General features: G+C 64.7%; 53 protein-coding genes, 1 tRNA gene and 2 riboswitches. Of the genes, 30 read left to right on the plus strand and 24 right to left on the minus strand.

Translation table 11 applies throughout. From position 1 onward, the window contains the following. Positions 1-54 precede the first annotated feature (54 nt). Positions 55-810 carry a monofunctional biosynthetic peptidoglycan transglycosylase gene (mtgA, locus tag J2Y63_RS25050; RefSeq protein ID WP_435268307.1) on the minus strand — a complete coding sequence of 252 codons (756 nt, stop codon included), beginning with the start codon at positions 808-810 and terminating at the stop codon, positions 55-57. A gap of 135 nt (positions 811-945) precedes the next feature. Between mtgA and J2Y63_RS25055 the strand changes: the two genes are divergently transcribed. The 3 genes from J2Y63_RS25055 (at position 946) to J2Y63_RS25065 (ending at position 3,681) form a co-directional block, all read left to right on the plus strand. Next, on the plus strand, positions 946-1,863 hold the full coding sequence (locus J2Y63_RS25055) for a polyprenyl synthetase family protein (RefSeq protein WP_435268308.1): 918 nt from the start codon (positions 946-948) through the stop codon (positions 1,861-1,863). Positions 1,864-1,867: 4 nt separating this feature from the next. Continuing rightward, positions 1,868-2,923: a histidinol-phosphate transaminase gene (gene hisC / locus J2Y63_RS25060; RefSeq protein WP_435268309.1), complete on the plus strand. Its 1,056-nt coding sequence runs from the start codon at positions 1,868-1,870 to the stop codon at positions 2,921-2,923. A gap of 113 nt (positions 2,924-3,036) precedes the next feature. Next, positions 3,037-3,681, plus strand: a complete 645-nt coding sequence (locus J2Y63_RS25065; protein WP_435268310.1) for a LysE family translocator — start codon at positions 3,037-3,039, stop codon at positions 3,679-3,681. Here J2Y63_RS25065 and ispG read toward each other — a convergent pair whose 3' ends face one another. The 6 genes from ispG to J2Y63_RS25095 all read right to left on the minus strand — a co-directional run bounded on the left by ispG (position 3,682) and on the right by J2Y63_RS25095 (position 11,426). Continuing rightward, positions 3,682-4,935 (minus strand): flavodoxin-dependent (E)-4-hydroxy-3-methylbut-2-enyl-diphosphate synthase, encoded by a 1,254-nt coding sequence (ispG, locus tag J2Y63_RS25070; RefSeq protein WP_319324070.1) that lies wholly within the window; start codon positions 4,933-4,935, stop codon positions 3,682-3,684. Positions 4,936-5,076: 141 nt separating this feature from the next. After that, positions 5,077-6,270, minus strand: a complete 1,194-nt coding sequence (locus tag J2Y63_RS25075; protein WP_435268311.1) for an MFS transporter — start codon at positions 6,268-6,270, stop codon at positions 5,077-5,079. 36 nt (positions 6,271-6,306) lie between these two features. Further along, positions 6,307-7,077, minus strand: coding sequence for a DeoR/GlpR family DNA-binding transcription regulator (locus J2Y63_RS25080; RefSeq protein WP_435268312.1), 771 nt, complete (start codon positions 7,075-7,077; stop codon positions 6,307-6,309). 147 nt (positions 7,078-7,224) lie between these two features. Further along, complete coding sequence (locus tag J2Y63_RS25085; protein WP_256119487.1) at positions 7,225-7,968, minus strand: Bax inhibitor-1/YccA family protein; 744 nt, start codon at positions 7,966-7,968, stop codon at positions 7,225-7,227. 192 nt (positions 7,969-8,160) lie between these two features. After that, positions 8,161-10,713 carry an ABC transporter permease gene (locus tag J2Y63_RS25090; protein WP_435268313.1) on the minus strand — a complete coding sequence of 851 codons (2,553 nt, stop codon included), beginning with the start codon at positions 10,711-10,713 and terminating at the stop codon, positions 8,161-8,163. Next, a complete protein-coding gene (locus J2Y63_RS25095) occupies positions 10,710-11,426 on the minus strand; it encodes an ABC transporter ATP-binding protein (protein ID WP_256119489.1) in 717 nt (238 codons plus the stop codon). The genes J2Y63_RS25090 and J2Y63_RS25095 overlap by 4 nt, the downstream gene beginning before the upstream one ends. Positions 11,427-11,486: 60 nt before the next feature. On the opposite strand from J2Y63_RS25095, the gene J2Y63_RS25100 reads away from it, so the two are divergent. Both J2Y63_RS25100 and thpR read left to right on the plus strand, forming a co-directional pair. Then, positions 11,487-12,131, plus strand: coding sequence for an arylesterase (locus J2Y63_RS25100; protein ID WP_435268314.1), 645 nt, complete (start codon positions 11,487-11,489; stop codon positions 12,129-12,131). A gap of 81 nt (positions 12,132-12,212) precedes the next feature. Beyond that, positions 12,213-12,794, plus strand: coding sequence for an RNA 2',3'-cyclic phosphodiesterase (gene thpR, locus J2Y63_RS25105; protein WP_435268315.1), 582 nt, complete (start codon positions 12,213-12,215; stop codon positions 12,792-12,794). Between the two features lie 9 nt (positions 12,795-12,803). Here the strand turns inward: thpR and J2Y63_RS25110 are convergent, their stop codons facing one another. Beyond that, entirely contained in the window at positions 12,804-13,634 is an 831-nt protein-coding gene (locus J2Y63_RS25110) for an arginase family protein (RefSeq protein WP_435268316.1), read from the minus strand. A 350-nt stretch (positions 13,635-13,984) separates the two neighbouring features. Here J2Y63_RS25110 and J2Y63_RS25115 point away from each other — a divergent pair, with 350 nt between their 5' ends. From J2Y63_RS25115 to J2Y63_RS25135, 5 genes are all read left to right on the plus strand, one after another. Then, complete coding sequence (locus J2Y63_RS25115; RefSeq protein ID WP_435268385.1) at positions 13,985-17,068, plus strand: helicase-related protein; 3,084 nt, start codon at positions 13,985-13,987, stop codon at positions 17,066-17,068. Positions 17,069-17,072: 4 nt separating this feature from the next. Next, a complete protein-coding gene (locus J2Y63_RS25120) occupies positions 17,073-17,492 on the plus strand; it encodes an RNA-binding S4 domain-containing protein (RefSeq protein ID WP_435268317.1) in 420 nt (139 codons plus the stop codon). 191 nt (positions 17,493-17,683) lie between these two features. Further along, positions 17,684-18,022, plus strand: coding sequence for a ferredoxin FdxA (gene fdxA / locus J2Y63_RS25125; RefSeq protein ID WP_256119494.1), 339 nt, complete (start codon positions 17,684-17,686; stop codon positions 18,020-18,022). 369 nt (positions 18,023-18,391) lie between these two features. Beyond that, positions 18,392-18,961 (plus strand): CarD family transcriptional regulator, encoded by a 570-nt coding sequence (locus J2Y63_RS25130; RefSeq protein ID WP_256119495.1) that lies wholly within the window; start codon positions 18,392-18,394, stop codon positions 18,959-18,961. A 257-nt stretch (positions 18,962-19,218) separates the two neighbouring features. After that, positions 19,219-20,079, plus strand: coding sequence for an RNA polymerase factor sigma-32 (locus tag J2Y63_RS25135; RefSeq protein WP_435268318.1), 861 nt, complete (start codon positions 19,219-19,221; stop codon positions 20,077-20,079). A gap of 52 nt (positions 20,080-20,131) precedes the next feature. On the opposite strand, the gene J2Y63_RS25140 is transcribed toward J2Y63_RS25135, so the two are convergent. From J2Y63_RS25140 to thiB, 4 genes are all read right to left on the minus strand, one after another. Next, positions 20,132-21,610, minus strand: coding sequence for a M48 family metalloprotease (locus J2Y63_RS25140; RefSeq protein ID WP_256119497.1), 1,479 nt, complete (start codon positions 21,608-21,610; stop codon positions 20,132-20,134). Positions 21,611-21,850: 240 nt separating this feature from the next. Then, positions 21,851-22,570 (minus strand): thiamine ABC transporter ATP-binding protein, encoded by a 720-nt coding sequence (thiQ, locus tag J2Y63_RS25145; protein ID WP_435268319.1) that lies wholly within the window; start codon positions 22,568-22,570, stop codon positions 21,851-21,853. After that, complete coding sequence (gene thiP / locus J2Y63_RS25150; RefSeq protein ID WP_435268320.1) at positions 22,563-24,188, minus strand: thiamine/thiamine pyrophosphate ABC transporter permease; 1,626 nt, start codon at positions 24,186-24,188, stop codon at positions 22,563-22,565. Before thiP ends, thiQ begins: the two co-directional genes overlap by 8 nt. A gap of 4 nt (positions 24,189-24,192) precedes the next feature. Further along, positions 24,193-25,200, minus strand: a complete 1,008-nt coding sequence (gene thiB, locus J2Y63_RS25155; RefSeq protein ID WP_435268321.1) for a thiamine ABC transporter substrate binding subunit — start codon at positions 25,198-25,200, stop codon at positions 24,193-24,195. 41 nt (positions 25,201-25,241) lie between these two features. Continuing rightward, positions 25,242-25,356: riboswitch (TPP riboswitch) on the minus strand. 140 nt (positions 25,357-25,496) lie between these two features. Here thiB and J2Y63_RS25160 point away from each other — a divergent pair. From J2Y63_RS25160 to J2Y63_RS25190, 7 genes are all read left to right on the plus strand, one after another. After that, positions 25,497-25,673, plus strand: coding sequence for a hypothetical protein (locus J2Y63_RS25160; protein ID WP_256119501.1), 177 nt, complete (start codon positions 25,497-25,499; stop codon positions 25,671-25,673). Positions 25,674-25,811: 138 nt separating this feature from the next. After that, a complete protein-coding gene (locus J2Y63_RS25165) occupies positions 25,812-26,471 on the plus strand; it encodes a thiamine diphosphokinase (RefSeq protein WP_435268386.1) in 660 nt (219 codons plus the stop codon). A gap of 3 nt (positions 26,472-26,474) precedes the next feature. After that, positions 26,475-28,295, plus strand: a complete 1,821-nt coding sequence (locus tag J2Y63_RS25170; protein WP_435268322.1) for an ABC-F family ATP-binding cassette domain-containing protein — start codon at positions 26,475-26,477, stop codon at positions 28,293-28,295. 109 nt (positions 28,296-28,404) lie between these two features. Beyond that, entirely contained in the window at positions 28,405-28,653 is a 249-nt protein-coding gene (locus J2Y63_RS25175; RefSeq protein ID WP_435268323.1) for a hypothetical protein, read from the plus strand. Between the two features lie 99 nt (positions 28,654-28,752). Then, positions 28,753-28,830, plus strand: a riboswitch (SAM riboswitch). 59 nt (positions 28,831-28,889) lie between these two features. Continuing rightward, positions 28,890-29,819 (plus strand): homoserine O-acetyltransferase MetA, encoded by a 930-nt coding sequence (gene metA / locus J2Y63_RS25180; RefSeq protein WP_435268324.1) that lies wholly within the window; start codon positions 28,890-28,892, stop codon positions 29,817-29,819. Next, positions 29,816-30,268 (plus strand): GNAT family N-acetyltransferase, encoded by a 453-nt coding sequence (locus J2Y63_RS25185; RefSeq protein WP_435268325.1) that lies wholly within the window; start codon positions 29,816-29,818, stop codon positions 30,266-30,268. The genes metA and J2Y63_RS25185 overlap by 4 nt, the downstream gene beginning before the upstream one ends. Before the next feature lie 94 nt (positions 30,269-30,362). Then, entirely contained in the window at positions 30,363-31,379 is a 1,017-nt protein-coding gene (locus J2Y63_RS25190; protein ID WP_435268326.1) for an aldose epimerase family protein, read from the plus strand. A gap of 40 nt (positions 31,380-31,419) precedes the next feature. Here J2Y63_RS25190 and J2Y63_RS25195 read toward each other — a convergent pair whose 3' ends face one another. The 4 genes from J2Y63_RS25195 to J2Y63_RS25210 all read right to left on the minus strand — a co-directional run bounded on the left by J2Y63_RS25195 (position 31,420) and on the right by J2Y63_RS25210 (position 34,328). Next, positions 31,420-32,736, minus strand: a complete 1,317-nt coding sequence (locus tag J2Y63_RS25195) for an MFS transporter (protein WP_435268327.1) — start codon at positions 32,734-32,736, stop codon at positions 31,420-31,422. 45 nt (positions 32,737-32,781) lie between these two features. Next, the gene (locus J2Y63_RS25200; protein ID WP_435268328.1) at positions 32,782-33,147 is read right to left on the minus strand and encodes a MarR family winged helix-turn-helix transcriptional regulator; all 366 of its coding nucleotides are present in this window, start codon (positions 33,145-33,147) and stop codon (positions 32,782-32,784) included. Between the two features lie 222 nt (positions 33,148-33,369). Then, positions 33,370-34,113, minus strand: coding sequence for an endonuclease/exonuclease/phosphatase family protein (locus J2Y63_RS25205; protein ID WP_435268329.1), 744 nt, complete (start codon positions 34,111-34,113; stop codon positions 33,370-33,372). A 140-nt stretch (positions 34,114-34,253) separates the two neighbouring features. Next, positions 34,254-34,328: transfer RNA gene (locus J2Y63_RS25210), tRNA-Gly, on the minus strand. A gap of 217 nt (positions 34,329-34,545) precedes the next feature. Here J2Y63_RS25210 and J2Y63_RS25215 point away from each other — a divergent pair. The 4 genes from J2Y63_RS25215 to J2Y63_RS25230 all read left to right on the plus strand — a co-directional run bounded on the left by J2Y63_RS25215 (position 34,546) and on the right by J2Y63_RS25230 (position 37,119). Continuing rightward, positions 34,546-35,055: a prolyl-tRNA synthetase associated domain-containing protein gene (locus tag J2Y63_RS25215; protein ID WP_435268330.1), complete on the plus strand. Its 510-nt coding sequence runs from the start codon at positions 34,546-34,548 to the stop codon at positions 35,053-35,055. A 78-nt stretch (positions 35,056-35,133) separates the two neighbouring features. Next, a complete protein-coding gene (gene trxA, locus J2Y63_RS25220; protein ID WP_435268331.1) occupies positions 35,134-36,102 on the plus strand; it encodes a thioredoxin in 969 nt (322 codons plus the stop codon). 137 nt (positions 36,103-36,239) lie between these two features. After that, the gene (locus tag J2Y63_RS25225) at positions 36,240-36,920 is read left to right on the plus strand and encodes an LON peptidase substrate-binding domain-containing protein (protein ID WP_435268387.1); all 681 of its coding nucleotides are present in this window, start codon (positions 36,240-36,242) and stop codon (positions 36,918-36,920) included. A 10-nt stretch (positions 36,921-36,930) separates the two neighbouring features. Further along, on the plus strand, positions 36,931-37,119 hold the full coding sequence (locus J2Y63_RS25230; protein ID WP_256119510.1) for a Trm112 family protein: 189 nt from the start codon (positions 36,931-36,933) through the stop codon (positions 37,117-37,119). Between the two features lie 100 nt (positions 37,120-37,219). On the opposite strand, the gene J2Y63_RS25235 is transcribed toward J2Y63_RS25230, so the two are convergent. Next, on the minus strand, positions 37,220-38,440 hold the full coding sequence (locus J2Y63_RS25235; protein ID WP_435268388.1) for a ubiquinone biosynthesis hydroxylase: 1,221 nt from the start codon (positions 38,438-38,440) through the stop codon (positions 37,220-37,222). A 100-nt stretch (positions 38,441-38,540) separates the two neighbouring features. Here J2Y63_RS25235 and tesB point away from each other — a divergent pair, with 100 nt between their 5' ends. From tesB to J2Y63_RS25265, 6 genes are all read left to right on the plus strand, one after another. Then, complete coding sequence (gene tesB / locus J2Y63_RS25240; RefSeq protein ID WP_435268332.1) at positions 38,541-39,428, plus strand: acyl-CoA thioesterase II; 888 nt, start codon at positions 38,541-38,543, stop codon at positions 39,426-39,428. A gap of 218 nt (positions 39,429-39,646) precedes the next feature. After that, positions 39,647-39,997 carry a P-II family nitrogen regulator gene (locus J2Y63_RS25245; protein ID WP_305112267.1) on the plus strand — a complete coding sequence of 117 codons (351 nt, stop codon included), beginning with the start codon at positions 39,647-39,649 and terminating at the stop codon, positions 39,995-39,997. A 31-nt stretch (positions 39,998-40,028) separates the two neighbouring features. Beyond that, on the plus strand, positions 40,029-41,390 hold the full coding sequence (locus tag J2Y63_RS25250; RefSeq protein WP_256119513.1) for an ammonium transporter: 1,362 nt from the start codon (positions 40,029-40,031) through the stop codon (positions 41,388-41,390). Positions 41,391-41,634: 244 nt separating this feature from the next. Continuing rightward, on the plus strand, positions 41,635-44,298 hold the full coding sequence (locus tag J2Y63_RS25255) for a DNA translocase FtsK (protein ID WP_435268333.1): 2,664 nt from the start codon (positions 41,635-41,637) through the stop codon (positions 44,296-44,298). A 111-nt stretch (positions 44,299-44,409) separates the two neighbouring features. Beyond that, positions 44,410-45,084, plus strand: coding sequence for an outer membrane lipoprotein carrier protein LolA (locus tag J2Y63_RS25260; protein WP_256119515.1), 675 nt, complete (start codon positions 44,410-44,412; stop codon positions 45,082-45,084). A 64-nt stretch (positions 45,085-45,148) separates the two neighbouring features. Next, positions 45,149-45,955, plus strand: a complete 807-nt coding sequence (locus tag J2Y63_RS25265) for an exodeoxyribonuclease III (protein ID WP_435268334.1) — start codon at positions 45,149-45,151, stop codon at positions 45,953-45,955. Here the strand turns inward: J2Y63_RS25265 and J2Y63_RS25270 are convergent. Both J2Y63_RS25270 and J2Y63_RS25275 read right to left on the minus strand, forming a co-directional pair. Beyond that, the gene (locus J2Y63_RS25270; protein ID WP_319324056.1) at positions 45,952-46,407 is read right to left on the minus strand and encodes a cyclic nucleotide-binding domain-containing protein; all 456 of its coding nucleotides are present in this window, start codon (positions 46,405-46,407) and stop codon (positions 45,952-45,954) included. The genes J2Y63_RS25265 and J2Y63_RS25270 overlap by 4 nt on opposite strands. Positions 46,408-46,449: 42 nt before the next feature. Next, entirely contained in the window at positions 46,450-47,133 is a 684-nt protein-coding gene (locus J2Y63_RS25275) for a response regulator transcription factor (protein ID WP_256119518.1), read from the minus strand. 109 nt (positions 47,134-47,242) lie between these two features. On the opposite strand from J2Y63_RS25275, the gene J2Y63_RS25280 reads away from it, so the two are divergent. Both J2Y63_RS25280 and J2Y63_RS25285 read left to right on the plus strand, forming a co-directional pair. After that, entirely contained in the window at positions 47,243-47,788 is a 546-nt protein-coding gene (locus J2Y63_RS25280; RefSeq protein WP_435268335.1) for a L,D-transpeptidase family protein, read from the plus strand. A 135-nt stretch (positions 47,789-47,923) separates the two neighbouring features. Then, positions 47,924-48,754 carry an aldo/keto reductase gene (locus J2Y63_RS25285; RefSeq protein WP_435268336.1) on the plus strand — a complete coding sequence of 277 codons (831 nt, stop codon included), beginning with the start codon at positions 47,924-47,926 and terminating at the stop codon, positions 48,752-48,754. Between the two features lie 165 nt (positions 48,755-48,919). On the opposite strand, the gene J2Y63_RS25290 is transcribed toward J2Y63_RS25285, so the two are convergent. Further along, a complete protein-coding gene (locus J2Y63_RS25290; RefSeq protein ID WP_435268337.1) occupies positions 48,920-49,432 on the minus strand; it encodes a SixA phosphatase family protein in 513 nt (170 codons plus the stop codon). Positions 49,433-49,520: 88 nt separating this feature from the next. Beyond that, on the minus strand, positions 49,521-50,930 hold the full coding sequence (gene leuC, locus J2Y63_RS25295) for a 3-isopropylmalate dehydratase large subunit (RefSeq protein ID WP_435268338.1): 1,410 nt from the start codon (positions 50,928-50,930) through the stop codon (positions 49,521-49,523). A 349-nt stretch (positions 50,931-51,279) separates the two neighbouring features. On the opposite strand from leuC, the gene J2Y63_RS25300 reads away from it, so the two are divergent. Beyond that, positions 51,280-53,178, plus strand: coding sequence for a CASTOR/POLLUX-related putative ion channel (locus tag J2Y63_RS25300; protein WP_435268339.1), 1,899 nt, complete (start codon positions 51,280-51,282; stop codon positions 53,176-53,178). A 5-nt stretch (positions 53,179-53,183) separates the two neighbouring features. On the opposite strand, the gene J2Y63_RS25305 is transcribed toward J2Y63_RS25300, so the two are convergent. The 3 genes from J2Y63_RS25305 to rplS all read right to left on the minus strand — a co-directional run bounded on the left by J2Y63_RS25305 (position 53,184) and on the right by rplS (position 55,491). Then, positions 53,184-53,990: an amino acid ABC transporter permease gene (locus tag J2Y63_RS25305; protein WP_256119524.1), complete on the minus strand. Its 807-nt coding sequence runs from the start codon at positions 53,988-53,990 to the stop codon at positions 53,184-53,186. A 7-nt stretch (positions 53,991-53,997) separates the two neighbouring features. Further along, on the minus strand, positions 53,998-54,795 hold the full coding sequence (locus J2Y63_RS25310; RefSeq protein WP_435268340.1) for a transporter substrate-binding domain-containing protein: 798 nt from the start codon (positions 54,793-54,795) through the stop codon (positions 53,998-54,000). Between the two features lie 150 nt (positions 54,796-54,945). Then, positions 54,946-55,491 (minus strand): 50S ribosomal protein L19, encoded by a 546-nt coding sequence (rplS, locus tag J2Y63_RS25315; protein ID WP_319324045.1) that lies wholly within the window; start codon positions 55,489-55,491, stop codon positions 54,946-54,948. Between the last annotated feature and the right edge of the window lie 196 nt (positions 55,492-55,687).

The raw sequence follows: 55,687 nt of genomic DNA on the forward strand, positions 1-55,687 counted from the left end.
GTGCGGCGGACCGTAAGCATTCAGGCAGACAAGCGCCAATGAAAAGGCCTGAAGTCACTCATAAAGGCACTTGATATATTCGCCGGAGCGGGTGGCGCGCCGCTCGATCAAACGCGCAAGCCGTTGCAGGCCGCGCCCCGGTTTACCGGCATTGCGCTCGTAAGGGTTGGGCAACGAAACCGCCAGCAGCGCCGCCTGCCGGCGCGACAGTTTTGCGGCGGACACGTTGAAATGATGCTGCGCCGCCGCCTCGATGCCGTAGATGCCCGGCCCCCATTCGGCGATGTTGAGATAGATCTCCATCAGCCGCCGCTTGCTCCAGATGAAATCCGCGGCGACCGCCAGCGGCAGTTCCATCGCCTTGCGCAGGAAGGAGCGGCCGTTCCAGAGGAACAGGTTCTTTGCCGTCTGCATGGGGATGGTGCTGGCGCCCCGCGTCTGTTCGCCGGCCAGCGCCTCGTTGACGACCGCGCGCATCTCGCCCCAGTCTACACCGCCATGGCGGCAGAACTGCCCGTCTTCTGACATCATGACCGCCTGCACCAGATTGGGCGAGATCGCGTCGAACTCCACCCATTGCCGGTCATAGCCGCGCAGGAGCGCCAGATCGCGCAGCATCAAAGTCGAGACCGGGCGGACGAATTCGATCGTGTAAAGCAGGATCAGCACATAGGGCAGCGCGATGAAGGCCAGCACGGCAAGGACGATACGTCGCCAGTTCCGGCGCAGCCGGCTCATCCAACCGTCCCTCTCACCGGCTTCCGCCTCCGTATTGACCGTATCTGCGCGTGTTTCCGGTACGATGTCCAAGAGCCGGCGTCCGTCCTTCCGTCGTTGCGCCTTCATACCGTCCCGGCTCGCCAAAAACCAGTGCGCGCCGCGATTCTTTGAAGCACCCCGGGCATTGCCGTTGCGTCGACCGGGAGCCCATGCCAAAGAGCGGCGATGAGCGAACGTTACCAGGAATTCCAGTCGCACCTCAGGACCAATGCCGAAGCGGTGGAGGCGCTGCTGGCGGCGCTGCTCTCCGGCGCCGCGCAGACGGACGAGATCGCGCGGCCGGAACGCCTGCTCGCCGCCATGCGCCACGCCGTGCTCAACGGCGGCAAGCGCCTGCGCCCATTCCTGGTCATCGAGACCGCCGCCCTCTTTGCAAATGTCGAACGCGAGACGGCGCTGCGCATCGGCGCGGCGCTCGAATGCATCCACTGTTATTCGCTCGTGCATGACGACCTGCCCGCCATGGACGACGACGACCTGCGCCGCGGCCAGCCGACCGTGCACGTCGCCTTCGACGAGGCCGCCGCCATCCTTGCCGGCGACAGCCTGCTGACGCTCGCCTTCGATATCGTCGCGGCCCCCGAAACGCGCCTGCCCGATGCCACCAAGACGGCGCTGGTGCTGGCGCTGGCGCGCGCCGCCGGCATCGGCGGCATGGCCGGCGGCCAGGCGCTCGACCTTGCGGCGGAGACGGTGGCGCCGGACGAGGACGGCATCGTCACGCTCCAGGCGATGAAGACCGGCGCGCTGCTGCGCTTTGCCTGCGAGGCCGGCGCGATCATCGCGGGCGCCCCGGACGGCGAGCGGCTGGCGCTGCGCCGCTATGGCGAGACGGTCGGCCTCGCCTTCCAGATCGCCGACGATCTTCTCGACCTCACCGCGGATGCGCAGACCATGGGCAAGGCGACCGGCAAGGATGCCGAACGCGGCAAAGCGACGCTCGTGTCGCGCCGCGGCCAGGCCTGGGCGGAAAACCGTCTTCGAGACCTTGTAACGGAGGCCGAGGCGCTGCTTGCGCCGTTCAGCCATCGGGCCGATATCCTGATCGAAACCGCCCATTTCATCGCAAATCGCAGGAATTGACCTCATGAGCAAATTCTGGTCGCCGATCGTCGCCACGCTCAAGCCCTATGTCGCAGGCGAGCAGCCGCGCATTCAAAACCTCACCAAGCTCAACACTAACGAAAACCCCTACGGTCCCTCGCCCAAGGCGATCGCCGCCATGCAGGCCGCCGTCGCCGACAGCCTGAAGCTCTATCCGGACCCGTCCGCCCTGACGTTGCGCCAGTCGATCGCCCGCTTCTACGAAGTCGACGCGGACCAGGTCTTCGTCGGCAACGGCTCGGACGAGGTGCTGGCACACGCTTTCGTGGCGTTGCTCAAGCACGAGAAGCCGCTGCTCTATCCGGATATCACCTACAGCTTCTATCCGACCTATTGCCGCCTGTTCGGCATCGAGGCCGTGGAAATCCCGCTGAAGGATGATTTCACCATCGAGCTTGCGGACTACGACCGCCCTTGCGGCGCCATCGTCCTGCCGAACCCGAACGCCCCCACCGGCATCGGCCTGCCGCTCGCCGCCATCGAGAAGCTGGTGGCCGAACACCCCGACCAGCCCGTGGTGGTCGACGAGGCCTATATCGACTTCGGCGGCGAAAGCGTGATCCCGCTGACGAGAAAATACGACAACCTGCTCGTCGTGCACACGCTGTCGAAATCGCGCTCGCTCGCGGGCCTGCGCGTCGGCTACGCCATCGGCCAGCGCCCGCTGATCGACGCGCTGGAACGGGTCAAGGACAGCTTCAACTCTTACCCGCTCGACCGCATCGCCCAGGCCGGCGCCGCTGCCGCCATCGACGATCGCGCATGGTTCGACGAGACCCGGGGCAAGGTCATCGAAACGCGCGAACGCGTCAGCGGCGCGTTGCGCCAGCGCGGCTTCGAGGTGCTGCCGTCGCAGGCAAACTTCGTCTTCGCCCGCCACCCGGCCCACAGCGGCGAAGCGCTGGCCAAGGGCCTGCGCGAGCGCGCGGTGCTGGTGCGCCATTTCGCCAAGCCCCGCATCTCGGATTTCCTGCGCATCACCATCGGCACGCCGGAGGAATGCGACCGCCTGATCGCCGCGGTCGAGGAAATCGTCTGAGGCCGCGAAAAGCCCCCTCTTCCCTACTGGACGAGGGGGTCATGTGGTGCAATTCCTCGGCTTGGAGAGCAAAAGACGATCGGCTATCGTCCATCGAAATCCACCGGTGAACCATGACCGATCTCACGCCCTACCTTCCCCAGCTCGCCGTCGCATGGCTCGCCTATTTCATCGCCACGGCCTCGCCGGGGCCGGCGATCATCGCCATCATCGCGACCTCGATCAGCCAGGGCCGGCGGGCGGGGCTGGCGCTCGCCTCGGGCGTGTTGACGGGCTCCTATGTCTGGGCGATCCTGACCGTCTCCGGCCTCTCCGCGCTGATCCGCACCTATGGGCAGGCGCTCATCGTGCTGAAGGTCGTCGGCGGCTGCTACCTGCTTTGGCTCGCCTGGAACGCGTTTCGCGCCGCGCGCAGGAGCGAGGAAGTCTATCGCGCGCAGATGGCGGCTCTTCCGGCACTCTCGCCGCGCCGGCAGTACCTCAAGGGCCTCGGCATCCACATCACCAATCCGAAGGCGATCTTCAACTGGATCATGCTGACATCGCTCGGCATGCCGCCGGGCGCGCCGGGCGGCGTTCTGGCGAGCTTCATTGCCGGCTGTATGGTGATCGGGATCGCCGTCTTCCTCGGCTTCGCGCTGGTCTTCTCGCTCGGCCCCGTGCACCGGGCCTACCTCAAGTCGCGCCGCGCCATCGAAGGCGTCATGGCCGCCTTCTTCGCCTTTGCCGGCTTCAAGCTTTTGACCACCCGGCTCTAACTACTCAGCCGCGGCCTGCCCCTGCCCGTAGCGCTTCTCGATGTAATCGCCGACGAGCGTCTCGAAGTCGCCGGCGATGTTGGTGCCGCGCAGCGTCATCGCCTTCTTGCCGTCGACATAGACGGGCGCGATCGGCAGTTCGCCGGTGCCGGGCAGCGAGATGCCGATATCGGCATGTTTGCTCTCGCCCGGCCCGTTGACGATGCAGCCCATCACCGCGACCTTGAGGCCCTCGACGCCCGGATATTTTTCCCGCCAGACCGGCATGTTCTTGCGAATGTCGTCCTGGATCTTCTGGGCGAGTTCCTGGAAGACCGTTGAAGTGGTGCGCCCGCAACCCGGACAGGCGGCGACGACCGGCAGGAACTGGCGGAAGCCCATGACCTGCAACAATTCCTGCGCCACTTGCACTTCACGCGTGCGATCACCGCCGGGCTCCGGCGTCAACGAGATGCGGATCGTATCGCCTATGCCTTGCTGCATGAGGATGGCGAGCGAGGCGGACGAGGCGACCACGCCCTTGGTGCCCATGCCGGCTTCGGTAAGGCCCAGATGCAGCGCATGGTCGGAGCGCGAAGAGAGCATCGCATAGACGGCGATGAGGTCCTGCACGTTGGAAACCTTGGCCGACAGGATGATGTGGTCCCGCGCCAGCCCGATCTCCTCGGCAAGTTCCGCCGAAAGCAGCGCCGACTGGCAGATCGCCTCGCGCATGACCTGCTGGGCGGTCAGCGGAAAGCCCTTTTCCTGGTTGTCGTCCATCAGCCGGGTCAGCAGCTCCTGGTCGAGCGAGCCCCAGTTGACGCCGATGCGCACCGGCTTGTCATAGCGGATCGCCGTCTCGACGATCGCGCCGAACTGCCGGTCCTTCTTGTCCTTGAAGCCGACATTGCCGGGATTGATGCGGTACTTTGCCAGCGCTTCCGCGCAGGCCGGATGGTCCGCCAGCAGCTTGTGGCCGATATAATGAAAATCACCGACGAGCGGCACGTCGAGGCCGAGGCGCAGCAGGCGCTCCCGGATCTTCGGCACCGCCGCCGCACTCTCGTCGCGGTCGACGGTGATGCGCACGATTTCCGAACCGGCGCGATGCAGCGCTGCCACCTGGGCCACCGTGCCGTCGATATCCGCCGTGTCGGTGTTGGTCATCGACTGCACGACGACCGGCGCGCCGCCGCCGACGAGCACGCCGCCGACATCGACGCCGACGGACTGGCGCCGCGGCTTCGGTTCAAAATCGAAGGAAAAGGACATGGGAGAGCCTCTTGCTCGAAACGCGGCCGCGATCGGCTTGTGAACGCGCGGCCTTTGCCCTCAGGTGGATCAGGAAGAGGGCCTTGTCAACCGTCAGGGCCGGGACGCGCGACGATTTGATCGCCCCGCGCCCTCCCGATCTCAGCGATGATCGCGCACATCCGCATGCACCGCCTGGTGCGCAAGCAGCAGCACGACGATGAACAGCACAGGCATCATGGCGAAGATGATCGCAAAACCCGTATGCTCGGCGATGAAGCCGATGACGGAGGGCGCGAAAAGCGAGCCGGAATAGCCCATCACCGTCGCAACGGAGAGCGCCACGCCCTGCGCGAAGCCCGGCAGGTTGCCGGCGGCGGAAAAGGCGATCGGCACCATGTTGGAAATGCCGACGCCGCAGATGGCAAAGCCCGCCATCGCCACATAGGCATTCGGCGCCGTGCCGGCGACGACCATGCCGATCATCGCCATGATCGTGCAGAAGCGCAGGGTCTTCACCGCGCCAAAACGGTCGCGCACATGGTCGCCGGCAAAGCGCATGACGGCCATGGTCAGCGAGAAGGCACCGAAGGCGAAGCCGGAGAGCGTCAGCGTCGCGCCGAGCTCGTCGCGCATGTAGAGCGCGCCCCAATCGAGAATCGCGCCTTCCGGCACCATGGAAAACAGCGCCATCAGGCCGATCAGCCAGGGCAGCAGCGTCGTCGGCAAGCGTACCTTCTGGCGCTCGTCGCTCGGATGCGGCGCGTCGTGCAGCACGAAGGGCCAGATGACGAGAAGGGCCACGGCGCCGATCACGGTGAGCAGGCCCGCATGCCCCATGACGCCGAGCGCCTCGATGAGGAAGCCGCCGGTCGCCGCGCCGATGAAGGCGCCGAGGCTCCAGAAGGCATGGCAGGACGACATGATGGCGCGCCGCATCGACTTCTCCACCTCGACGGCATTGCCGTTCATCGCCACGTCCATCGCCCCCATCAGCCCGCCGAAGAAGAAGATGGCAACGGCGCCGACGGGGATGTTCGGGGCAATCGAGAGCAGCAGCATGGTCGACAGAAACAGGATCGTCGCCCCCTTCACGGTGCGCGTCGTGCCGAAATGGGCGATCAGAAAGCCGGCGATCGGCATCAGGACGAGCGAGCCGATGCCGAAGAACATGATCATCAGGCCGAGCCCGGATTCGGAAAGCCCGAGGCGGGTGGCGAATTCCGGGATCTTCGTCGCCCAGGCGCCGGCAAAGGTGCCGTTCAGAAGGAAGAGGCCGGAAACGGCGAGCCGCGCGGGCGGAAAATAGGTCTTGGCGAAGGATTTGCCTTCGAGGGCACTTTCAGGCGTCGTCATGGGAATTCCATTTCAGGGAAGCTGGGTGGGCAGCGCTCAGCCGGCCCGTATGATATCGATGCCGGCCGCGGCAAAGGCTGCGGCCTCCGTCTCGTCCGCATCCGCCTCGATCACGGCGCGCGCCACCCGCGACAGCGGCACGACCGAATAGGGGGCTGCGGTGGAAAGCTTGTCGTTCGTGACGGAGATCATCACCGTCCTGCTGCGCGAGGTGAGGAAGCGCTTGAATTCGGCATCCTCGAACGAATAGCAGGTCACACCCGCTTCCCGCTCGATGCCGCAGACGCCGAGCACGAGAATGTCCGGCCGGAGCGCCTCGGCATCGCGCATCGCCTTGGCGCCGACGACCCCGCCGACGCGCGGATCGACCAGGCCGCCGAGCTGGATGGTGGGGATGTCGCGTTCGAGAAGCGCGGCGGCAATGGCCGGCGCATTGGTGGCGACCGTCAGGGCGGCGCCGGTGGGCAGCGCGCGGGCGAGGGCAAGATTGGTACTGCCGGCATCGAGGAAGACGTTCGATCCCGCGGGAAGGAGCCCGGCGGCCGTGCGCGCCAGCGCGGCCTTGCTGTCCCCCGCAATCCCGATGCGCTCGCTCATCGAGGTCAGCGACTGGGAAATGCGCAGCGCCCCGCCATAGACCCGGCGGCAGAGGCCGGAGGCGGCCATCTCGCGCAGGTCCCGCCGGATCGTGTCTTCCGACACGCCAAGCTCCAGCGCCAGCTCCGCCGCGATCACCCGCCCCGAAAGGTCGAGCCGCGTGCGGATGAGGTCCTGCCGTTCCCCGAGAAGTAGTTCCTGTCCTGACATCATCCGTCCAAATCATGCATGATTGCGTGACAATGCGCACAACTCGGCAAAACATTCAAGGAAGCGGCGTTCACGTTTGATGACCGGCACAAACAAAAACCCCGCCGTTTCCGGCGGGGTTTCGTCGATCAGCTTGTCCAGCCTGCTTTATTCGCGGTTGCCCAGGAAGCGCAGCAGGAACAGGAAGAGGTTGATGAAGTCGAGGTAGAGCGTCAGCGCGCCCATGATGGCCTTGCGGCCGGCCACGACGTCGTCGTCAGCGTCAAAGTACATTTCCTTGATCTTCTGGGTATCCCAGGCCGTGAGGCCGGCGAAGACCAGCACGCCGATCGCGGAGATCGCGAAGTCGAGCGCGGACGACTGCAGGAACAGGTTGACGAGCGAGGCGATGATCAGGCCGAACAGGCCCATGATCAGGAACGAGCCCATCGCGGAGAGATCGCGCTTCGTCGTGTAGCCGAACAGCGACAGCGCGCCGAAGGCAGCGGCGGAGACGAAGAAGGTCTGCGCGATGCTGGCGCCGGTGTAGATCAGGAAGATCGACGACAGCGACAGGCCCATCAGGCCGGCATAGATCCAGAAGGTCGTCTGCGCGGCGCTAACGCTCATCGTGTGGATGCGGAAGCTCAGGAAGAACACCAGCGCGAGCGGCGCCAGCATCACGACCCACTTCAGCGGGCTTACATAGATCGCCTGGCCGAAGGCGGTCAGCTGGCCATCGGCGAAGGCTGCCTGCGAGGCGCCGAACGCCACGAGGCCGGTGATCGCGAGACCCAGCGCCATCAGGTTGTAGACCCGGAGCATATAGGTGCGCAGGCCCTGGTCGATGACGGCGCCGGCCTGGGCACCGGCATTCGCCGTTCGGGTCTGGTAGTTGCGGAGATCAGCCATGTTGTCCTCTTGGTTCAAGCCCCATGTCCTATACGGTGTCGGTCTCCCGGTTATTCGCTCCGATCGTTCGGGGCGCGCTTGCGGGGTCCAGGCAACCGCTGCGGGGCTCCAGCTTGCCTGTGGTAAATATGAGCATGAATTGTGTCTCGCACAAGACCCGCGACCCCAACGGGAGCGCGGGTCCTGCCAGCGTCAAAGTTCGCGCAGCACCGGCGCCGCCTTCTGTCCCAGAATGCGCCAGGTGCCGGCAAGCCCGATGCCGACGGTCATCACCAGCGCGGTCACCACCGTCATGACGGCGACATCCGGCAGGAAGCTCGACGGCAGCGTCATGATGCGGCTCACCACGAACCAGGCCGCTACCCCGCCGGCAAAGAGCGCGAAGACCGCGGTGGCGAGGCCCAGCATCAGATATTCGTAGCTGAAGGCGCGGATCAGCGTTGCGCGCGTGGCGCCCAGCGTCTTCAGCACCACGGCATCGTGCACGCGGGCCCGGTTGCCGGCCGCAAGCGCGCCGGCAAGCACGAGGATCGAGGCAATGAGCGCCACGGCAGCGGCCGCCCGGATCGCCGTCGCGAGCTGGCCGACCAGCTCGTTGACCACGTCGAGCGCATCCTTGACGCGCACGCTGGTGATCGTCGGGAAGGCATTGGTGACCGCCTTCAGCGTCGCGGATTCCTGTTCGGCGGTGGCGCCCGGATCGATCATCGTCGCCAGCCATGCATGCGGCGCGCCAGCGAAGGTGTTCGGCGAGAAGACCATGACGAAGTTGATCGACAGCGATTCCCATTCGACATTGCGGAAATTCGCAATGCGCGCCGTGATGTTGCGGCCGAGCACGTTGACGGTGATCTTGTCGCCGATCTTGAGGCCGAGTTCACGGCCCTCCTCGGCTGCGAAGGAGACGAGCGGCTCGCCGGAATAATCCTCCGACCACCATTGCCCCTCCGACAGCGTCGAATTTTCCGGCGTGCGCTTGGCATAGGTGATGCCGCGGTCGCCGCGCAGCACCCATTGGCCTTCCGGCGGCACCTTGACCTTCGCTACGTCGACGCCGTTCAGCTCCATGACGCGCCCGCGCAGCATCGGCACCTCGACGATCTTGCCATCCGGCGTGTTTGCCTTCAGCACGTCGCGGAACCCGTCGAGCTCGGTGCCCTGGATATCGACGAAGAAGAAGTTCGGCGCCCGTTCCGGCAGGTTGCCGGTGAGTTCGCGTCGCAGGTTGCCGTCGATCAGCGTCAGCGTGACGAGCAGCGCCAGGCCAAGGCCGAGCGACAGCACGACGGAGGAGGTGAGCGCGCCGGGGCGATGGATATTGCCGACCGCCAACCGCAGAGCCGGCGAGTTAACCCGCGGGCTGCGTTTCGCCAGGTCGGTGATCAACATGGCGACGAGACGCAGCACGACGAAGGCGAAGGCGATCGCGCCGAGGAAGACGAACGCGATGTAGCGGTCATAGGCCGTGAAGATCGCCAGCCCCGCGAGTGCTGCGAGGAAGACCGCCGCGCCCAGCACATAGGGCCAGCTCGGCAGGCGGCCGGCCTCGAAACCCTGCTCGCGGAAGAGCGCCGTCGCCGGCACCTCGCGGGCGTGGCCGAGCGGCATGATCGCGAAGGCGAGCGCCGTCAGCAGGCCGAAGACGGCGGCCAGCAACAGCGCCGAAGGATAGAGCGTCGCCTCCGCCGGCACCGGCAGCACGCCTTCGAGGAACTGCATCGCCACCATCGGCATCAGGGCGCCCGCGACAAGGCCGATCAGGATGCCGACCAGGGCAATCAGCGCGATCTGCATGAGATAGACCAGCGCCACCAGCGAGGCGGGGGCGCCGAGGCACTTGAAGGTCGCGATGACCGAGCGCTTGGAATCGAGATAGGCACGCACCGCATTCGCCACGCCGACGCCACCGACGATCAGCGCCGTCAGGCCGACGAGCGTCAGGAACTGCGAGAAGCGAGTGATATTGGCGGTAAGCGAGGGGGCCGCACTGTTCGAGGTGCGGATCGACCATCCGGCCGTCGGAAAGGCCTTGTTGGCATCCGTCCGGACCTTTGCGAGGGACAGATCGGCGTCGGCAAGCCGGACGCGATAGGCGTTTTCGACGAGGCTGCCGGTCTGCACCAGGCCGCTCGCCTGCAAGGCCTCCTCCGACAGCATCAGGCGCGGTGCGAAACCAAAACCTTCCGACACGGCATCGGGCTCGCGCACCAGCGTCGCCGTCACCTTCAGCCGCGCGGTCCCGAGCAGGATCTCGTCGCCGACGGCGATGCCGAGCCGATCGAGCAGCAGGGGCGCCACGACGGCGCCATAGGCCTCGCCCTCCTTGGCAAAGAGCGCGGAGGAAGGCTGCTGCGGGCTGGTTTCCAGCGTGCCGTAGAGCGGATAGGCGCCATCGACCCCCTTCGCCTCGACCAGCGTCTGGTCGGACCCATCCGGCAGGCGCGCCATGGAGCGCAGCGCGGAGGACAGCGAGACGTCACCAAGCCCCTGGAAATGCTTCAGCTCTTCCGGCGTGGCGAAGCGGTTGTTGAACTCGAAGCGCACGTCGCCGGCAAGCAGGCTCTGCCCCTGCGAGGCGATGGCCTGGGTGATGGCGCTCGATACCGAATTGACGCCCGCGATTGCCGCCGTTCCGAGCGCGATACAGGCGAGGAAGATGTAGAAACCCTTGAGGCCGCCGCGCATTTCACGCGTCGCCAGCCGCAGCGCCAGCGGGACCTGCCGGAGGACCTTGCCGATCCTCATGCCGGCACCGCCGCGGCAACGGCTGCGCGGGCGGGTGCGGCGCCGGACACGATCTCGCCGGAGCGCATGGCGACCTGGCGGCCGCAGCGGGCGGCGAGCGACGGATCATGCGTCACCAGCAGCAGCGTCATGCCGCGCTCGGCCTGTTTGGAGAACAGCAGGTCGGCGATCTGCCGGCCGGTCTCGGTGTCGAGATTGCCGGTCGGCTCGTCGGCGATCAGCAGTTTTGGCGAGGGAGCGAGCGCACGGGCGATCGCCACGCGCTGCTGCTCGCCGCCGGAAAGCTGACCGGGATAGTGCGACAGGCGCTCGCCGAGCCCGACCGCCGTCAGTTCCTGCCGGGCGATCTCGAAGGCATCGCGCACATTGGCGAGTTCTAGCGGCACCGCGACGTTTTCCAGCGCCGTCATGTTGGGAATGAGGTGGAAGGACTGGAAGACGATGCCGATATTGCGGCCGCGGAAATCGGCCACCTGGTCCTCGTTCATCCGGTGCAGGGGGGCACCATCGATATGGATCTCGCCGCCGTCCAGCCGTTCGAGACCGGCGAGCACCATCAGCAATGTCGACTTGCCGGAACCGGACGGGCCGACGATGCCGACCGATTCACCCGCATCGATGGCAAGGCCGATTCCCTTCAGCACATGGACCGAGGCAGCCGCCCGGCCGAGGGTGAGATCGGCATTTTTGAGATCGATGATGGTTTTGGCCAAGGAATTCTGCCCTATATGTTCTTCTAACAACTGGAATGCCAGCAATCTAGGAACACCAATATGGCGTTTAAAGCGACTCTCGGATTTTTCGCCGCGCTTGCGATCACAGCTTTGTTATCCGCAGGCGCCGCGCGGGCCGAGCCCGTCAAGCTCGTCGGTTTCGGCGACAGCCTGATGGCCGGCTACCAGCTTCCCGCCGCCGACGCCTTTCCTGTGAAGCTGCAGGCAGCTTTGCGCGAGAAGGGCTACGAGGTCGAGATCGCCAATGCCGGCGTCTCCGGCGACACCAGCTCGGGCGGTCTTGCCCGGCTCGACTGGTCGATCCCGGACGGCACCAAGGGCGTGATCCTCGAGCTCGGCGCCAATGATGCGCTGCGCGGCATTGCGCCGGAAGAGACGGAAAAGAACCTCGACGCCATGCTGACCCGCCTCAAGGAGCGCGGCATCGCGGTGCTGCTCGCCGGCATGATGGCGCCGCCGAACATGGGCCCCGAATATGGCGAGCGCTTCAACGGCATCTACCAGCGGCTGGCTCAAAAACATGGCGCGACGCTCTACCCGTTCTTCCTCGACGGGGTCGTGACCAAGGCGAACCTGCAATTGGAAGACGGCATGCACCCCAATACCGAGGGCGTGGACGTCATGGTCGCGACGATCCTTCCGACAGCGGAGACTTTCCTTAAATCCATCACGGCAGGGGAGTAGTTTTCGCGGGTGCGAAATAAGGGTTGCGCAAAAAACGGTTGCGTGATTCGCTGATGTCACATTCCAGTAGGGAGAAGTCGCATGCCGAGACTTTTCGTAGCCCTCGAAGTGCCGCGCAACGCGGCCATGAGCCTCTCTCTTCTGAGAGGCGGCCTTCCCGGAGCCCGCTGGATAGACGTCGAGAACTTCCACATAACCCTGCGTTTCATCGGCGATATCGACGGCCGCACGGCCGACGAGGTGGTCGACAGGCTCGACCGCATCGAGCGCCCGGAATTCCAGCTTGCGCTTTCCGGCATCGGCTCCTTCGGCTCGAAGAAGCCCCATTCGGTCTTCGCCGGCGTCACGCAGGCACCGGAAATGTACGCTCTCCAGGGGGAAATCGAGCGCATCTGCCAGCGCCTCGGCCTGCCCGCCGATCCGCGCAAGTTCACGCCGCACGTCACGCTCGCGCGCCTGCGAAACTCCCGCCCCGAAGAGGTCGCCCACTACCTCACCGGCCGCGGAAACTTCCACACCACCGCCTTCACCGTGAACCGCTTCGTGCTGATGTCCTCGAAGGAATCGGTCGGCGGCGGGCCTTACCTCACGGAAGAAATCTTCCCGCTGTACGAATCGGGCGGCAGCTGGGATGGAGCGGAACTGCACGATCATCCGCTCTGATCGGTCAAACTATCGGTCAGAAAGATCAGACGCTTTCTCAAGGATCGGGCGCAGCGCATCCAGGAGCGGGGCCGGCGAAACCGGCTCGTCGTTCGGCGCCCAGGCGTTTTGAAACTCCGCGATCTCGATGCCGACGACATCATGCTCCGCGATGACACGGCAGCATTCGTGAAGGTTCGCGAGAGAAAGCCCTCCGTCGTGCTTGTAGTCCGTCGGCACGATCCCGGGGTCGAGCACATCGCAATCGAGGTGCACATAGACAGGTCGCCCATCAATCGCACGCCGTAAACCTGCCGCGAGGTCATCCGTCGGCTTGATATGCGGGATTTGATAACGCTCAATCAGTTCCATCTCGAACGGATCCAGATCGCGTTGCCCCACCAGAACGATCCGGTTGGGACTGAGTCCCGCACCCAGCCCGCAATCCCAAAGACCGGCCGGCCCGGCGAGCGCCAGCCCACCCAGATACCCGGTTGTCGTCGTGTCTGGCGTGTTCAAGTCACCATGAGCGTCGAACCACACGACACATGCAGACGGGTGATGCCTCGCCACTGCCGGCAGGGTAGCGAGAGAAACGGCGCATCGGCTTGTTGCCGCGATCGAAACCATGCCACGCTCGAAAATGCCGGACAGCCGCTCTTGCATCTCCTGCAAAGCAGGCATCGCGGCATCAAGCTCCTCACGCCAGCCGATGTTGAGGCATGGTTCCGGCACCCCGATCGTTGTCGGGATGACACCGGTGCGCCTTGCAAGCTCTTCCCCAATGGCCTTTGCGCCCGGAATGGCGAGGTCGTTGTGGTCGCCCGCGCGTCCCTGGAATACGGTGTAAGCAAAGCGCATATCGTGTTTCGACTCCACGTTAAGCCAGCGACCATAAGGATTTCCTCGGTAGTCGCAATAAACGCGCCCGGGGCTTAATCTCGAACTTAGTCTTTGATCCGATTCAGCATTTCGTGGCCAACGCACAAAATCCATCTACCCGTTGTGGTGAACAAATCCTGAATCCACCCGAGTCAGCGATTCGTCGCCGATTCGTTCCGCGACTGTTCCAATAAGCCGGCGAACGACCGGGAAAAGCGCTCACTTTTGCCTTGCCCCTTGCCATTGCCGCCCCTGATGGGCATCTGTTGCCTGCCGGATGCGTCTGGCGAGCGTTGAAACAGCCGGGACGTGACTTGTCGCAAGCACCCATGATCTTGAGCGGCCGCGGGGTCACCGCGGTGCTCGGCCCGACCAATACGGGCAAGACCCACTACGCAATCGAGCGCATGGTGGCACATGAGACGGGCGTTATCGGCCTGCCTCTGCGCCTGCTTGCGCGCGAGGTCTATACGCGTCTTGTCGACAAGGTCGGGCAGCACAATGTGGCGCTCGTCACCGGCGAGGAGAAGATCACGCCGCATATGGCGCGCTATTCGGTCTGCACCGTGGAGGCCATGCCGCGCGAGACGCGCGCCTCCTTCGTGGCGATCGACGAGGTGCAGCTTGCCGGCGATCTCGAACGCGGCCACATCTTCACCGACCGGGTGCTGCATCTGAGGGGCCGCGACGAGACGCTGCTGCTGGGTGCGGCCACCATGAAGCCCATCCTGGAGCAGCTCCTGCCCGGCATCCATGTGGTCGAGCGCCCGCGCCTGTCGCAGCTCTTCTATGCCGGCTCCAAGAAGATCACCCGCCTGCCGCAGCGCACCGCCATCGTCGCCTTCTCGGCCGACGAGGTCTATGCGATCGCCGAGCTCATCCGCCGCCAGCGCGGCGGTGCCGCCGTCGTGCTCGGCGCGCTCTCGCCACGCACCCGCAACGCCCAGGTGGCACTCTACCAGGAAGGCGACGTCGAATATCTGGTCGCCACCGACGCGATCGGCATGGGCCTGAACCTCGACGTCGACCATGTCGCCTTCGCGCAGGATCGCAAGTTCGACGGTTACCAGTTCCGCAACCTCAACCCGGCCGAACTCGCCCAGATCGCCGGCCGCGCCGGCCGGCATCTTCGCGACGGCACCTTTGGCGTGACGGGCCGCGTCGATCCGTTCGACGACGAGCTGGTGAAGAGGATCGAGACGCACCAGTTCGATCCGGTCCGCGTGCTGCAATGGCGCACCACCCGCTTCGACTATTCCTCGCTGCAGGCGCTGCGCCAGTCGCTCGACGCGCCGCCGCCGATCGGCGGGCTGACGCGGGCGCTGCCGGCCGTCGACCAGCAGGCGCTGGAACATCTCAGCCGCTACCCGGACGTCCGCGACCTCGCGACCGCCCCCGAACGCGTGCAGAAACTGTGGGAGGCCTGCGCGCTTCCCGACTATCGCCGCATCGCGCCCGCTCAGCACGCAGACCTCATTTCCACCCTCTATGCGGATCTGGTAAGACGTGGCACGGTTAACGAAGACTTCATGGCCGATCAGGTGCGCCGCGCCGACAGAACCGATGGCGAAATCGACACGCTTTCGGCGCGAATCGCCCAGATAAGGACATGGACCTATGTGTCGAATCGGCCCGGATGGCTTGCCGATCCGACACACTGGCAGGAAAAGACGCGGGAAATCGAAGACCGATTGTCCGATGCGTTACATGATAGGTTGACGAAACGCTTTGTTGATCGCAGGACATCTGTGCTCATGAAGCGCCTGAGAGAGAATGCGATGCTGGAAGCTGAAATCAGTGTGAATGGCGATGTCTTCGTAGAAGGACATCATGTCGGGCAGTTGGCCGGTTTCCGGTTCACGCTCGTCTCCGGAACGGAAGGTCCCGATGCGAAGGCCGTGCAGACGGCTGCGCAGAAGGCGCTTGCGCTGGAGTTCGAGGCTCGCGCCGCGCGCCTGCATGCCGCCGGCAATGCCGATCTCGCGCTCGGCTCCGACGGCACCGTGCGCTGGCTCGGCGATCCCGTCGCGCGGCTGTCGCCGAGCGACCATGTCATGCGCCCGCGCGTCATCCTGCTCTCCGACGAGCAGCTGACCGGCAATGCGCGCGACCACGTCGCCGCCCGCATCGAGCGTTTCGTGAACCACCACATCGCGACCGTGCTGAAGCCGCTCGACGATCTTTCGCGCGCGGAAGATCTCCAGGGCCTCGCCAAGGGCCTCGCCTTCCAGCTCGTCGAGAACCTCGGCGTGCTCTTCCGCCGCGACGTCGCGGAAGACGTGAAGTCGCTCGACCAGGAAGCCCGCGCCTCGATCCGCAAGCACGGCATCCGCTTCGGCGCCTACCACATCTTCATGCCGGCGCTCCTGAAGCCCGCGCCCGCCGAACTCATCACGCTGCTCTGGGCGCTGAAGAACGACGGCCTCGACAAGCCGGGTTATGGCGACCTCATCCCGGTGCTGGCCGCCGGCCGCACCTCGGTCGTCACCGATCCGAGCTACGAGCGCGCCTTCTACAAGCTGGCCGGCTTCCGGTTCCTCGGCAAGCGCGCCGTGCGCATCGACATCCTGGAGCGCCTGGCCGACCTCATCCGCCCGCTGCTCCAGTGGAAGCCCGGCACGACGCGTCCCGACGGCGCCTATGACGGCCGCCGTTTCATGGCGACCACCGCCATGCTCTCCATCCTCGGCGCCACGCCGGACGACATGGAAGAAATCCTGAAGGGCCTCGGCTATCGCGCCGACAGCCTGAAGGCGGAAGAGGTCGCAGCTTTCCTCACCGCGCAGGCACCCGCTGCCGCGACGGCTGTCGAGACAGCCGCCGACGCGCCTGCCGAAACCTCCGACGAGCACGACGCCGACGCGACGGATGCCGAGGGCGAAGCCCCGGCCGCAGCCGCGGAAGCACCGGCAGCCGAAACCGCCGAGGCACCGGCCGCTGTAGAAGTGACCGCGGAAGAAGCCGTCGTCGTCGACGGCGAACCGGTCGAAGCCAAGCCCGTCCTGCTCTGGCGTCCGGGCTCGCGCCACGACAACCAGCGCCAGGGCGGCCATCGCCACGGCGGCGAGCGCAACAGCGAACGCCAGGGTGATCGCCAGAACCAGGGCGACCGGCAGAACCAGGGTGAGCGCCGCGGCGGCGACCGCCATCGTGGCCAGCCGGCCGGTGGCGAGCGCGGCGAACGGCGTGAAGGCGGCCGCGGCGGCCGTCCCGACCAGACCAAGGGTCCCCGCGACGGAAAGCCGCAGGGCGGCAACCGCCCGGACCGCGGCGAGCGCAACGACCGTAACGAGCGCGGCGGAAAGCCGCAGCAGGCGAAATTCGAGGCCCGGCCGCCCCGCAAGGAAAAGCCGATCGACCCAGATTCACCCTTCGCCAAGCTGGCAGCGCTCAAGGAGCAAATGAAGAAGTAAGCCTATGGCACGCGACGAGGAACAGCCGGCAGGTCAGGCGCGACAGCGCATCGACAAGTGGCTGTTCTTCGCGCGGCTGCGGAAATCCCGGTCGCTCGCGGCAAAGTCCGTGGAAGCCGGCGATGTCCGCGTCAACGGCGCTCCTGTCCGCCAGCCGTCCCACGCGCTGCGCATCGGCGACGTCGTCACGGTCTCGCTTGACCGCCATGACATGGTGGTCAAGGTGCTCCAGCCCGGCGAGCGCCGCGGGCCTTACGAGGAAGCCCGTCTTCTCTACCAAGACATGACGCCGCCGCCCCTGCCGCGCGAGGAACGCTCGCTTTTCGAGCAGGCGACGCGCGAGCGCGGCACCGGCCGGCCGACCAAACGGGAGCGCCGCGAAACCGACCGTTTGCAAGGTTTTCCCGGCGACGACGTCGATTAGAATTCTATACCTCGCAAGCGCCCGGCGGCGCATGTATTACGCTTGCAAAGCGCCTCTAAAGCCTTTACCTCAGCCACCGGACGGCCCTCGATGTGCGGGCGGCCTCCTGTCCGGCAAGCCGATCGCGTCATGGGTTCTGCGGTGACGGACCGTCCCGCTGTCGCCGTCTTATGACGATTCTGGAGTAACTCATGACGTATGTCGTGACCGACAATTGCATCCGCTGCAAGTACACGGACTGTGTCGAGGTATGCCCCGTCGACTGTTTCTACGAGGGCGAGAATTTTCTGGTCATCCACCCCGACGAGTGCATCGATTGCGGCGTCTGCGAACCGGAATGTCCCGCCGAGGCAATCAAGCCGGATACCGAGCCGGGGCTCGACAAATGGTTGAAGATAAACGCTGATTTCGCCACCGTCTGGCCCAATATCACGATCAAGCGTGATGCCATGCCGGAAGCCAAGGAGATGGACGGCGAAGAGGGCAAGTACGAGAAGTACTTCTCGGCCGAACCGGGCCAGGGCGATTGATCGCCGCGTAAGGCGGCAACCGAAGCTGGGGAAAAAAGCCTGCTCTCATCAAAAGGCGATGGGACAGGCTTGATGACCCATGCGAAGCAAATTATTGATTTCGGCACTTTTTTGTGATAGGGTTTTCTTACTGATCCACATCGCGGCATTTTGCGTGCCCGAACACCACCACGAAAGCAAACGATCCCTCAACGCCGCTCACCTCCCATAGGCAGCTCCGGTTGCTCAAATGTGAACGCGTCGCAGGGACTTTTTTTGCGCATGGCGGACGGACCAGTGGTGACACCGAGAGGTGCCCCCCGTCTTTCCCGGGTCCCCAGACCCACCCGGCCCATGGGCCGGGAGCGTAACAGGGAGTATTTGAACAGAATGACGACCCCGCAGAAGAAATCTTCCACGCGCCACGGCTTCAAGACCGGTGAATCCATCGTTTATCCCGCTCACGGCGTCGGCCAGATCGTCGCCATCGAGGAGCAGGAAGTCGCCGGCATGAAGCTCGAGCTTTTTGTCATCGATTTCGAAAAGGACAAGATGCGTCTCAAGGTGCCGGTTGCCAAGGCCGTTTCCATCGGCATGCGCAAGCTGTCGGAGACCGATTTCGTCGAGCGCGCGCTGAAGGTTGTCCAGGGCAAGGCTCGCGTGAAGCGCACCATGTGGTCGCGCCGCGCGCAGGAATATGATGCCAAGATCAATTCGGGCGACCTGATCTCGATCGCCGAAGTGGTCCGCGACCTGTACCGTGCCGAAAACCAGCCGGAGCAGTCCTATTCCGAGCGCCAGCTCTATGAAGCTGCCCTCGACCGCATGGCCCGCGAAATCGCCGCCGTCAACAAGATGTCGGAAACCGAGGCCGTTCGCCTTGTCGAAACCAACCTGAGCAAGGGTCCGAAGCGTGGCAAGGCCATCGAAGAGGACGACTCGCAGGACGAAGCGGCCTGATTTAGGGCACCCTTCGGTTTTTTAAAGCCCGGCTGGAAACAGCCGGGTTTTTTGTGGAACTTTTTTGCAGCGCACCCGTTTCGCAGACCGAGGACGACCGGCTCTTCCGGCGGCCGCGGGGGTGGCGCAAACCACTTTATTTTCTCGAAAGCCGCTTTCGGGCAATCCGTCGGTCCACCTGAAACGTCATCGTCATATCAGGCGTCGAGGAGATAACGCCTCTTCACGCCGGTTCGGTTCACGTGGAGACACTCGCCATGGCTACGACGACCGCAGACCGCCGCATGATCAAGCTCGCCATGTCCGCCCCCTATCTTGAAAGGGACGAGGAACAGGCGCTGGCCCAGGCCTGGAAGTACGATAAGGATCAGGAAGCCCGCAACCGCATAGCCATGGCGCATATGCGCCTGGTCGTCTCGATGGCGGGCAAGTTCCGCAATTTCGGCCTGCCGCTCGGCGATCTCGTGCAGGAAGGCTATATCGGCCTGCTCGAAGCCGCCGCCCGCTTCGAGCCGGAGCGCCAGGTGCGCTTCTCCACCTATGCAAGCTGGTGGATCCGCGCCTCGATCCAGGATTACGTGCTGCGCAACTGGTCGATCGTGCGCGGCGGCACCAGTTCGGCGCAGAAGGCGCTGTTCTTCAATCTGCGGCGGCTGCGCGCCCGGCTCGCCCGCGGCGACACGCACCTGACCAGCGAAGCCATGCACCAGGAGATCGCCGTGGCGCTGGGCGTCAGCACCGCCGACGTTCGCACCATGGACGCCCGCCTCTCCGCCTCCGACGTCTCGCTCCAGGCGCCGATCTCGTCCGCAGAGGGCGAAGGCTCGAACCGCATGGATTTCCTCACCAGCGACGCGCCCCTCCCCGATGAACAGGCCCTCGACAGCATCGACGGCGAACGCCGCCATCACTGGCTGCACGCGGCACTAGGCCAGCTCAACGAGCGCGAGATGAAGATCATTCGCGCCCGTCGCCTTGCGGAGAATGGCGCGACGCTGGAGGAACTGGGCTCCCTACTCGGCATTTCCAAGGAACGTGTGCGCCAGATCGAGAATCGGGCGCTGGAAAAGCTGAAGGCCGTGCTGATCAGCAAGACCACGGATTTCGCCTACGCCTGAGGCGCAAGTAAGCGCAGATTCTCGGGCTTCCCCGAGGATCCGCATTTTCAACTCACTCGCTGATAATCTTGAACTTTTCGCCCGGCCGCACCGTGCTCGTCACCGTCATCGCGTTGATCAGCCGGAACAGGTCGAGCTTGCGGTCCGTGCCCATCATGCGCCCGGCCAGCGAGGCCACCGTGTCGCCGGCGCGCGCCGAGATGACGCGGACCCTGAGCGGCTTCAGCGAGGCCACTTCCGGGGCCGTCAGCTTGCGGAACGACGCCCTGAGGGTGGCAGCCGTCGGCTCCAGCGATTTCGAACCCGCCGGCACGGCCGTCAGGAAACGGTAGATCTGGTCGTCGATGCGCACCACCGTGACATCGAAGTCCCAGCGGTCGGCGGCAGCCTTGGCGGTGGCGCCCTCCAGCCCGTTGATCATGATCGGCTGGATGGTTTCCGGCCGCAGGCCCGTCACCCAGCCGCTCGAAATGTAGTTGACCAAATCCTGCTTGCGGCTGTCGGCCACACCGTCGAAGCGGATCGCCACGTCGCCCGGTCCCGTCGCCAGCACCGCATCGGCCTTGTTGTCGATCTGGAACCCGGCCGGCACGTCGAAGCGGATGCCGAGCTTGCCGTGCAGGAAGGTCTGGCCGCGCACATAGCCCTCTTCCGGCGCATCGCCGTAGAGCAGGCCGTCGATGCCGGCGAGGTAATAGTCACGGCCGCGATCGCCGTTCGTGCCTTCCGCACCGAAGGCGCGCGCATGCAGGCGCGCAAGCTCCACGCGCTGCGGCGCGTTCGGATGGCTCGACAGGAAGTCCAGGCTCTGGTCGGAATCGGGATCGACCGCCGTAAAGCGCGCATAGGCAGCCATGGAATCGAGGAAACGCGCCGCCGCATAGGGATCGTAGCCCGCCTCGCCAAGCATGCGCACGCCGATGACGTCGGCCTGGAGTTCCTGGTTGCGCGAGAAGGCGGCAAGCCGCAACTTTCCGCGCGCCAGCGCCTGCTTGCCGGCAATGTTGCTGGAGAGCACTTCGGCCACCACGCGGCTCGCGATGACTTCCGCCTCTTCCTTCTTCTGCCGCTCAATGCCGTGGTTGGCGGTGACGTGCGCCATCTCGTGCGACAGCACGGCCGCCACTTCCGAGGCATCGTTGGCGAGTGCCAGCAGGCCGCGCGTCACGTAAAGATAACCGCCCGGCAGCGCGAACGCGTTGATCGCCGGCGAATTCAGGATGGTGATGCGGTAGGACTGGTTCGGGTTTTCCGAGACAAGCGTCAGCGCGCCGGCAATGCGCGCGACGAGCCGCTCGGTCTTGGCGTCCTTGTATTCGCCGCCATAACTCGCGACGATGCGGGGATGCTCGCGCGCACCCATCTGGGCGCGCGGATCGTTCTTCTGCACCTCTTCGACGATCTGCGGATTGGAGGACGGCGAGATCGTCGGCTCATAGGTCTGCTCGATGATCGACTGGCAGCCGGACAGCAGCATGCCGGCAAGCACCAGCGCCGCGACAGGTCTCAAAACCCCGCGCCCGGATACCATTGCAGCTTCCTGCGTTGCTTTCGCCATCTCTTCTGCCCACAGCCCTAAAGGGTCCACGTCCGAACCGCAACCTTTAGGTGCAGTCGAAACACCCATGTTCGCGCCTTCGAATGGATGAGATAGACGCACCATACCCGGCCGGCAACTCCCGATTCGACAAACGGTTCCCTTGTGGCTCCGGTGACACAGGGGGGCGTCCAAATTGTGGCGGGGTGGCGGGGCAAAAACAGCCCCAGCCCGCTAAATCGCGGAATGACCGAGGAATTTTGCAACGGCTGGTGGATGCCGGCTCACGAGGAATTCATCCACCGGCGCATCGAGCAGGATCGCGCCGGCCTCCAGGAACATCACCCGGTCGGCAAGCCGGCGGATATCCTCCGGCTGGTGGGTAATGAAGAGCAGGGTGCTCTTCGTCTCGGCGCGAAGCTCCGAGAGGAGTTTTGCCATGTCCGCCCGCATGGCCGGGTCGAGGGCCGCGAAAGGCTCGTCGAGCAGCAGGATCGGCCGGCGTCGCACCAGCGCGCGGGCAAGCGCCACCCGCTGCCGCTCGCCGCCGGAAAGCGAGCCCGGCATGCGCCGCTCGTAACCGCCAAGCCCGACGCGCGACAGCGCCGAAAACACGCGCTGACGAGCCGCCGTATCGAGCTTCAGCCCCGGATCGATGCCGAGCCCGACATTTTCGGCGACGCTCAGATGCGCGAAGAGATTGTTGTCCTGGAAAATGATCGAGACCGGCCGCTCCGCGGGATCACGCGCCGCCATGTCCTGCCCAAGCAGCGCGACCGTGCCCGTCGCCGGTTTCTGGAAGCCGGCGATCACGTTGAACAGGGTGGACTTTCCCGCCCCCGAGGGGCCGGCGACGGCGACGGCGGCGCCGGAAGGGATGGCGCAATCGAAGGCGAGCCGCTTCTCGTCGAAACGCACGGTGACGTCGGAAAGGCGGATTGCGGTATCAGGCATCGATGGCAGGTCTTTCGGTCGTTCGATCGGCTGCGGTCGAAGGCAGCGTCAGCAGAAGGCATATCACGCCGAGGATCAACGCGATGCCCGCTGCATCCGCCGTGCGATAGCTTGCCATCCGGGAGAAGAGCAGCCACGGCAGCGTCACGAAACCATCCGCACCGAAAATGGCGACGGCGCCGAGATCGCCGAGCGACAGCGCCATGGCGAAGGCGAAGGCGGTGAGGAAGGGTTTCTTCAGCGCCGGCCAATCGATCCATCGCAAGCGATGCATGCCGGTGACGCCGAGGCTCAGCGCCAGCCGCGCGGTGCGCGACAGATGGGTGCGATAGGCGGGCTCCAGCACGCGCACGACGAAGGGCAGCGCCATCAGCGCGTTGATAACGGTGATGACGGCCGGCGCGAAACGCCCGGTCTCGCCAAACAGCCGCAGCACCAGGAACCACCCCGTCGCGACGACGACCGGCGGCACGAGCAGGATCAGCGAGCCCGTGGCCGGCAGCGCCCGGCCGATCAGCCGCGTCGCAAGCCCGGCATCGCCGGTCTCGGCAAGGCGCGGCACGAGCACAATGGGCAGCGCAATCGCAAGGCTGAGGCTGGCCGAGGCGAAGGAAATGGCGAGGCTGGTGAACAGCGCCCTGTGCAGCAGTGGATCGACCGCCAGCCGGCCGAAATCCGCGGCAAGGCCGGAGGCGAGGGTGGCCGCGAGCGGGGCCGCGGTGAACAGCGTGAAGGCGAGGATGACGAAACCGTCGGTTACGCGCCGGCGGCGGCCATCGAAACGGCGGATCGCGCGGCCCGCCGTCACCCCCTCGTCCGGCGGCCGGCCGAACAGCGAAATCAGCCAGAGCAGCGCGGCGGTGACCAAGATTTGCAGGAAGGCGAGCAGCACGGCGCGCTGGGGATCGAAATCGAAGCGCAGCGCCTGGTAGATCGCCACCTCGATGGTGGTGGCCGCAGGCCCGCCGCCGAGCGTCAGCACGATGGTGAAACTCGTCGCGCAGAGCATGAAGACGAGGCCCCCAATGCCCGGCAGCACGCGGCGGATGACCGGCCATTCGATCAGCCGGAAGACCGCACCGTTGCCCATGCCGAGATTGGCCGAGCTCAGCCAATATTCCGGCGGAATACGATCGAGGGCGGCGAGCAGGAAGCGAGCGGCGAGCGGCAGGTTGAAGAAGACATGGGCGATCAGGATGCCGGTGAGGCCATAGACGCTGACCGGATTTTGCAGCCCGGCGAGCCGCAAAAGATCATTGACGACGCCCTGCCGCCCCCAGATCTCGATGACCCCAAGTGCGGCCACCAGCGCCGGCAGGCCGAGCGGCACGACGGAGAGCCGGATGATCCAGACCCGTCCCCAAAAATCCCGCTGCCGGGCGAGCGCCCGGGCGACGGGAATGGCGAGCACAATGGAGAGCAGGGTCGACAGCGTCGCCTGTAGCAGCGTGAACTGCGCGACCCGCCAGATATAGGCGTCGAAGAGCGGCGCACCGCCCCCGCCGCCCGCATGCGCCAGAAGCACGGCCGTCGCCGCGCCGACGAAGACGAGCACGACGCCGAGGGCAAGCCCCCCGGCGACGCGCAAGGTCCGGCGTTCGGCGCGGGCGAAGAACATCACCTTATTTGGCGCTCATGGCGGCGAGCCATTCGTCGATCCAGGCCTTGCGGTTGGCCGCCACCTCGTCCGACGACATCAGGAAGGTCTTTTCCGGCTTCACCAGCGCGTCGAAGGCGGCCGGCAGCGGGTCCTTGGTCTTGCCGGCCGGCATCATCCAGTTGGTCTCCGGAATGATCGACTGGAAATCCGGCCCGGTCATGAAGGTCAGGAACTGACGCGCAAGTTCCTTGTCGTCGGAGGTGCGCGTCAGGCCTGCCACCTCGATCTGCACATAGTGGCCCTCGGAGAAGGCGGCCGCCTTGTAGCGCTCGGTGTTTTCGGCGATCACGTGATAGGCGGGCGACGTCGTGTAGGACAGCACCATCGGCGCCTCGCCCTTGGTGAAGAGGCCATAGGCCTCCGACCAGCCGGGCGTGACGGTCAGCACGCGGTCCTTGAGCTTGCCCCAGGCCTCACCGGACTTGTCGCCATAGACCGACTTCACCCAGAGCAGCAGGCCGAGCCCCGGCGTCGAGGTGCGCGGATCCTCGATGACGATTTTCTGCGCCGGGTCGCCCTCAACCAGTTCTTTCAGGCTCGTCGGCGGCGTCTTCACCGTCTCGGTGTCGTAGATGACAGCGAAATGGCCGTAGTCATAGGGCAGGAACGTGTCGTCGGAAAAGCCGCCCGGCACCGTCAGACCCTCGGGCGAAAGACCATGCGCTTCGAAGAGCCCGGTCGCCTTCGCCTCGGTGATGAGGTTGGTGTCGAGACCGAGCACCACGTCGGCCTTGGTGCCCTCGCCTTCGAGCTTGAGGCGCGTCAAAAGCTCGACGCCATCGGCGACGCCGACCCATTCGACCTTGCAGCCGCAGGTCTTGGCGAAGGCTTCGGCGACCTTCGGCCCCGGGCCCCATTCGGAAACGAAGCTCTCATAGGTATAGACGGTCAGCGTCTTTTCCTGCGCCAGCGCAGGCAAGGCGAAGGAAACGGCAAGGGCCGCGATCGAGGTGAGGAATGTCTTGCGCATCGGCGCCTCCCTGGTCTGTTCACAAAACGGGAATAGGGCGCTGGAATGTGCCGTCTAATCCCTCCGCCGGTACGAGCCGGATCAGGTTCTTCGGGTTGGCGAAACCGCCTCTCAGCCAGTGGGTCGAAAACCCGCGTGGCACCCCGTTAGAGCAAGGCAAGGCATAATCCCGCTTTCAGCGCGGCGCAAGAGGCAAGGCCCTGTTCCATGCGGAACAGCGGGCGGCGGGGCGATGTGGGAAAGTCTGATCACTGGATGAGAGAGGCTCATCCCTAGAGAGATCAGGAGAAACTTTCATGCGCAAGTTCATCATTTCCGCCGCCATCGCAGCCGTCGCCGCCATCTCCTTCGCCGCCCCGTCCCAGGCCGGCTATTACAGCTACGGCTACAAGCCGCACTGCTTCATCAAGAAGGTGAAGTCCTACGACTACTACGGCAACGTCATCATCAAGAAGATCAAGGTCTGCAAGTAAGCCTTCTTACGTCGCTGACCTCCCCAAGGCCCGGATGTCCCCTGCATCCGGGTCCTTTGCCGTTTGCGGTTACGACAGGCGTTCCGCCAAAATCTTTCCCTTTCTGGAGAACATGCGCTAAGGGCATCAGCCATGACCATGCCCGCACCGACAGACCCGTTCTTCGTCGTCCTCCTGGGAGGCGCGCTCCAGGCGACGCCGCGCCTTGCCGCGGATGTTGCGGGCGCGCGTTTCGTGGCCGCCGATGGCGGCATGCGCCATGCGGCGGCGCTCGGCGTGAGACCGGAAATCTGGGTCGGCGATTTCGATTCCACCCCGCCGGAACTGCTCGACGCCTGGCCGGATATCGAGCGCCAGCCCTATCCCGTCGCCAAGAACGAGACCGACGGCGCCATCGCCGTCTCCGTCGCCATCGAGCGCGGCGCCAGGAAGATCGTGCTGGCCGGCGCGCTCGGCGGCGAACGCTCCGACCATGCGCTGATGCACCTCATCCATGCCGTCTCGCTCGAAGAGCAGGGGTTTGCCATCAAGCTCACCTCCGGCACGGAGGAGGCCTGGCCGCTCCTGCCCGGCACGCGCGAGATCGACCTGCCGAAGGGCAGCCTGTTTTCCGTGCTCGGCCTCTCCCCGCTTGCCGGCCTCGACATCGGCAACGTGCGCTATCCGCTGAAGGACTTTTCCTTGCCCTTCGGCTCGTCGCGCACCATTTCCAACGTCGCGGAAGGCCCGGTTCGCCTTTCGCTCGCCTCTGGCCGCGCGATCGTCATCGCCCGGCCCTATGACCTTTCAGGAGCCTGACCCTTGGCACCGCCCATCCTCAAACTCGACGATATCTTCCTGAGCTTCGGCGGCACGCCGCTGCTTGCCGGCGCCAGCCTGCAAGTGGAGCCCGGCGACCGCATCTCCCTTGTCGGCCGCAACGGCTCGGGCAAGTCGACGCTGATGAAGATCGCCGCCGGCCTGGCGGAAGCGCAGTCCGGCGAGGTGTTCCGCCACCCGTCCGCCACCATCCGCTACCTGCACCAGGCGCCGGATTTCGACGGCTACGAGACGGTCGCCGCCTATGCCGAAGCGGGCCTCGGCCCGAGCGACGATCCCTACCGCGTCACCTACCTGCTCGAACATCTGGGGCTGACCGGCGCCGAGCACCCGGCGTCGCTTTCGGGCGGCGAGGCGCGGCGCGCGGCGCTCGCCCGCGTCATGGCGCCGGAGCCGGACATCCTGCTGCTCGACGAGCCGACCAACCATCTGGATTTGCCGACCATCGAATGGCTGGAAGGCGAGCTTCAATCGACCCGCTCGGCCCTCGTCGTCATCTCGCACGACCGTCGTTTCCTCGAAAAGGTCTCCAACGCCACCGTCTGGCTCGATCGCGGCCAGTCGCGGCGGCTGAACCGCGGTTTCGGCCATTTCGAAGCCTGGCGCGACGAGGTGCTGGAAGCCGAGGAACTGGAACAGCACAAGCTCGGCAAGGCGATCGAACGCGAGGAGCACTGGCTGCGCTACGGCGTCACGGCGCGCCGCAAGCGCAATATGCGCCGCCTCGGCGCGCTGCACGATCTGCGCTCGCGCTATCGCGGCCACAAGGGTCCGCAGGGCAGCGTGCAGGCGAGTGCCTCCGACGCCCAGGAATCCGGCAAGCTGGTGATCGAGGCGGACAAGATCACCAAGAATTACGGCGAGCGCACCATCGTCGCGCCCTTCTCGATCCGCGTGCATCGCGGCGATTGCATCGGCCTCGTCGGCCCGAACGGCGCTGGCAAGACGACGCTGCTCAAGATGCTGACCGGCCAGCTCGCGCCCGACAGCGGCACCGTCAAACTCGGCACGAACCTGGAAATCGCCACGCTCGACCAGCGCCGCGAGGACCTGAACCTCGACGACACGCTCGGCCATTATCTCACCGACGGCCGCGGCGAGACGCTGCTCGTCAATGGCGAACAGCGGCATGTCACCGGCTACATGAAGGAATTCCTGTTCCAGCCCGAACAGTCCCGCACGCCGATCCGCAACCTGTCCGGCGGCGAGCGCGCGCGCCTCATGCTGGCGCGCATCCTGTCGCGCCCGACGAACCTGCTCATCCTCGATGAACCGACCAACGACCTCGACATCGAGACGCTCGACCTGTTGCAGGAGATCGTCGCGGGCTTTGCCGGCACCGTGCTGCTCGTCAGCCACGATCGTGACTTCCTCGATCGCACCGTGACCTCGACCATCGCGCCCGCCGATCCGGAAAGCCCGGACGGTCGCTGGATCGAATATGCCGGCGGTTATACCGACATGATGGCGCAGCGCCGCGGCGCACTCGAGGAGAAGCGCCGGGCGGACAAGGCCGAGAAGGCGAAGACGGTCGACACGGCGGCGCCTGCGGAAGCCAGGGGCACGGCGAAACTCTCCTACAAGCAGAAATTCGCGCTCGAAAACCTGCCCAAGGAGATGGAGAAGGCGGAAAAGGAAATCGCCGCCCGCGAGGCGAAGATGGCCGATCCCGCGCTCTTCACCAAGGATCCCGCCACCTTCAACAAGCTTGCCGCCGAGATGGAAAAACTGCGCGCGTCCCTCACGAAGATGGAAGAGGAATGGCTGGAACTGGAGATGCTGCGCGAGGAGCTGGAGGGCTGAAAAGCGGCCTGTTCCATGCGAAACAGCGCAGATAAGGGCGATGTGGGAAAGTCTGATCACTGGACGAGAGGAGCTCATCCGGTAACCCGAAAGAGATCAGGAGAGTCCCATGCGCAAGTTCATTATATCTGCAGTCGTCGCCGTCGTCGCTGCTGTTTCCTTCGCCGCCCCGTCCGAGGCCGGCTACTACGGTTACGGTCACAAGAGCTACGGCTGGAAGAGCCACGGCTACGGCCACCATGGCTACAACCGGCACTACCGCGTCAAGCGTCATTACGGCGGCTACTACGGCCACCGTTGGGGCGGCCACTGGGGCGGCAAGGTCTACTACAAGAAGCGCCACTACAACTACTACTAAGCGCTTGACGCTTTGAAGGAGCAAGGCCCGGATGCCGACCGCATCCGGGCCTTGCCCGTTTCCGGGGACGGATTGATTCGCAAGGAAACTAGCGCTATCTAAAACGCTCGTGGTGATTTGGCCGGCCGGCTTGCAGCCACGTTAAACAAGTTGCTAAAGGGCCGCGCGAGGAAGACCTTACGTGGACCGGTTGCGACACTGTTGCGGCCGGTTTTTGTTTTTCGATCGAGTGACCCATGCCCATCAAGATTCCCGATACGCTTCCCGCCTTCGAAACCCTCGTCAACGAGGGCGTGCGGGTGATGACCGAGACGGTGGCGATCCGCCAGGATATCCGCCCCTTGCAGATCGGGCTTCTCAACCTCATGCCGAACAAGATCAAGACCGAAGTGCAGATGGCGCGCCTCGTCGGCGCCTCGCCGCTCCAGGTGGAGCTCTCGCTGGTGCGCGTCGGCGGCCACCGCGCCAAGAACACCTCGGAAGACCACCTGCTCGCCTTCTACGATACGTGGGAGGAGGTGCGGCACCGCAAGTTCGACGGCTTCATCATCACCGGCGCGCCGGTGGAGACGCTCGACTACGAGGACGTCACCTATTGGGACGAGATGAAGCGCATCCTCGACTGGACCGAGACCAACGTGCATTCGACGCTCAACGTCTGCTGGGGCGCGATGGCGGCGATCTACCATTTCCACGGCGTGCCCAAGCACACGCTGGAGGAAAAGGCCTTTGGCGTGTACCGCCACCACAATCGCAGGCCGTCATCCGTCTATCTCAACGGCTTCTCCGACAATTTCGAGGTGCCGGTGTCGCGCTGGACGGAGGTCCGCATCGAGGACATCCATGCGGTGCCCGGGCTCAACATCCTGCTCGATTCCGATGAGACGGGCGTCTGCTTCGTGCAGGAGAAGGCCGGAAACCGCCTCTACATCTTCAACCATGTCGAATATGATTCGACCTCGCTTGCCGACGAATATTTCCGCGATGTCTCGGCCGGCGTGCCGATCAAGCTGCCGAAGAACTATTTTCCGCACAACGACCCGTCGCTGCCGCCGCAGAACCGCTGGCGCGGCCATGCGCACCTTCTATTCGGCAACTGGATCAATGAAATCTACCAGACCACGCCCTATGATCTGGAAAACATCGGAACAGGAGCCCGATCATGAGCCGTGTCGTCATTCGCCCCCTGCACACCGACGATGAAGGCGAGTGGCGCCGCCTGTGGACCGCCTATCTCGCCTTCTACGAGACGGTGCTGCCGGAAGAGATTTTCGCCACAACCTTCGCCAGGCTGACGGGCGAGACGGCCGACGGGGAGTTCCGCGGCCTCATCGCCACGCTGGATGGCAAGCCGGTCGGCCTGGCCCATTACCTCTTCCACCGCTCGTGCTGGACGGTCGGCAATGTCTGCTATCTGCAGGACCTCTATGCCGACCCGGAAGTGCGCGGCTCCGGCATCGGCCGGGCGCTGATCGAAGGCGTCTATGCCAAGGCGAAGGAGGCGGGTTCGCCGGAAGTCTACTGGATGACGCAGGAATTCAACGCGACGGCGCGTCAGCTTTATGACCGCATTGCCGACAAGACGCCCTTCATCATCTACCAGAAATCCTTCTGAGGGCGCCCTCCGAAAAGTATGATTTTTCGGTTGCGGGTGACAGGGAATTGCAGCAGGTTGCCGCGCGTTGAAAGCCGGCGGAGGAGAGGCAAGCGTGGGTGCAGGCAATGAAATCTTCGGCCGCCTGGAAAATGGCGAGGCGGTCGAGCGCATCACGATCCAAGGCGGCGGGCTCACCGCCCATGTGCTCACCTGGGGCGCGGTCATCCAGGACCTCCGGCTCGAAGGCCACGACGCACCGCTCGTCCTCGGCTTCGAAGACCTCACCGCCTACCGCGAGCATTCCCCCTATTTCGGTGCCACCCCCGGGCGCTGCGCCAACCGCATCGCCGGCGGCCGGTTCTCGATCGACGGCCAGGATTTCCAGCTCGAACGCAACGAGCGCGGCGTCACGCACCTGCATGGCGGCAGCGACGGCACCGGCCGACAGAACTGGCACGTCGCCGGCCAGGGCGCCGACTTCGTCACGCTGACGCTGACCGATCCCTCCGGCCGCGCCGGTTATCCCGGCACCTGCGCCCTCACCTGCACCTACCGGCTCGCGGGCGGTGGCGTGCTCTCCGTCACCTACGAAGCGACGACGGATGCGCCGACCCCCGTCAATCTCTGCCAGCACAGCTATTTCATCCTCGACGCCAGCCTTGACGCGCTTGGCCACGAGATCCGCCTTCAGGCCGAGCATTACCTGCCCGTCGACGAAAACCTGATCCCGACCGGCGAGATCCGCGCCGTCGCCGGCACACCATTCGACCTGCGCGACTGGACGCCGCTCCGCCGGCAGACCGAAGAAGGCGGCGTGGTCTTCGACCACAATTTCTGCCTCTCGACCGAGCGACAGGCAAAACGCCCGGTGGCCGAGGTCCGCAGCCCCCTCTCCGGCATCACGCTTTCGGTGCTGACGACCGAGCCCGGCGTGCAGCTCTATACCGGCGCCAAGGTCGATCCACCGGTACCCGGCCTCGACGGCCGCAGTTACGGCCCCTTCGCCGGCTTCTGCCTGGAAACCCAGACCTGGCCGGACGCCATTAATCACGGAAACTTCCCGAACGCCGTGCTCCGGCCCGGCGAGACGCTGCGGCAGGAAACCGACTACGTGTTCCGCAAGGGCTGAGGCAAGAAAAAGGGCCAGTTCTTCGCTGGCCCTTTCGCGTTCAGGCCGGCTGCGGCTGTGCTTCCGGCACCTTGGGTTCGCGGATCGTCACCACGGCGAGCGCGCCGATCAGGCAGAGCAGGCCGGCGATGAAGAAGGCCGGCAGGTAGGTCTCGTAGGCCGTCCGGGTGAACCCCGCCCCCCAGGCGGCGAAGGCGGCGCCGAGCTGGTGGCCGGCGAAAACCCAGCCGAAGATGATGGGCGCCCGCGACCCGAAGCGATCGATGGTGAGCTTGATGGTGGGCGGCACGGTCGCCACCCAATCCAGCCCGTAGAACACCGCGAAGATCGACAATTCGAAGTAGCTGAAGCTGGTGAACGGCAAGTAGACCAGCGAAAGCCCGCGCAGGCCATAATACCAGAACAGCAGGGTGCGGCTGTCGAAGCGGTCGGAGAGCCAGCCGGAGCCGATCGTGCCGGCAATGTCGAAAATGCCGATGATCGCCAGCATGCCGGCCGCCGCCACCGCCGCCATGCCGAAATCGCTGCACAGCGAGATGAAATGCGTCTGAACCAGCCCGTTCGTGCTGGCGCCGCAGATGAAGAAGGTTCCGAACAGCACCCAGAAGGTGCGCGTCTGGGACGCCTCAATCAGCGCAGTGATCGGAGAGGCCAGCATCGCCGAAAACGTCTGGCGCGGCGGGGGCGCCGTCGGTAGCCCGCCCGTCGCGCCATAGGGCGCAAGGCCGACATCCGCCGGATAGTCGCGCATGAAGACGAGCACCGCGATCATTGCCAGAAACAGCATCGCGAGAATGACCGTCAGCGCCTCCCGCCAGCCAAGAGTTTCCGTCAGAGACGCCATCAGCGGCAGGAACACCAGCTGCCCGGTCGCCGTGCTCGCCGTCAGAAGGCCGACGACGAGGCCGCGACGGGTGGCAAACCAGCGCGTCGCGATCGTCGCCCCGAGAACCAGCGCCGTCAGCCCCGTGCCGAACCCGACGACGACGCCCCACAGTAGCATGAGCTGCCAGAGCTCCGTCATGGCGAAGGAACCGAGAATGCCCGCGCCGATCAGAAGGAGTGCTGCGCTCGCCACCTGCCGAACCCCGAACCGGTTGATGAACGCCGCCGCGAACGGCCCCATCAGGCCGAACAGCACGAGACGGATGGCAAGGGCCGAGGAAATCTCCGACGTGCTCCAGCCGAACTCCTGCTGCAGCGGACCGATCAGCACGCCCGGCGTACCGACGGCGCCTGCCGTCACCAGCATCGTCAGGAAGGTCACCGCCGCCACCACCCAGCCATAGTGAATGCCGCGCCGGGCACAGAAGCGCGAAAGCGCCGTCGTCCCGGCGAAAGACATGTCGTTCTGCATGAAACATCCAATCTACGGGTAGATACCCGCTTCAATGCCAAAAAATCACAGCAGGCTATTCAATTCCGTCAGAAGCGCCAGTTTTTCCGGCCCCAGACGCCCCGCCACATCGTCCTGGCAGGCCTGCCACAGCGGCACCGAAGCCCGAAGCGTCTCCACCCCCTGCTCGCTCAACAGCACCAGCGCCTCGCGATGATCGTCCCCCCGCCCGAACCGAACCAGCCCCATCCGCTCCAAAACCCGCACATTGCGCCCCAGCGTCGAACGATCCAGCTCCAGATGCCGCCCCAGCTCCGTCAAACTCACCGGCTGCCGCCGCTCGACATTCCTCAGCAGCGAAAACTGCGCAATATTAATCCCCATCGGCTCAAGCGCATCATCATAAAGCGCACTGAGCTTCCGATTGGCCATCCTCAAGCGATTGCAGTAGCAAGGTGCCGACATAATGCGGGTATATGCCCGAAATAACCTCGAAGTCAAGCGAGTTGCCCGGATGGCAGCGGCACCGAAGGCCAAAAACAAAAAAACCCAGCGAACCGAGGCTTCGGAACTTTGGAAAGAATAAAGCAGAAAAGAGAAATTCAAACGCTCGACCGCAAACTAGGCATCGTTCTCTAAACATTAAATTGCGATTTAGATATCAATCGCTACAGAAATCCCGTCGTGATCGCTGAGGGGCCTGCCGAGGCTTCGTCGGCTATATCCTTGACGTAAAGTCGCTCGGAAATGCCGGCTGCCCCCGATATGGCAGACAGGCTGATACTCAAGGCCTGGAACAGCACCTTGCGTCCAGATATCAAATCCAGCCAAGGCGTCCTCCAACTCTCCAAACACTCTTTCAGGTGAGCGGCGACGTGGAATACGCTGATTGAGGTCCCCGATGATTATTACAGGGTGCGAAGAGTTTGCCGTTCCCTGAATTCGCTTAAAACCGCGCAGGTACGTGACGTGATCTTCCCATAGTGCGCGATTGCGGTTGCCTGTCGTAACGTGGGCTCTTTCCCAAGGCACGCATACTCCCACCACTCGCACTGGGCCGAGACTGGTATCCGTTACGCCTTCGACGTACCTGCCCGATGACAGTTCGGCAGATCCGAAATCATCGATCTCGTGCCATGGATGCTTGCTCCATAGCGCGACCTTCCGTCTGCCGGGCGTGATCGGGTAGCCGTAGTCCGGCTGGCTAAAAATGCCGTGCCACCCGGTTCCCAGAAAGTCAGTGTACGACTCAGGGCAACAGACAATCTCTGGATCATCCGCCAGAAGCCGTTCAATAATCTGCTCGCCCGCCCATGACATGCGGCGGTGCCATTCGACATTCCAGCAGGAGATTCGCATCGATATATCCGTGGCGCCAATGAAGTTGTCCGACGCCATGATTGCATACAGAGTCGAAGCTGCGAACCTGTAACCGTGCGGTAACCGCGGCCAGAGGAGCCGTTTTCTGCCCGTTCCATTTCAACCGCGCCAAAAACGCAAAAGCCCCGGCAACCGAGGCTTTGAACCATTAGGAAGAATGGAGCGGGTGAGGCGATTCGAACGCCCGACCCCAACCTTGGCAAGGTTGTGCTCTACCCCTGAGCTACACCCGCTCATCGTCGACGGCCTGGGGTAGTCGGTGGCCGAAGGTCGCTGCGTTGCGGCGACGGGCGCTATATCGCTCAAGCCCTTTCCAAATGCAACAGGGAAATGTCAGTTTTTGCAGAAAAAATCGCGATGACTTTCAAAGTCGCGGATTTTCAGGCGGTTGCGCGCGGGCGGCGGACGTCCTATCAGCGGGCAGGACCAAATCATGCCGGGACGCGCCAAATGACCGACACGCAGCCGAAGACCGACAAGGATCTTTTTCAGTTTCTCGATGGGCTCGGCATCGCCCACAGCACCAAGGAGCACGCGCCGGTCTTCACCGTCGCCGAATCGGTGGCGCTGCGCGACGAGATCCCCGGCGGCCATACAAAGAACCTCTTCGTAAAAGACAAGAAGGACAACTACTTCCTGATGACCGTCGAGGAACATGCGACGGTCGACCTGAAGACTGTGCACACGATCATCGGCGCGTCGAGCCGCGTTTCCTTCGGCAGGCCGGAGAAGCTGATGGAATATCTCGGCGTCATTCCGGGCGCCGTCACCGCCTTCGGCGTGATCAACGATGCGGGACACCAGGTGAAGATCATCATCGACGCGGACCTGATGGCCTATGATACGATCAACGGCCATCCGCTGCGCAACGACGCGACGACCTCGATCGGTTCGAAGGATCTTCTGCGCTTCATCGAGGCGACGGGACACGAGCCGCTTGTCTTGAAAGTCACGTCCTGACATACGATTTGAGGGGCGGTACTTTCCGGGCCGGACACGAGGATAGAAGGCGCGACGCGCGCGCCACAGGAGCAGACCATGAGTGCAAGCGACAACCCCTATGCATCGTCCTATGGCGGGCAGATGAACGTTTCGGCGAGCTATGGTGGCGGCGCGGCACCGGCGGCGGACGACAGCGTCAAGGACACGACGACGGCGAATTTTTCGCGTGACGTGCTGGAGGCCTCGCGCCAGCAGCCCGTGCTTGTCGATTTCTGGGCGCCCTGGTGCGGCCCGTGCAAGCAGCTCCAGCCGATCATCGAAAAGGTCGTGCGCGAGAGTGCCGGCCGGGTGAAGCTCGTCAAGCTCAACATCGACGACCATCCCTCTATTCCCGGCCAGCTCGGCATCCAGTCCATCCCCGCCGTCATCGCTTTCGTGGGCGGGCGGCCGGTCGATGGCTTCATGGGTGCCGTGCCGGAAAGCCAGGTGCGCGAATTCATCGACAAGGTCGCCGGCCCCGCGGGCGCCGACGAGAAGGCCGAGATCGAGGCGCTGCTCGCAGAAGCCAAAACCCTGTTCGACGCGGGCGACCTTGCGGGCGCTGCCGATCTCTACGGTGCGCTGCTTCAGGCCGATCCGGAGAACCCGCTGGCGCTTGCTGGCATCGCCGAATGCATGATCGCCGCCGGCCAGCCGGAAAACGCCCGCCAGATCCTCGCCAATGCGCCGGAAGCGGTCGCTGCCGATCCGGCCGTCGCGGCGGTCCTCAAGAAGCTCGACCAGATCGAGGAAGCCCGCAAGCTCGGCGATCCGGCGGCACTCGAACAGGCGCTGGCGCTGAACGCCGACGACCACGCGGCACGGCTGAAGCTCGCCAAGATCCGCAATGTCGAGGGCGACCGCCAGGCGGCGGCCGATCACCTGCTCTACATCATGAAACACGACCGCACCTTCGACGACGATGGCGGGCGCCGCGAGCTGCTGCAATTCTTCGAGGTCTGGGGACCGAAGGATCCGGCGACGATCGCCGCCCGGCGCAAGCTGTCGTCGATCCTGTTTTCCTGAGGCTTTTTTGCCGCGGAATGGCGCGGGTCCCTTGAGAAACGCCGCGCCTACCCCACATTGCGGGGAGGCGCCATGGCGAAGGGCGGGCGATGTTTCGCCGTGCTGCGGAATGGGCCGCGGAATGGGAAGGCAATGCCATGCATGTGGGAAATGCGCGTTATCTGAAGCCGGCGGAACTGCCTGAGGCCATCCCCGTCTTTCCGTTGACGGGTGCCCTGCTGCTGCCCGGCGGGCAGCTGCCGCTCAATGTCTTCGAGCCGCGCTATCTCTCCATGTTCGACGACGCGCTCGCCTCGCACCGGCTGATCGGCATGGTGCAGCCGGTCTTCGGCGCCGACAAGGTGGACGATGCTTCAAGCGAGACGCCGGCGCTCTGCCAGGTCGGCTGCATCGGCCGCATCACCTCCTTTGCCGAAACGGGCGACGGGCGCTACATCGTCTCGCTCACCGGCGTGTGCCGTTACCGGCTCTTGGAAGAGCGGCGCGACGACAAATCCTATCGCAGCTTCCACATCGCCCCCTTCATCACCGATCTGACGGCAAGCGACGACGAACAGAGCGTCGACCGCGATGCGCTGCTCGCCGCCTTCAAGGCCTATCTCGACGCCAACAAGCTGGAGGCGGACTGGGAGAGCGTGGAGCGCGCCAGCAACACCACGCTGGTCAATTCCATGGCGATGATGTCGCCTTACGGACCGGCGGAAAAGCAGGCGCTGCTGGAAGCGCCGGACCTGAAGACGCGCGCGGAAACCCTGATTGCCATCACCGAGATCGTGCTGGCGCGCGAATACGGCGACGTCGACACGATGCTGCAATAGAGTGCCTGCGATGAATGCCAGCACCAGCCGGGTCGATCCCAAACTGCTCGAACTTCTCGTCTGCCCGCTGACCAAGGGCCGGCTGAGCTACGATGCCAAGACCGGCGAACTCATCTCCGAAAAAGCGAAACTCGCCTATCCGATCCGCGACGGCATTCCGATTATGCTGATTTCCGAGGCGCGTGAAATCAAGGACTGAGTGCCGGGTGCCGGCAAAAGCCTGGCAACCCCTCCTCCCTCATGGTCGGGCTTGACCCGACCATCCATGCCGCGGGTGCCGTGTGGCAATAAGCCGTCAATCAGATCGGCTGACCGACCAGCATGCGCGGATGCCCGCTGCCGGAGGTGCCTTCGGCCTGGCGGATGAAGAAGGATTTGAGGCCGGGCAGGCGATCGACCACGCCGAGGCCGACGTCGCGCAGCACGCGCAGCGGCGTCACGTCGTTGGAGAACAGACGGTTCAGCACATCCGTGGTGATGCCCATGCGCACCGTATCGAAGCGGCGCCAGGTCTCGTAGCGCTCCAGCACCGACGTCGCGCCGATATCGAGGCCGAGGCGGTCGGCTTCGACGATCGTCTCAGCGAGCGCCGCCACATCCTTGAAGCCGAGATTGAGGCCCTGGCCGGAAATCGGGTGGATGCCGTGCGCGGCGTCGCCGGCGAGCGCAAAGCGTGGGCCGACGAAGGCACGCGCGAGCATCAGGCCGAGCGGGAAGGCGCGGCGGCCGCCGGCGACCTTGAGCGGGCCGAGCTTGTGGCCGAAGCGGCGCTCCAGCTCTTCCTCGAAAACCAGGTCGTCGCTCTCCACGAGGCGGCGGGCGTCTTCCGTGCGCTCGGTCCAGACCAGCGAGGAGCGGTTGCCGGTGAGCGGCAGCGTGGCGAAGGGGCCGGCGGGCAAAAAGTGTTCTTCCGCGGTGCCGTCATGCGGGCGCTCGTGCTCGACCGTGGTGACGATGCCGGACTGGCCGTAGTCGAAATGCACGGTCTTGATGCCGGCCATGTCGCGCAATTTCGAGCGCACGCCGTCGCAAGCGACGAGCAGGCGGGTCTGGCGTTCGGAGCCGTCGGAGAGGCGCACGGCCGTCGCGTGCAGGCCGGTGGCAAAACCCTCCGCGGAGGTCGACCAGCGCACGGCGATGCCGAGGATCTCGGCCTGGCGCAGCAGGCTGCCCGTCATGGCGCGGTTCGGCACCATATGGGCGAAGGGCTGGCCGTCGTCGCCGGAGCCGGCACCTTCGAAGGTGAGGAAGACGGGGCGCACCGGATCGGCCGTGCGCGAATCGGTGATGACCATGCGGCGGATCGGCTCCGCCTCCGGCGCGATCTCGTTCCATACGCCGAGCACGTCGAGCAGGTTGCGCGCGGCCGCCACGATCGCCGAGGCGCGCTCGTCCTTCTGCCAGACATGGTCCGGCGCGCCATCGACGACTTCGACGGCAAGGTGCGGCGCGGCTTTCTTGACGGCAACGGCGAGCGACAGGCCGACATAACCGCCGCCGGCGACAAGCACGTCGAGCATGGTGCCTTCAGACATGGTCTTCTCCTGGCCGCTTGAGGTCTCCTGCCCCTCTATATAGAGGAGGAAGTACCGTATTCCTACCTTGGGGAGCCACGTCCAAATGTCGCGCCAGCCCGCCAAAAACCCCGCCATGGACCTCCTGCTGGAGACGCTCGACCTCGAACGGCTGGAAACCCGGCTGTTTCGCGGCAAGAGCCCGCAGGTCGGCTGGCAGCGGGTGTTCGGCGGGCAGGTGATCGGCCAGGCGCTGGTTGCGGCGACGCGAACGGTGGAGAAGGAAGGCCGCTTCGTGCATTCGCTGCACGCCTATTTCGTGCGGCCGGGCGATCCTTCCGTGCCGATCATCTACGACGTGGAAAACATCCGCGATGGCGGCTCTTTCGCCACGCGCCGGGTCGTCGCCATCCAGCACGACAAGCCGATCTACTTCATGACCGCATCCTTCCAGGACGACGAGGACGGTTTCGAGCACCAGGCACAAATGCCGGACGTGCCGCAGCCGGAAAACCTGCTGGGCGAAGCGGACCTCAAGGAACGCTTCATGACCGAGGCGCCGGACCATATCCGCGCCTACTGGCAGCGCCCGCGGCCGATCGAGCTGCGCCCCGTCTCGCTGGACCATTATTTCTCGCGCGACAAACTGGAGCCGCGCCAGAACATCTGGGTGCGCACCACCGGCCCGGTGCCGGCCGAGCGCCACCTCCAGGCCGCCGTGCTCGCCTATCTCTCCGACATGACGCTGCTCGACACATCATTGTTTGCGCATGGCACCTCCGTGCTCGATCGCACCTTGCAGGTGGCGAGCCTCGACCACGCCATGTGGTTCCACCGCCCGCCGGTGCTGGACGACTGGCTGCTCTACAGCCAGGACAGTCCCTCGGCCTTTGGCGGGCGCGGCATGACGCGTGGCGCAATTTTCACCCGCTCCGGCACCCTCATTGCCTCCGTGGCCCAGGAAGGGCTGATTCGGAAAAAGGCAACTGACTAAATTTTGCCCATTATTCCAATAGCGCCTATTTTTTGACCATCTGCGCTGGTGAAATTTTGCGCCGCAGCATGGCGCGTATTTTTATTGCAATCATTTCAGCGGATTAGAGACGCCGTTCGAATCTGGCACGCCCCTTGAATGTGTAGCTCTCAGTCGTTGCGGCGAAGGTTGCCAACGGCAAGGAGAGATGGCCCCGGCTGGGGGAACAAGCACGAAGGATGGGAAACCAGATGAAAATTGTGATGGCCATTATCAAGCCGTTCAAACTCGATGAGGTGCGCGAGGCCCTCACCACCGTTGGCATCCAGGGCCTGACCGTGACGGAAGTGAAGGGTTACGGGCGCCAGAAGGGGCATACGGAAATCTACCGCGGCACCGAATATGCCGTCAGCTTCCTGCCGAAACTGAAGATCGAGATCGCCGTGCCTGCCGACCTCGTCGACAAGGCGGTCGAGGCGATCGCGTCTGCCGCCAAGACCGGCCAGATCGGCGACGGCAAGATCTTTGTCTATTCCATCGACCATGCCGTGCGCATCCGCACCGGCGAAACCGATTCCGAAGCGCTCTAAGCAACCGGCATATTCAGGGAGCATTTTCAAAATGTCGTCATTCAAGCCTTCTCATACCCTCGCCCGCGTGGCTGCTGCCACCACGGCTATGCTTGCGCCGGTTGTCGCTTTCGCGCAGGAAACCGCGCCCGCCGCCACCGAAGCCGTCGCCGCAGCCCCCGTTCCGGACAAGGCGGACACCGTCTTCATGTTCCTGTCGACGCTGCTCGTCTTCTTCATGCTGATCCCGGGTCTGGCACTTTTCTACGGCGGCCTGGTGCGCGCCAAGAACATGCTGTCGGTCCTCATGCAGTGCACCGTCATCGGCGCCATGATGATGATCATCTGGGTCGTCTACGGTTATTCCTTCGCCTTCGGCGGTTCGACCAGCGCCTATTTCGGCGGCTTCGCCAAGATGTTCCTGTCGGGCGTGACCGTCGATAGCACGGCCGCAACCTTCTCCGACGGCGTCGTCATTCCGGAATATATCTTCATCCTGTTCCAGATGACCTTTGCCGCGCTGACCCCGGCCCTCATCATCGGCGCCTTCGCCGAGCGCATCAAGTTCTCGGCCGTCCTGCTCTTCACGGCACTCTGGGCCACCTTCGTCTACTTCCCGATCGCCCACATGGTCTGGGACGCCAACGGCCTGATCTTCGGCATGGGCGCCCTCGACTTCGCCGGCGGCACCGTTGTGCACATCAATGCCGGCGTGGCAGGCCTCATCGGCGCGATCATGGTCGGCAAGCGTACCGGCTTCGGCAAGGACATGATGGCTCCCCACTCCATGACGCTCACCCTCGTCGGTGCCGCCATGCTGTGGTTCGGCTGGTTCGGCTTCAACGCCGGCTCCAACCTTGAAGCTTCGGGCGGCGCGGTTCTCGCCACCGTCAACACCTTCGTCGCAACGGCCGCCGCAATCCTCGCCTGGTCGCTCGTCGAGACCTTCACCCGCGGCAAGGCTTCGCTGCTGGGCGCCGCTTCCGGCATGATCGCCGGCCTCGTCGCCGTCACCCCGGCTGCCGGCTCCGTCGGTCCGTTCGGCGCCATCGTGCTCGGCCTCATCGTCTCGCCGGTCTGCTACTTCTTCGTCGCCGTCGTGAAGAACAAGTTCGGCTACGACGACACCGCGGACGTCTTCGGCGTACACGGCATCGGCGGCCTCATCGGCGCGCTCGGCACCGGCATCTTCACCGCCCCGTCGCTCGGCGGCACGGGCGGCGCGGATTTCTCCATCGCCTCGCAGTTCATGACGCAGCTCACCGCCGTCGTCATCACCATTGCCTGGTGCGGCATCGTCTCGGCGATCCTCTACAAGGTGGTCGACATGATCGTCGGCCTGCGCGTCACCGTCGAAGCCGAGCGCGAAGGCCTCGACCTCTCCTCGCACGGCGAAGCGGCCTACCACTCCTAAGGGCTTCGCGGCGGCTCCAGCAGCCGCCGCAAAACGTCCCGTCGCGGCCATAGGAAACTATGCCGCCCTTGGCCCGGACCCAAAAAGTCCGGGCCTTTTTCGTGTCCAAGGCCGAAACCGAGGCCACGAAAGCGGCATGGTTAACATGCCATTAAGGCTTCCTTCGTAGGGTTCACAGTCAGGCACATCCGCGAATCGCGCGGAATCGGTGCGGTTTTCCTTGGACGGACTATAGGCTGTAACCATGAGCAGAAGCATCTCGGCAGGACTGGATAACCGTCACGACCGCTTCGTTCTGTCGGCATTCGTCTGGCGACAGTTGCAAATCCTGTTCGGCCTCTGCACTTTCCTCGGCCTTGCCTTCGCGGTCGCCGCACTTTCCACCTGGAACGTCTCCGACCCGAGCCTCTCCTATGCCTCGAGCGGCGCGCCGGCCAACATCCTCGGTTATCCCGGCGCCGTCTTCGCCGATATCTTCATGCAGTTCTTCGGCATCGCCAGCGTCATCGCGCTGCTGCCGGTCGTCGCCTGGGGGCTGGCGCTGATCAGCGGCCGGCGCTTCAACCGCGTGCCGCAGCGCGCCGGCGCCTGGCTTGGCGGCGCCATCCTCGCCTCCGCAGCGCTTGCCTGCGTGCCCGCACCCGTCACCTGGCCGCTGCCGACCGGGCTCGGCGGCGTCTTCGGCGACATGATCCTGCGCTTCCCCGCCCTCTTCACCGGCGCCTACCCGACCGGCCTCTTCGCCAGCATCCTCGGCGGCATCATCGCCATCCCGGCCGCCTGGCTGATGGTCTTCGCCGCCGGCCTGATCGGCTCCGTCACCATCGAGGACGAAGAGGATTTCGCTCCCGTGCCGACGCCGAGCCGCGCACGCACCATTGCCGAGGAAAACGAGGACGACGACGACCGGGAAGGCCCGCTCACCGTTTTCGCCGGCGCCATGACGCATGCCTGGTACACCGGCCATGCCCGCATGCGCCGCCTCTTCGGCCTCGCCAACCAGCGCCGCAAGGCGCGCGGCATCGAGCAGCCCTATGATTTCAACGAGGACGAGTTCGGCACGCTGAACGAGCCGGTGCGCGCCCGCACCCCGGCCCGCAGCGCGAGCGAGCGCGTCGAACCCTCTCTCGACGGCCGCCGCGTCGTCGCCGCCCCGCCGATGGCCGGCGACGAGGACGACGACCTGCCCTTCGACAGGGACGACGAACCAATGCGCCGCCCGAGCGGCATCCTGCCGGACGACGATGCCGACGACGTCGCCGCCGACTGGGCGCCGCGCCGCGCCCCGGCCCGCCAGCCGCTGCCCGCCACCACTGCCCGCGTCGTGCCCCCGGCCGCCCGACCCAAGCCCGGCCAGCGCATCGAGCGCGAGGCGCAGACCTCCTTCGTCGGCCCGGACGGTTTTGCCCTGCCGCCGATCCATCTGCTCGCCGAGCCGAAGGGGCAGGTGCGCGACACCACGCTGTCGGCCGACGCGCTGGAGCAGAATGCCCGCATGCTGGAAGGCGTGCTGGAGGATTTCGGCGTCAAGGGCGAGATCATCCATGTGCGCCCCGGCCCGGTCGTCACGCTCTACGAACTGGAACCTGCACCCGGCATCAAGTCGTCGCGCGTCATCGGCCTTGCCGACGACATCGCCCGCTCGATGAGCGCGATCGCCGCCCGTGTCGCCGTCGTGCCCGGCCGCAACGCCATCGGCATCGAACTGCCGAACCAGAGCCGCGAGACCGTCTACCTGCGCGAACTCATCGCCAGCCGCGACTTCGAGACCTCGAAGGCCAAGCTAGCCATGGCGCTCGGCAAGACCATCGGCGGCGAGCCGGTCATCTCCGACATCGCCAAGATGCCCCACCTGCTCGTTGCCGGCACCACCGGCTCGGGCAAGTCCGTCGCCATCAACACCATGATCCTCTCGCTGCTCTACCGGCTGAAGCCGGAACAGTGCCGCCTGATCATGATCGACCCCAAGATGCTGGAACTCTCCGTCTATGACGGCATCCCGCACCTGCTCTCCCCCGTCGTCACCGATCCGAAGAAGGCCGTCGTCGCCCTCAAATGGACGGTGCGCGAGATGGAGGAGCGCTACAAGAAGATGTCGAAGATCGGCGTGCGCAACATCGACGGCTTCAACAGCCGCGTCGAGCAGGCGCTGGCCAAGGGTGAGCAGATCAGCCGCACCGTGCAGACCGGCTTCGACCGCCAGACCGGCGAGGCGATGTACGAGACGGAGGAATTCGATCTCCAGCCGATGCCCTATATCGTCGTCATCATCGACGAAATGGCCGACCTGATGATGGTCGCCGGCAAGGACATCGAAGGTGCGGTCCAGCGCCTCGCCCAGATGGCGCGCGCCGCCGGCATCCACGTCATCATGGCAACGCAGCGCCCCTCCGTCGACGTCATCACCGGCACGATCAAGGCGAACTTCCCGACCCGCATCTCCTTCCAGGTCACCTCGAAGATCGACAGCCGCACCATCCTGGGCGAACAGGGCGCCGAACAGCTGCTCGGCATGGGCGACATGCTCTACATGGCCGGCGGCGGACGCATCCAGCGCGTGCACGGTCCCTTCGTCTCAGACGGCGAAGTGGAGGCCGTCGTGGCGCATCTCAAGACGCAGGGCTCGCCGCAATATCTCGATGCGATCACCCAGGACGACGACGAGGATGGCGAGGGCGGCGGCGGCCCGGCCGGCACCGCGAACCTCGAGGATTCGGACGACCCCTACGACCAGGCCGTGGCCGTGGTGCTGCGCGACGGCAAGGCGTCCACCTCCTATATCCAGCGCCGCCTCGGCATCGGCTACAACCGCGCCGCCTCGCTGATCGAGCGCATGGAGAAGGAGGGCCTGATCGGCCCCGCCAACCACGCCGGCAAGCGCGAGATACTCGTGCCGACGGAAGAGTAAATTTCGGAACGACGGCCGGGAACGGGGCGCCGTCTGCGGCGTTCCGCCCGCAAGTTCCGCGTCAGGGCCGGATGCCATTATGGCGCCGTGTTTGGCCCGCATGACACGCAGATGAAGGAGACCAACATGATCCCATCCGAGAAAGGCCACGCGACCGGCATGCTGACCCGCCGTGGCTTCACCTGCCTGATGGCCTTCACGCTCGCAACCGGCCTTTCGGCGCTGGCGCCCGCCGATGCCTCGGCGCAGGCAAGCGGCGCCGCCCAGAAGATCGCCGACCACTTCGCCTCCGTGAAGACGATGATCGGCGAATTCGTGCAGTTCGGCCCGCGCGGCGAACAGACCGGCGGCAAGTTCTACATCAACCGTCCGGGCAAGATCCGCTTCAACTACGAAGAGCCCTCGCCGATGCGCGTGATCGCCGACGGCAAGTCCGTCGTCATCGGCAACCGCAAGCTCAAGACCTGGGACATCTATCCGCTCTCCAAGACCCCGCTCAACCTGCTGCTCGGCGAGAAGATCGACCTCTCCGCCAAGATGGTGCGCAACGTCAAGGAAGAGGCGGATCTCACGACCATCGTGCTCGGCGACCGCAACATGTTCGGCGATTCGACCATCACCATGATGTTCGACCCGAAGACCTATGACCTGCGCCAGTGGACCATCACCGACGCGCAGGGCAAGGACACCTCCGTGATGATCTTCAACGTCAAGACGGGCGTCGCCCTCGACGAAAAGGTCTTCTCGATCCCCTATGACGAGGTCCGCAACAAGGGCGCGAACTGAGAAAGCCGTTTCCGTTTCGTCATGCATGCGCTAAGACGCCCCGGACAGATTTCCGGGGGCAGGCATGGCACTTTCGATTGCGACGTGGAACATCAATTCCGTGCGGCTGCGCATGCCGCTCGTCGAACATTTCCTGACAACCTTCTCACCGGATATCCTGTGCCTGCAGGAAACCAAATGTCCGAACGACCTCTTCCCCTTGAAGCCGCTGAAGGCGCTCGGCTACGAGCACATCGTCTTTCACGGCCAGAAGGGCTATCACGGTGTCGCGACCATTTCCCGCCTGCCGCTGACCGAGCTCGTTGAGCGGCGCGACTATTGCGGCGTGGGTGACGCGCGCCATATCTCGGTCGTCTTCCATCACCGGGGCAAGTCGATCCGCCTGCACAATTTCTATGTGCCGGCCGGCGGCGATGAGCCGGACCGCACGATCAACCAGAAATTCGGCCACAAGCTCGATTTCATCGAGGAGATGAAGCTTCTGCACGCCGAGGCCGAGGCGGGCATCTCGTCGATCCTCGTCGGCGACCTCAACATCGCGCCGCTGGAGCACGACGTCTGGTCGCACAAGCAGCTCTTGAAGATCGTCAGCCATACGCCGATCGAGACCGAGGGCCTGATCGACGTGATGACCAAGGGCGCCTGGGTCGACCTGATGCGCCGCAAGGTGCCCGCGCACGAAAAGCTCTATACGTGGTGGAGCTACCGTTCGGCCGACTGGGTCGCCGCCGACAAGGGCCGCCGCCTCGACCACATCTGGTCCTCCGCCGACCTCGAACCGCACCTCACCGATATCAAGGTCATCCGCGAAGCCCGCGGCTGGGAACGGCCGTCAGACCATGTGCCGGTGATCGCGGAATTTGATTTCTAGGCGAAACGCCCCGCGAGGCTGCGCATCTCGCTGATCATCGCCGCGAGGTTTTCGCGGATGCGGGCGTCGACGAGGACGGCGACGTCCGGGTATTCTTCCAGCATGCGCCGGAAGAGCGGGCGGTTGATGCGGATGACTTCGCTGTCCTCGGTCGCCACCGCTGTATATTTGCGCTCGACGGCAGAGATCATCGCAAGCTCGGAGAGCAGCGTGCCGGCTTGCGCCGTGCCTTCGTCGCGCGTCGAGCCATCGCGAAGCGTCGAGGTGAGGCTGAACGCACCGGAGGCGACGACGAAGCCGCAATCGGCGGACGTGCCCTCGCGAAACAGCGTCTGCCCCTCGACCAGCCGCCGGCGCTCCGCGCCAAAGGCCATCAGCCGCAGCTTGTCGTCGGCGAGCCCCGCAAAGAGCGGCACGCGGGAAAGCAGGGCAATGTCGTCGCTGAGAGCCACGGTGGGCATCCCTCCAAAAGCAATTCCGGGACGTTAAAAACCTTACGGTACGATCTTGTACCCGCCGTTCTCTGTCACGAGAATCTCCGCATTGGAAGGGTCCCGCTCGATCTTCTGGCGCAGACGGTAGACATGGGTCTCCAGCGTGTGGGTCGTCACGCCGGAATTGTAGCCCCAGACCTCTTCCAAGAGCACATCGCGCGTCACCACCTTCTGGTCGGCGCGATAGAGGTAGCGGATGATCGCCGCCTCCTTCTCCGTCAGCCGGATCTTCTGGCCGTTTTCGAGCGTCAGCAGTTTCTGGCCCGGCTTGAACGTATAGGGGCCGACGGTGAAGGTGGCGTCCTCGCTGCTTTCGTGCTGGCGCAGCTGCGCGCGGATGCGCGCGAGGAGCACGGCGAAGCGGAACGGCTTCGTCACATAGTCGTTCGCGCCGGCTTCCAGCCCGAGGATCGTGTCCGAATCGGTATCGTGCCCGGTCAGCATGATGATCGGCGCCTTGAAGCCGCCCTTGCGCAAGAGCTTGACGGCCTCGCGCCCGTCCATATCCGGCAGGCCGACATCCATGATAAGCAGGTCGATCTGGTTGGCGCGGGCCGTCTGGATGCCCTTGCCGGCCGTCATTTCCTCGAGCGTGGAAAATTCCTCGTAAAGCGAAAGCTGCTCGACGAGCGTCTCGCGAAGGTCGTTGTCGTCATCGACAAGAAGGATGGTGCGGGATGTCATGCTTTACCTCTCGGCATTCCTCTGAAAGTAAGGGAACTGGCGCTTTTGGCAAGCCCGTCCATGGCTTAGCCAGTCAAGTTGCCACAAGGCGCGAATATGGCGGAATGACATGAGCCGGATCACATCTCCTAAACATTGCGTGAAGACCATCCTCGTGCGCCCCGCACCGGGCAAAAAGACCCGCGCCATCGTGCAGGTCGGTTCGTTGCGCATCCCCGCCGCAATCGGCCGCACCGGACGTACCTCACTCAAACGCGAAGGCGACGGCGCCACCCCCATCGCCGCCATGCCGCTGCTCTCCGGCTTTGTGCGCGGCGACCGTGTAGCCCTGCCAGGAACCGCCCTGCCCTTCCGCCGCATCCGGCCCTCCATGCTCTGGTGCGACGCGCCGAGCCATCCGAGCTACAACAGCCTCGTGCGCGCCCCGTTCAAGCCGAGCCATGAGGAGATGCGCCGCGCGGACGAACTCTATGACATCTGCCTCGTGCTCGACTGGAACGTCACCTCGCGCCGCCGCAACAAGGGGTCGGCGATCTTCTTCCACCTGATCCGCCCCGGCTACGAGCCGACGGCCGGCTGCGTCGCCATCGCGAAGCGCGACATGCTGCGCATCCTGCCGCATTTGCGCCGCGGCACGGTCGTGCGCGTGCTCTGACGATTTTGGCGGCGGGCGGGCTGAAATGCTGCGCTGCGGGACCTATATCAGCCTCGACCGTCGCCGGGCTGCAAGGCGCCACGGGAAACCCGTCCGGGTTCAAGCACGCCAAACCTTTTTCACGGAGAGATTCTGATGAGCGATCAACCCACAATCCTGTTTCATGATGGCAACAGCATTCCCCAGATCGGCCTCGGCGTCTGGCAGACCCCGAACGACACGGCCGTGACCGCGGTCAAGGCGGCGCTCGACAGCGGTTACCGCCATGTCGATACGGCGGCGATCTACGAGAACGAGCAGGGCGTCGGCGAGGGCATCCGCGCCTCCGGCGTCGACCGCGCCGAAATCTTCCTCACCACCAAGCTCTGGAACGGCGACCAGGGCCACGATGCGACGCTGAAGGCCTTCGATGCCAGCCTGAAGCGGCTCGGCACCGATTATGTCGACCTCTACCTCATTCACTGGCCGGCGCCGAAGCGCGGCCAGTTCGTCGATACCTGGAAGGCCTTCATCCAGCTGCAGAAGGAAGGCCGCGCCCGCTCCATCGGCGTGTCGAACTTCTATCCGGAACACCTGCAGCGCCTGATCGACGAGACCGGCATCACCCCGGTCATCAACCAGATCGAGTTGCACCCGGATTTCCCCCAGACGGAAACCCGCGCCTACCACGAAAAACACCGCATCATCACGGAATCCTGGAGCCCGCTCGGCCAGGGCACGCTGCTGACAAACCCCGTCGTTGCCGGCATCGCTGCAAAACACGGCCGCACACCGGCCCAGGTCATCACCCGCTGGCATATCGATAACGGCCTGGTGGTCATCCCGAAATCGGTGACGCCGTCGCGCATCGCGGAAAACGTCAAGGTCTTCGACTTCAAGCTCGACGACGAGGACATGGCAACCTTTGCCGGCCTCGAAAAGGGCGGCAAGCGAATCGGCCCGGACCCGATGACGGCAAGTTTCTGATCCTGCAAGTGGCACCGGTTATTTGTTGACCGCCGGAAAAGTCCACCGCCCTCTCTTCCGTCATGGTCGGGCTTGACCCGACCATCCATGCCTCACCCCCGACGTCATCCTCGGGTCAAGCCCGAGGATGACGTCGGGGGTGGCGACCTCTGTCATCGATTTCAATTAAGCCAGCGTCTTCGGCGTGACGAAGGCTTCCAGCCGGCCCGAACCGGGCGCGACATCCGCCCAACGCTGGCTATCGAAGGCGATCACCGCCAGCCCCGCCGTTGGATATTTCGTCCGCAACCGGCCGAGTGCGCCGGCCTCACCCTGTGGTGCCAAAAGTGCGGCCAGTTCTTCGAAACCGGGATTGTGCCCGATGACCAGAAGCGTCCCGCTCTCGTCCGGCGCTGCGTGGATCGCATCCAGAATGGCCGCCGGCGCGGCCTCGTAGATCGAGGGCACCGTGCGGGACGGGCACGGCGTGGCAAAGGCCGGCGCGACCAGCGCCCAGGTCTCCTGCGTGCGCCGGGCGGATGACACCAGCGCGAAATCCGGCTCAAGGCCCGCGGTGGCCATATGGATGCCCATGCGCGGAGCATCGCGGCGGCCCCGGTCGCCGAGTGGCCGGTCGTGATCCTCGACGCCGTCAGGCCAGGCCGATTTTGCATGACGCAGGAGGAGAAGGCGTCTCATGGAAATCTCCTTCAAACGAAAAGGCCGCAAACAAAAAGGCCGGGAGCTATCTCCCGGCCTTTTTATCACAACGGCAATGCAGCCGTGATCATTTCCATTCGCGGATATCGACGAAGTGACCGGCGATCGCGGCCGCGGCGGCCATGGCCGGCGAGACGAGATGCGTGCGGCCCTTGAAGCCCTGGCGGCCCTCGAAATTGCGGTTCGAGGTCGACGCGCAGCGCTCGCCCGGCTTCAGGCGGTCGTCGTTCATGGCGAGGCACATGGAGCAGCCCGGCTCGCGCCAGTCGAAGCCCGCTTCCTTGAAGATCTTGTCGAGGCCTTCCCGCTCCGCCTGCTCCTTCACGAGGCCGGAGCCCGGAACGATCATGGCGTCGACCGTGGAGGCAACCTTCCGGCCCTCGACGACGGCGGCGACGGCGCGCAGGTCCTCGATGCGGCCATTGGTGCAGGAGCCGATGAAGACGCGGTCGATGGCGATGTCGGTGATCTTGGTTTCCGGCTTCAGGCCCATATAGTCGAGCGCGCGCCACTTGGAGGAGCGCTTCGTCTCGTCCTCGATCTCGTCCGGGTTCGGCACGACGCCCTGCACGGAGACGACATCTTCCGGCGAGGAACCCCAGGAGACGATCGGCGGCAGGTTGGCGGCATCGAGCACGACGACGCGGTCGAAATGCGCGCCTTCCTCGGTGTAGAGCGTCTTCCAGTATTCCAGCGCCATGTCCAGCGCCTTGCCCTTCGGCGCGCGCGGCTTGCCCTTGATATATTCGAAGGTCTTTTCGTCCGGCGCGATGAGGCCGGCGCGCGCGCCGCCTTCGATCGTCATGTTGCAGATCGTCATGCGGCCTTCCATCGACAGCGCACGGATCGCCTCGCCCGCAAACTCGATGACATGGCCCGTGCCGCCGGCCGTGCCGATCTCGCCGATGATGGCGAGGATGATGTCCTTGGCGGTGACGCCGGGCGGCAGCTGGCCGTCGACGCGCACCAGCATGTTCTTCGCCTTCTTCTGGATCAGCGTCTGGGTGGCCAGAACATGTTCCACTTCCGACGTGCCGATGCCGTGCGCCAGCGCACCGAAGGCGCCGTGCGTGGAGGTGTGGCTGTCACCGCAGACGATGGTCATGCCCGGCAGCGTAAAGCCCTGCTCGGGGCCGACAATGTGCACGATGCCCTGGCGCACGTCCTTTTCGGAGTAATATTCGACGCCGAATTCCGCGGCATTGTTGGCGAGCGCCTCGACCTGGATGCGGCTTTCCTCGTTCTTGATGCCCTGGGCGCGATCCGGCGAGGTCGGCACGTTGTGGTCGACGACGGCGAGCGTCTTTTCCGGCGCACGCACCTTGCGGCCGGCCATGCGCAGGCCTTCGAAGGCCTGCGGGCTCGTCACCTCGTGAACCAGGTGACGATCGATGTAGAGAAGACAGGTTCCGTCTTCCTGGCGGCTGACGATGTGATCGTCGAAAATCTTATCATAGAGGGTACGGGGTGCACTCATGGCTCTTCATCCGCTTGGCATGTGTTGGGGTACTGGAAATCGGCGAGCGCGGGGCTCGCAAGGATCGCAAGCGATCAGGCTAGGCGGCTGGTGAGCGCCCCGAAGACGCGCGCAAAGAAGCGTGCCGGCAGGCGCTTGTGATCCTGCAGCACGACGACATGCTTTTCCGTGCATCCGAACTTGGATTCCATGGCCCGCATATAACGATTTTTGCGGCGCTCGGCAAGTTGCCGGCCGGCAACGCCGTTTACGCTCTTCCTAAAATTTCCCGCGCGCCGCCTTGCCGCAGCCCCGAATTTTTGACACTCGGTATACGTATCCGGCTAAGCGTCGGCTTGAGGGGACTTACATGAAGACGATTACCTGGCGCGACCGCGCGCGCTACCAGTTCGACAAGAGCATGGCGGCGGGGCCAATCGCGCTGATCGGCTGGCTTGCGGTCATCTCGCTGGTCGTCATCCTCGTCGCCGGCCTGTTCCTCGCCCTGACCGGCATCAAGCCGGATGGCGGCGAGCCCGTCTCCTTCATCGAAGGCGCCTGGGAATCGCTGATGCGCACCATGGATGCCGGCACGATGGGCGGCGATGTGGGCTGGAGCTTCCGCGGCGTCTCGCTCGCCGTCACCGTCGCGGGCATCTTCGTCTTCTCCGCGCTGATCGGCGTCTTGAGCTCGGGCCTCGACGAGAAGCTCGACGAGCTGCGCAAGGGCCGCTCGCATGTGCTGGAGAAAGACCACACGATCATCTTCAACTGGTCGCCCTCGATCTTCGACGTGATTTCCGAGCTGGTGATCGCCAACCAGAGCCGCCGCAATCCGCGCATCGTCATCATGGCTTCGAAGGACAAGGTGGAGATGGAGGACGAGATCGCCGACAAGATCGCCGACCTCGGCAACACCCGCATCATCTGCCGCAGCGGCGACCCGACCGACCTCTACGACGTCAACATCGTCAACCCGCAGGCATCCCGCTCGATCATCGTGCTGTCGCCGGAAAGCGACTATGCGGATTCGCAGGTCATCAAGACCGTGCTGGCGCTGGTCAACGACCCGGATCGGCGCAAGGAGCCCTACCGGATCGCCGCCGAGATCCGCGATGCCAAGAATGCCGAGGTCGCCCGCATCGTCGGCGGCTCCGAGCTGCAACTGGTGCTCGCCGACGAGCTGATCTCGCGCATCGTGGTCAGCTCCAGCCGGCAGGCCGGGCTTTCGGCCGTCTATACCGAACTGCTCGATTTCGACGGCTCGGAAATCTACGCCGTCGAGCAGCCGGCACTCACCGGCAAATCCTTCGGCAATGCGGTGATGGCCTATGACACGTCGACGCTGATCGGCATCTGCGACACCGACGGTGTCGTGCACCTCAACCCGCCGACGAACCGCATCATGCTGGCCGGCGAAAGGGCGATCCTGATTGCCGAGGACGACGCGACGATCAAGCTGCGCACCGCCGAGTTCGAGGTCGACCGCGAGATCGTGCGCCCGCGCGTCAACCGCGAGCCGGGGCCGGAGAGCACGCTGCTGCTCGGCTGGAACCGGCGCGGGCCGATCATCACGCAGGAACTGTCGCGCTACGTCGCGCCCGGCTCCGAACTGATGATCGCCGCCGATACGCCGGAATTCGAGGCGGATGTCGCCAAGCTCCAGTTTATCAAGGAAAACCTCTCCGTCCGCTGCACCGTCATCGACACCTCGAACCGTGCCGCGCTCGATGCGCTCGACGTGCCCGCCTACGACCATGTGCTGGTGCTCGGCTACAGCGACCACATGGCCGCCCAGCCGGCCGATACGGCAACGCTCGTCACACTGCTGCAGCTTCGCAAGATCGCCGACGCCGCCAATCAGCATATCGGCATCGTCAGCGAGATGATCGACGTGCGCAACCGCAACCTCGCCGCCGTCACCCGCGCCGACGATTTCGTCGTCAGCAACAAGCTGGTGAGCCTCATGCTGGCGCAGGCCTCGGAAAACGAGCTGATGGCGCAGATTTTCGACGAATTGCTCGACGAGGACGGCTCGGAAATTTACATGCGCCCGGTGACGGACTATATCGCCATCGACCGGCCGGTGAATTTCTACACCGTCAACCTCGCGGCCCTCATCCGCGGCGAGGTGGCGCTCGGCTACAGCCACGCGAAAAGGGCCGGGCACGACCCGCGCAACATGGGCGGCGTCGTGGTCAATCCGGCGAAATCGGAAAAGGTGACTTTCGATCCCTCCGACCGCCTGATCATCCTCTCCCGCACGTAAAAATTTCAGGTCCGCCGCAGGCGCTTTTCCAGGCCGCGCAGGCCGAGCGAAAGGCCGATCGTCAGGATGAGATAGACATAGGCGACGATGGAATAGGTCTCGAAGAACCGGAAGGAGCCGGAGGCATAGACCTTGCCCATCTGCGTGATGTCGGCAACGCCGAGCACGGAGACGAGCGAGGAATCCTTCACCATCGCCACGAAATCATTGCCGAGCGGCGGCAGGATGACGCGCACCGCCTGCGGGAAGACGACGAGCCGGAAGCGCTGGAAGCGCGACAGGCCGAGCGCCTTGGCCGCCTCGATTTGCCCCTTGTCGACGGACTGGATGCCGGCGCGAAAAACCTCGCCGATGAAGGCGGAATAGCCGATCATCAGCGCGATGATCGCCCGCCACATCAGCGAGACGTCGCGCACCTGCATCGGCTCGATGAACCCGGCACTGACGAGCGGCGAAATCACCAGATTGACCAGCGCCACCAGCGCCGGCGCGCCGACGAAGGCGATGTAGAACAGCAGCACGAGGATCGGCACGCCACGGATCACCTCCGTGTAGAAGCGCGCGACCTGGCGCAGAACCTTGCTGTCCGACAGCGCCATGAGCGCAAGGCCGAGGCCGGCGAGCGTGGCGAGCAGGAAGGCGACGAGCGTCACGAAGATCGTGACCCAGAGCCCCTTCAGCACGATGCCGAAGACCTGGGCGTAGAGATCATTGGCGACGATCACGCCGGCAAGCGCCAGCGCGATCACGGCAAGGACGACCAGCCACCAGGGATAGTCGCCCTTTGCCGCGTCAGAGGAAACGGGAGCCATGCGCCCGCTACTGACCCATCTTGTAGTCCAGGAACCACTTCTTGTTGAGCGCCTCCAGCGTGCCGTCGGCCGTCATGGCGGCAATGGCGGCATTGACCGGTGCGACGAGATCGGAGCCCTTCGGGAATATGAAGCCGAAATCCTCCGTGCCGAGCGGCTCGCCGACGACCTTGAGCTTGCCGCCCGAGGCATCGACATAGCCCTTGGCCGCAACGCCGTCGGTGAGCACCAGGTCGACGTCGCCGGCCTGGAGCGCCTGTACGGTCGCGCCAAAAGTCTCGAACAGCTTGATGCGCGGGTTCTGCTCGTTGCCGTCGAGGATTTCGTAGACGGCGGTGTAGAACGGCGAGGTGCCGGGCTGGGCGGCGACCAGGCCATCCGTCAGCGCCGCGAAGGATTTGGCATCCTTGAAACGGGCCTCGTCGCCACGCACCAGCATGAACTGCTGCGAGCGCATGTAGGGCGCGGAGAAGTCCACCTTCTCCTTGCGGTCGTCCTTGATGGTGATGCCGGTCATGCCGATGTTGTACTGATTGTCGGAGACCGCCTGGATCATCGCGTCCCAGCTGGTGTTCTGGTACTCGACCTTGAAGTTCAGCCGCTTGGCGATCTCGTTCATCGCGTCATATTCCCAGCCGATCTGCTCGCCGGTCTTCGGATCGACGAATTGCAGCGGCGGATAGGCGTTCTCCGTTACGACGACGACGGACTTGCCGCCGAGATCGGGCAGGTCCGCGGCGAAGGCGACAGCGGGCATGAGGGCAGCGGCGGCAAGGCCTGCAAGGACGGCGCGGCGGGAAAACATCGGCTTCAAGCTCCTGGATTGTGGCGGCGGAACACTGTCACAGGAGCAGGCAGCGAGGCAAGCACGGCGCTTGTGTGCAACCGCCTTTCCCGAAAACAAAAAGCCGCCGGCCAGGGCCGACGGCTTCGATCAATGTGTGCAGCTACCGGATTATTCGGCGGCGGCTTCTGCGGCCTTTGCGGCTTCGGCAGCTTCTGCTGCAGCGGCCTTCTCGGCGGCTTCTGCTGCGGCCTTTTCAGCGGCGAGCGCCTGTGCGGCTGCGACCTTCTCGGCTTCGAGACGGGCCTTTTCCTCGGCAACGGCGGCGCGCTCGGCGTCGTTCAGGCTGCGGGCGCGCGTGCCGGTGTTCTCGACGATACGAGCCGACTTGCCGCGACGATCGCGCAGGTAGTAGAGCTTGGCGCGACGGACCTTACCGCGGCGGACGACTTCGACGCCTTCGACGAGCGGCGAGTAAACCGGGAATACGCGCTCGACGCCTTCGCCGTAGGAGATCTTGCGAACGGTGAAGCTCTCGTTGATGCCGCCACCCGAACGGGCGATGCACACGCCTTCATAGGCCTGTACGCGGGTACGCGAACCTTCCGTCACGCGGACGTTGACGCGGACGGTGTCGCCCGGGGAGAATTCCGGAAGCTGGCGCTTGGCTTCGATCTTCGCTGCCTGTTCGGCTTCGAGCTGCTGGATGATGTTCATCGGTCTAACCTTCTGGTTTTTCTGAAACAGCCAGAGCGCTCGACGGTCACCTTACAAGGTCATGCCTCTAAGGTTAGCCCGTTACCGGGCGGAGCGGATTCGCCATTCTTTGCTTGCAGGTCGGCTGGGTAATCCCAAATCCGTGCGGGCCAATACACCAATCGAACCTGCTTGTCATCCCCACGGCCGAAAGAAT

The organism is Shinella sp. BE166 (assembly GCF_051201095.1).
GTDB lineage: Bacteria > Pseudomonadota > Alphaproteobacteria > Rhizobiales > Rhizobiaceae > Shinella > Shinella lacus.

Excerpts from the sequence above, each read along its gene's own strand:
- J2Y63_RS25055 (WP_435268308.1), top strand. The coding sequence starts at position 946 with ATGAGCGAACGTTACCAGGAATTCCAGTCGCACCTCAGGACCAATGCC.
- hisC (WP_435268309.1), top strand. The coding sequence starts at position 1,868 with ATGAGCAAATTCTGGTCGCCGATCGTCGCCACGCTCAAGCCCTATGTC.
- J2Y63_RS25065 (WP_435268310.1), top strand. The coding sequence starts at position 3,037 with ATGACCGATCTCACGCCCTACCTTCCCCAGCTCGCCGTCGCATGGCTC.
- ispG (WP_319324070.1), bottom strand. The coding sequence starts at position 4,935 with ATGTCCTTTTCCTTCGATTTTGAACCGAAGCCGCGGCGCCAGTCCGTC.
- J2Y63_RS25075 (WP_435268311.1), bottom strand. The coding sequence starts at position 6,270 with ATGACGACGCCTGAAAGTGCCCTCGAAGGCAAATCCTTCGCCAAGACC.
- J2Y63_RS25080 (WP_435268312.1), bottom strand. The coding sequence starts at position 7,077 with ATGTCAGGACAGGAACTACTTCTCGGGGAACGGCAGGACCTCATCCGC.
- J2Y63_RS25085 (WP_256119487.1), bottom strand. The coding sequence starts at position 7,968 with ATGGCTGATCTCCGCAACTACCAGACCCGAACGGCGAATGCCGGTGCC.
- J2Y63_RS25090 (WP_435268313.1), bottom strand. The coding sequence starts at position 10,713 with ATGAGGATCGGCAAGGTCCTCCGGCAGGTCCCGCTGGCGCTGCGGCTG.
- J2Y63_RS25100 (WP_435268314.1), top strand. The coding sequence starts at position 11,487 with ATGGCGTTTAAAGCGACTCTCGGATTTTTCGCCGCGCTTGCGATCACA.
- thpR (WP_435268315.1), top strand. The coding sequence starts at position 12,213 with ATGCCGAGACTTTTCGTAGCCCTCGAAGTGCCGCGCAACGCGGCCATG.
- J2Y63_RS25110 (WP_435268316.1), bottom strand. The coding sequence starts at position 13,634 with ATGCGCTTTGCTTACACCGTATTCCAGGGACGCGCGGGCGACCACAAC.
- J2Y63_RS25115 (WP_435268385.1), top strand. The coding sequence starts at position 13,985 with ATGATCTTGAGCGGCCGCGGGGTCACCGCGGTGCTCGGCCCGACCAAT.
- J2Y63_RS25120 (WP_435268317.1), top strand. The coding sequence starts at position 17,073 with ATGGCACGCGACGAGGAACAGCCGGCAGGTCAGGCGCGACAGCGCATC.
- fdxA (WP_256119494.1), top strand. The coding sequence starts at position 17,684 with ATGACGTATGTCGTGACCGACAATTGCATCCGCTGCAAGTACACGGAC.
- J2Y63_RS25130 (WP_256119495.1), top strand. The coding sequence starts at position 18,392 with ATGACGACCCCGCAGAAGAAATCTTCCACGCGCCACGGCTTCAAGACC.
- J2Y63_RS25135 (WP_435268318.1), top strand. The coding sequence starts at position 19,219 with ATGGCTACGACGACCGCAGACCGCCGCATGATCAAGCTCGCCATGTCC.
- J2Y63_RS25140 (WP_256119497.1), bottom strand. The coding sequence starts at position 21,610 with ATGGTATCCGGGCGCGGGGTTTTGAGACCTGTCGCGGCGCTGGTGCTT.
- thiQ (WP_435268319.1), bottom strand. The coding sequence starts at position 22,570 with ATGCCTGATACCGCAATCCGCCTTTCCGACGTCACCGTGCGTTTCGAC.
- thiP (WP_435268320.1), bottom strand. The coding sequence starts at position 24,188 with ATGTTCTTCGCCCGCGCCGAACGCCGGACCTTGCGCGTCGCCGGGGGG.
- thiB (WP_435268321.1), bottom strand. The coding sequence starts at position 25,200 with ATGCGCAAGACATTCCTCACCTCGATCGCGGCCCTTGCCGTTTCCTTC.
- J2Y63_RS25160 (WP_256119501.1), top strand. The coding sequence starts at position 25,497 with ATGCGCAAGTTCATCATTTCCGCCGCCATCGCAGCCGTCGCCGCCATC.
- J2Y63_RS25165 (WP_435268386.1), top strand. The coding sequence starts at position 25,812 with ATGCCCGCACCGACAGACCCGTTCTTCGTCGTCCTCCTGGGAGGCGCG.
- J2Y63_RS25175 (WP_435268323.1), top strand. The coding sequence starts at position 28,405 with ATGCGCAAGTTCATTATATCTGCAGTCGTCGCCGTCGTCGCTGCTGTT.
- metA (WP_435268324.1), top strand. The coding sequence starts at position 28,890 with ATGCCCATCAAGATTCCCGATACGCTTCCCGCCTTCGAAACCCTCGTC.
- J2Y63_RS25185 (WP_435268325.1), top strand. The coding sequence starts at position 29,816 with ATGAGCCGTGTCGTCATTCGCCCCCTGCACACCGACGATGAAGGCGAG.
- J2Y63_RS25195 (WP_435268327.1), bottom strand. The coding sequence starts at position 32,736 with ATGCAGAACGACATGTCTTTCGCCGGGACGACGGCGCTTTCGCGCTTC.
- J2Y63_RS25200 (WP_435268328.1), bottom strand. The coding sequence starts at position 33,147 with ATGGCCAATCGGAAGCTCAGTGCGCTTTATGATGATGCGCTTGAGCCG.
- J2Y63_RS25205 (WP_435268329.1), bottom strand. The coding sequence starts at position 34,113 with ATGGCGTCGGACAACTTCATTGGCGCCACGGATATATCGATGCGAATC.
- J2Y63_RS25215 (WP_435268330.1), top strand. The coding sequence starts at position 34,546 with ATGACCGACACGCAGCCGAAGACCGACAAGGATCTTTTTCAGTTTCTC.
- trxA (WP_435268331.1), top strand. The coding sequence starts at position 35,134 with ATGAGTGCAAGCGACAACCCCTATGCATCGTCCTATGGCGGGCAGATG.
- J2Y63_RS25225 (WP_435268387.1), top strand. The coding sequence starts at position 36,240 with ATGCATGTGGGAAATGCGCGTTATCTGAAGCCGGCGGAACTGCCTGAG.
- J2Y63_RS25230 (WP_256119510.1), top strand. The coding sequence starts at position 36,931 with ATGAATGCCAGCACCAGCCGGGTCGATCCCAAACTGCTCGAACTTCTC.
- J2Y63_RS25235 (WP_435268388.1), bottom strand. The coding sequence starts at position 38,440 with ATGCTCGACGTGCTTGTCGCCGGCGGCGGTTATGTCGGCCTGTCGCTC.
- tesB (WP_435268332.1), top strand. The coding sequence starts at position 38,541 with ATGTCGCGCCAGCCCGCCAAAAACCCCGCCATGGACCTCCTGCTGGAG.
- J2Y63_RS25245 (WP_305112267.1), top strand. The coding sequence starts at position 39,647 with ATGGGAAACCAGATGAAAATTGTGATGGCCATTATCAAGCCGTTCAAA.
- J2Y63_RS25250 (WP_256119513.1), top strand. The coding sequence starts at position 40,029 with ATGTCGTCATTCAAGCCTTCTCATACCCTCGCCCGCGTGGCTGCTGCC.
- J2Y63_RS25255 (WP_435268333.1), top strand. The coding sequence starts at position 41,635 with ATGAGCAGAAGCATCTCGGCAGGACTGGATAACCGTCACGACCGCTTC.
- J2Y63_RS25260 (WP_256119515.1), top strand. The coding sequence starts at position 44,410 with ATGAAGGAGACCAACATGATCCCATCCGAGAAAGGCCACGCGACCGGC.
- J2Y63_RS25265 (WP_435268334.1), top strand. The coding sequence starts at position 45,149 with ATGGCACTTTCGATTGCGACGTGGAACATCAATTCCGTGCGGCTGCGC.
- J2Y63_RS25275 (WP_256119518.1), bottom strand. The coding sequence starts at position 47,133 with ATGACATCCCGCACCATCCTTCTTGTCGATGACGACAACGACCTTCGC.
- J2Y63_RS25280 (WP_435268335.1), top strand. The coding sequence starts at position 47,243 with ATGAGCCGGATCACATCTCCTAAACATTGCGTGAAGACCATCCTCGTG.
- J2Y63_RS25285 (WP_435268336.1), top strand. The coding sequence starts at position 47,924 with ATGAGCGATCAACCCACAATCCTGTTTCATGATGGCAACAGCATTCCC.
- J2Y63_RS25290 (WP_435268337.1), bottom strand. The coding sequence starts at position 49,432 with ATGAGACGCCTTCTCCTCCTGCGTCATGCAAAATCGGCCTGGCCTGAC.
- leuC (WP_435268338.1), bottom strand. The coding sequence starts at position 50,930 with ATGAGTGCACCCCGTACCCTCTATGATAAGATTTTCGACGATCACATC.
- J2Y63_RS25300 (WP_435268339.1), top strand. The coding sequence starts at position 51,280 with ATGAAGACGATTACCTGGCGCGACCGCGCGCGCTACCAGTTCGACAAG.
- J2Y63_RS25305 (WP_256119524.1), bottom strand. The coding sequence starts at position 53,990 with ATGGCTCCCGTTTCCTCTGACGCGGCAAAGGGCGACTATCCCTGGTGG.
- J2Y63_RS25310 (WP_435268340.1), bottom strand. The coding sequence starts at position 54,795 with ATGTTTTCCCGCCGCGCCGTCCTTGCAGGCCTTGCCGCCGCTGCCCTC.
- rplS (WP_319324045.1), bottom strand. The coding sequence starts at position 55,491 with ATGAACATCATCCAGCAGCTCGAAGCCGAACAGGCAGCGAAGATCGAA.